This window comes from Endozoicomonas sp. (assembly GCF_031844845.1).
Lineage (GTDB): Bacteria > Pseudomonadota > Gammaproteobacteria > Pseudomonadales > Endozoicomonadaceae > Endozoicomonas.
The window spans coordinates 1-47,839 of record NZ_JAVRMB020000236.1; the positions used below are offsets into that span (position 1 = coordinate 1).

A 47,839-nucleotide genomic window follows, 5' to 3' on the forward strand; every position below is an offset into this window, starting at 1 on the left:
CTCTGCTGATCACCACATTTATTCTGATTATAAATATTCTGGCCACCGTGTTACCTCGCTGGCTGAAAGCAAGAAAGGCTGCCAAATGACCATGAATGTAGCAATCGAACAGACTCTTGAAGCACAGAACAACCCGCTGGCTGAGCCTGCTTCTGTCACTGAGTTAAGCAGTGCCAACCCTGCACCTCGTATGGAGGTGAAGGGCCTGAACTTCTATTACAACAAAAATGCCGAGCCTGCACTGAAAGACGTCAACATGCCAGTTTACAACAACCGGGTAACAGCACTGATCGACCCTTCCGGCTGTGGTAAGTCTACTCTGCTGCGCACCATGAACCGTATTTATGATCTTTATGGTACTCAGCATGCTGAAGGTGAAGTCCTGCTTGATGGAGAAGATGTTCTCAAAAACAATGTGGACCTGAACGCCCTGCGTTCAAAAGCAGGTATGGTATTCCAGAAGCCAACTCCATTCCCAATGTCCATCTACGACAACATCACCTTTGGTCTGAAAATGCAGGGTGGGATGTCCGCACCGCAAATGGCCGTTCGCGCCAAAAAAGCATTGAAGCGGGCTCACCTCTGGAAAGAGGTAAAGGACAAATTAGACGCCGATGCCAGCAGCCTGTCCGGTGGCCAGCAACAACGCCTCTGCATTGCCCGTACCATCGCCCTGAAACCGGAAGTGATTCTGATGGATGAGCCAACATCGGCTTTAGACCCACTGGCCACCGCCGCCATTGAAGAGCTGATCACTGAGCTGAGGCAAAAATACACCATCGTCATCGTCACCCATAATATGCAACAGGCGATGCGTATCTCGGACTACACTGGCTTTATGTACCTGGGAGAGCTGATGGAATTCGGGCCAACGGACAAGATTTTCCACAACGCTGACCACCAGAAAACCCGTGATTACATTGCCGGAAATTTTGGTTGAAAAAAAGCAACCCTGAAAATGGCTATCATCGGTCGCCATTTTTTAATGCCGAAAGAAATTATGAGAAAATTCTTATTCATTAGAATCACAACTCCCCTCTGAGCTATCACTTTCCTCAGGGTCGTAACCTTCATCAGAGCAATAGCCTTCATCGGAGTCATCGGCGCATTCAGATTCCCTGAATAAAGGACTACCTCCAGAGGAAGGGGAGCGAATTTCATATGAACAATTGATAATAAGCTTGTCTTCATCAATGGTCATCGATGTTATATGGACAACTTTTCCATCCGGTGACGGGAGTTTGCAATTCCCCTTCACTCTTGTGTGATATCTTGCCGCAATGGCGCCTGGCACCAAAAATTCGTTACGCTTTTTTACATACACTCCAGCATGAATGTGATCATTAGTAGCTCCCCAATTATATTGATATTTATGCTTCTTCCCCGGCCCAAGGATCAATCCTCCGCAAACCGTACGGTGACCATACCTGATGTGCAAACACCCATGTGCAGTCCAGACAACAACAATCGGCCTGTTGGTTTCATTAACAACAGTAGACTTATTAACAGCGTGAACGGGAAATATCAGAAAACACGACAGGAGGCCAGCCAGCTTTAAATTTAACGCTTTCATGGAGAAACCCCGATAATAGCAGTACCTGACTTGAAGGGAATTACTCGAAAAATTAATCCGTATGGAAAACAGTGCTGCCGGTACTGATATCAACAACTTCAACACCACCAGAGAAACTCTGTTTAAAACTATATTGAAATGAAATATCTGAAATCATTGGATTAAGCCTCTTTCAGGTTCACCCTGAAATTGAAAAACACCATGATTATAGTAGTCTTCCTGAACATAAAAACCAGAATAGTAATTAAACGACATCTGCTTGATTCGCGAACCACCAGTACAGCACGACTCCAGCAAGTTATTATGCACAAGCTCCATTTTACAAGGATGTGAATGCCCTGACAGGTGGCTTTTATGCCTTTTTGGTAATCCCAGCCTTCCTGATCCAGAATAACCTGCTGCTACCGGACAAATAAAAAAGCCCATCCATCGGAATGAACAGGCTTAAAAGTAAACGAATTTATTATTCAATCAACCACTGAACAAATATCAGTGTGTATCAAGCGCATCAAATGACTTAACCAGCTCATCCAGTGCTTTCATCTGAGCCAGGAAAGGCTCAAGCATGGACAGACGAAGCGCAGAAGGACCATCACAACGGGCGTTATCCGGATCCGGATGCGCTTCCAGAAACAGTCCTGCAAGACCGATCGCCATACCAGCACGAGCCAGTTCAGTTACCTGATGACGACGACCACCGGAAGCGGCGCCCATTGGGTCACGGCACTGCAGGGAGTGAGTTACGTCGAAAATCACCGGCGCACCACCACTGACCTGTTTCATGGTATGAAAACCGAGCATATCAACCATCAGGTTGTCATAACCAAAGCTGGCACCGCGTTCGCAGAGAATCAGGCGATCATTTCCTGCTTCACGAAACTTGTCAGTAATGTTCCCCATTTGGCCCGGGCTCAAAAACTGAGGTTTCTTGATATTAATCGCCGCACCGGTTTTCGCCATGGCTTCAACCAGGTCAGTCTGCCGTGCCAGAAACGCTGGCAGCTGAATAACATCCACCACCTCCGCAACAGACTGACATTGATGAGCCTCATGAACATCAGTAATCACAGGAAAACCAAAAGTTTCCTTCAGTTCCTGAAAGATTCTCAGCCCTTCATCAATGCCCGGCCCACGGTAGGAGGCAATGGACGAACGGTTAGCCTTATCAAATGATGCCTTGAAGATGTAAGGAATACCGAGCTTTTCAGTAACCCGTACAAACTCTTCAGCTATCTTCATGGCCAGGTCACGGGACTCCAGCACATTCATCCCGGCGAACAGGACAAATGGCTGGTCGTTAGCGACCTGAATACCATTGATATCAACTATCTTGCTCTGCATGAACGGTCAGCCTTATTTGGAAGCGTGCTTGAAAGACTGTGCTGCATTAATAAACGCAGCAAACAGGCCATGACCATCACGGGGTGTTGACGTAAATTCCGGATGGAACTGACAGGCAACAAACCAGGGATGATCCGGAACCTCTATCATTTCCACCAGGCTGTTGTCTTCAGAACGGCCAGCAATCTTAAGACCGGCCTCTTCCAGCGTCTCAACGTAATGATTATTCACTTCATAACGATGACGGTGGCGCTCGGTAATAACGTCCTGACCATAGGCTTCACGGGAATGAGTGCCAGTAATCAGGTTACAGTTCTGTGCACCCAGGCGCATGGTGCCACCCAGATCAGAGGCCTCATCACGCTTTTCAATCATGCCGTCAGCGTCAATCCACTCGGTAATCAGACCAACAACCGGATGGGCTGCCTGACGGTCGAACTCGGTACTGTTGGCACCATCCAGACCTGCTACGTTACGGGCATATTCAATAACAGCCACCTGCAGGCCAAGACAGATACCCAGGAAAGGAATCTTGTTCTCACGGGCATAACGCACCGTTTCAATTTTGCCTTCAACACCACGATGACCAAAGCCACCGGGTACAAGAATAGCGGAAACCCCTTCCAGAACCGACAGGCCATCCTGCTCGATGGTTTCAGAGTCCACGTAACGAATAGTCACCTTGGTCCGGGTTTTAAGACCTGCGTGCTTAATCGCCTCAATCAGGGATTTGTAGGCATCCAGCAGTTCCATGTATTTGCCGACCATGGCGATGGTGATCTCTTCGGAGTAGTTAAACTCACGATCCACCACATCATCCCACTCCGAAAGATCGGCTTCCTGACAACTCAGGCCAAACTGGTCAACAATAATTTGATCCAGTTTTTGCTCATGGAGCATACGGGGAATCTTATAAATACTGTCCGCATCTTCCAGAGAGATAACGGCACGTTCTTCCACGTTGGTGAACAGTGAAATCTTGCGTCGCGCAGAAGCATCAATATAGTGCTCACTGCGACAGACCAGAATATCCGGCTGAAGACCAATGGAGCGCAATTCTTTAACCGAATGCTGGGTTGGCTTGGTTTTGGTTTCACCCGCCGTCTTGATGTAAGGCACCAGAGTCAGGTGCATTAACATGGCACGCTGAGAACCCAGTTCCATTTTCAACTGACGAATGGCTTCCAGAAAAGGCTGGGATTCGATATCCCCAACGGTACCACCCACCTCAACCAGCGCGATATCAGCATCCCCTGCACCTTTGACCACCCGACGTTTGATCTCGTCGGTAATGTGCGGAATAACCTGAACCGTACCACCGAGATAGTCACCACGGCGTTCTTTGCGCAGGACATTCTGGTAAATCCGACCGGAAGTAAAGTTGTTAGCCTTCTTCATGGTGGTGCGGATATAACGTTCATAATGTCCAAGATCAAGATCGGTTTCTGCACCATCCTCAGTAACAAAAACCTCGCCATGCTGGAAAGGGCTCATGGTACCCGGATCAACATTGATATAGGGGTCCAGCTTGAGCATCGTCACCTTGAGACCACGGGCCTCAAGAATGGCGGCGAGAGAAGCCGATGCGATGCCTTTACCTAACGAGGAAACAACACCGCCGGTGACGAAAATATAACGCGTCATGCTTACCTGCTGTGAATATAAAAAAAGCGGGGTGAAAAGAGAGACTCAAGATGGGAAATCAGGATACCAAAACCGGCGGGAAACGTAAAACCGTTATCCTGCCATTTGTTGGAAGATTCATCATTTTAAACCCTCGGTTTCCCGAAGGATATTAGTTCTGTATGCAGCTCTGTATGCAGCTCTGCCAATGAAGTGAGAAACCGTCACCTGTCCTTGAACAGTAACCTTCACATACCCAAAGGCCCGGAGCCGCCACCATTTGTTCACCTTCATAAATAAAAGGAAGATATTCTCGCAGCCAGGGCGGAACCTTATAGTCCTGCAGCCATTTTTTCAGGGTTTTCCGCCCTTTTCGCCCGGCAATAGCAATCTTCTCATCACCCGGAATATGGCATCGACGCTTTAACAACAGTGGCTTTTCCGGCAAACAAATGGCTCTGAAATTTTCAGCAGATCCTTGATAACAGACTAATGATCGTTCTCCAAGCCTGAGTTCAGAATCTTTCTGCCAGTCCCATAACATGGGGGCAAACGATAACAACCTGGTTTTCGCTTCCAATACCACCAGCATGCCCTGATAACGGCTGAGAAGAAGGCAGTCAGAAATTTTTATCTGAGGCTCTGCATCAACTCGCGCATCAACGACCTCCCGAAATATCCGTTTTAGCGTATCCCTTGAAGGAGGCTGTATACCTTGCATTTTCAGCCACTCCCGGATGACCAGCTTCCGGGAGCGAGTATCAAGCTCTTGCAAGGCTTTACTATTTATTAATGGCTGCCGGTCAAGCAGCCATTGGGGACGATAGTCAATACACGACTGGAGCTGAATTCTGGTTTCCTGCTGCACACTCTGATTCATCTGCCCCACTTCCCGGGCAAACTCAACCAGCCGCCCAGAAGCCCCGGGCCAACGATCCTCAACCATGGGTATCAGTCGTTGACGGAGAAAGTTACGGGAAAATCGTTCATCCCTATTGCTATCGTCTTCGATAAACTCAAGGTTATGTGAGTGAGCCCAGGCATCAATGGAAGATCTCGGAACAACCAGCAAGGGCCGAAACAGCACGCCATCACCAAGGGGCCTTTGCTCAGGAATTCCCTGAATACCATCAACTCCCGTCCCCCTGAACAGCCGAAGCAAAACAGTCTCAGCCTGATCATCACGGTGATGCCCCTGCAGCAGGCAACCACCGCCCTTCACTGCGTTAACAAAAACCTGATAGCGGGCTTCCCGGGCAGCCTGTTCCAGACCATACCCCTCATTTTCAAGTGAAACTCTGACAATGGTCAGAGGCACCTGCCACTGATCACAAACAGACTGACAATGCTCAGCCCACTGATCAGCATGTTTGCTTAAACCATGATGAACGTGCACTGCCTGCACTTTAGAGACAGCACCCTGGTCACGCAAAAGTGTGAGCAGATGAAGCAAAACGGTAGAGTCAACGCCACCACTGAAAGCAACCGTTAACGGACATTCAGGAAGCAAAGACTGAAGGTTAAGGGATAACTGATTGAACACCCACTCAGGGCTGAGTGGGTAACAAGAAGAGGCGACTGAACTCAAAGTGACCCAAAATTCCTGATTTTCTGGTAACGCCGCTCCAGCAGAGCGTCACTATCCAGCTCTGAAAGTTTATTCAACTGATCCACCAGCGTTGCTTTCAGACTTATAGCCGCCGTTTCCGGATCACGGTGCGCTCCGCCCAAAGGCTCGGCAATCAATGTATCAACCAGCCCCAACTCTTTCAGACGATCGGCGGTTACCCCCATGGCCTCAGCCGCGGTGGAAGCAAACTCTGACTTTTTCCAGAGAATTGAAGCACAGCCTTCCGGTGAGATCACGGAATAGGTGGAGTAACCCATCATCACCAGATGGTCACAAACCCCAATGGCCAATGCGCCGCCAGAACCACCTTCACCAATCACCGTAGAAATCACAGGCACTTTCAGGCGAGACATCACGGCCAGATTGTAGGCAATCGCTTCACTCTGCCCCCGCTCCTCAGCACCAATACCAGGATAAGCGCCCGGGGTATCGATAAATGTCAGGACTGGCATATTGAAACGTTCTGCCATCTCCATCAGACGGCAGGCTTTACGGTAACCTTCCGGCTTGGGCATACCAAAATTACGACGAACCTTCTCTTCAATCTCACGCCCCTTTTGATGACCAATGATCATCACCGGACGACCATCCAGTCGAGCCATACCGCCCACTATGGAAGGATCATCAGCAAAGTGCCGATCACCATGGAGTTCATCAAACTCAGTAAAGATATGACGAATATAATCCAGCGTATAAGGCCTTCTGGGATGCCTTGCCAGCTTGGCCACCTGCCAGGAGGTGAGATTATTAAAAATAGAGTCCGTCAGACCGCGGCACTTATCCTGCAGTGTTGCAATCTCTTCCGTAATATTCAGCTCTGCATCGCTGCTCACCAGTCGAAGCTCTTCTATCTTGGCTTCCAGTTCAGCAATAGGCTGTTCAAAGTCCAGGTAATTCGGGTTCATGAAATCCACTTACTCTATTTAGGGGCTCAAGGCTGTTTAGAGGCTCAAGGCTGCTTGCCACCAGCACAACCCACTGCCCGGCAATCCCAACGACCCCCCGTATCTGACAGGTTGTTCTGCCTGTCATGGGTGACCGGATTGTCTCTCAGGCTCCGCTTAATCATGGCCGGATGATAAATAGGAATCAAAATACGTAAACACCGGCAGAAAGTCGAGTTAAAAAGCGTAAACGCCTGTAAACGAACCTTGTCGAAGTCGGCTCTCTCCATAGGCAATAAACACAATAAAATAGACCTGAAAGCGAAACAACTAACCCCAGAGCAAGCTCTGGGGAGATCAGGTTAGCGCTGAGTAATACGTAGCTAGCTGACGGAATTAACTTTTCGGAATGAACTTTCAATCAAAAGCAGTGATTTGACGAGATTCTAAACCAATATAAGAAACACTGTCTTTAAGCCCATCCCTCACACCACTAATAAATCCGGTATGGTGATCGCTATTTGAGAAAGCATACGCCAAACTCAGATACATAATTCCTCCCAGAAAACAGTATGCCGAAATGACTCTACCTTCAGAAGAAACGCCTCGCCTGAACACACCAACACCCCCTGTAGCTGCCAATATTGTGCAGCGTCTTACCAGGTCATAAGATTGTTGATCAACGTCGTCATACGCCCCGATAACAGCTACACCTATCCCACCTATAGCAGCACTGCAGCTGATCATATCTCAATTCTCAAAAATGGATTACCCATGATAATAAAAACTTACCAGATACCGGATTGACTATTTGTACCAAAGCCATCAGGCATACTCCACTTTAGCAGCATTCTTACCAAGCCACTGCCTGAGTTCCAACACCAGCTCATCACTGGGACTGACCAGCCACTGGTCTCCAAGCATCATACTGGCGCGGGCATCTTCACCGCTGAAATCAATTCTCACCGGAAGGCGCCCCGGTTGTTCCCCCAGCATGGCTGACAACTTACGGCTGAAGTGGCCATCGACCTGCTCATGGCTGACGTCCAGAACCAGTCGACGGGCATAATGGCTGCGGGCATCAACTACTTTCATCACTTTCTTTGAACGAACCTTTATGCTGCCAGAGTAGTCATCAAAGGTAACCTCGCCCTCTACCACCAATACCGCATCTTTATGAAGAAGGTGCTGATATTCGGTAAACACATCGGCAAAAAAAGAAACCTCAATTCGCCCGGTTCGATCATCCAGGGTAACAAAGGCCATTTTTTCGCCTTTCTTGTTTTTCATGATCCGTATATCAACCACCAGCCCGGCAATATTCTGGCTGTCACCCCGGGCCGGCTGCAGGTCCTTAATCCGGTTACGGATAAAGTGTTTAATCTCACTTTCATATTCATCAATAGGGTGTCCGGTCAAATAAAGACCGAGCGTGTCTTTTTCACCACCGAGACGAGCCTTATCGGTCCACTCACTGGCTTTCAGATAGGCGTCATAAACGTTCTCTTCACCGGCGGGCATCAAAGCACCAAACATATCCATCAGCCCGGAATCCTGGTTTTTTGCGGCCTGATCAGCGGCTTTTATCGCCTCACCCTGGCAGGCTTCAAGCACCGCCCGATTAAAATTCAACCGTTCTGCTTTGGCCGATGCAGGCCCCAGAAGATCCAGGGCTCCGGAGCGGATCAGTGCTTCAATCACTCGTTTATTAAGACTTTTGGCATCCACCCGGTCACAGAAATCAAACAGGTCTTTAAAAGACCCACCCTCATTTCGTGCCCTGACAATGGCTTCAATAGGACCTTCACCCACGCCCTTGATGGCACCCAGACCATATATAATATGACCTTCGTCGTTAACACCAAACATATATGCGCCGCTGTTAACACTGGGTGGCTGCACTGTCAGCCCCATATCACGGCACTCTTCGATAAAGGTCACCACTTTATCGGTGTTCTGCATATCGGAGCTCATAACCGCAGCCATAAATTCCGATGGATAGTGAGCTTTTAACCAGAGCGTTTGATAGGAAACCAGGGCATAGGCGGCAGAGTGCGACTTGTTGAAACCGTAACCGGCGAACTTTTCTACCAGGTCGAAGATCTTCATCGCCAGCTCACCATCGACGCCCTGACTGATCGCACCTTCCTGGAATATCGACCGCTGCTTGGCCATCTCCTCCGGCTTTTTCTTACCCATGGCCCGGCGCAGCATATCCGCGCCACCCAGGGTATAACCGGCCAGCTCCTGGGCAATCTGCATGACCTGTTCCTGGTACAGAATAATGCCATAGGTGGGCTGAAGAATAGGTTTCAGCAACTCATGCTGATATTGGGCATCCGGGAAGGAAACCTCCTCCCGGCCATGCTTGCGGTTAATGAAGTTGTCCACCATGCCGGACTGCAAAGGACCAGGGCGGAACAGGGCCACCAGGGCGATAATATCTTCGAAGGAGTCCGGCTGAAGGCGTTTGACCAGGTCTTTCATACCCCGGGATTCCAACTGGAATACCGCGGTGGTTTCTGCCCGTTTCAACATATCAAAGGAGCGTTTATCCCTCAGATCAATGGCTTCTATCGCCAGAGGCTCTTCACCCCGCTGCTCCCGGCGCGGATTGATGAGTTTCAGGGCCCAGTCAATAATGGTGAGCGTCCGCAGGCCCAGAAAGTCAAACTTCACCAGACCAGCATATTCAACGTCGTTCTTGTCATACTGGGTAACCACCCCTTTACCATGCTCATCGCAATAAAGAGGCGCAAAGTCAGTCAGTTTAGTGGGCGCAATAACCACACCACCGGCATGCTTACCCACATTTCGGGTAAGCCCTTCGAGCTTGAGCGCCATCTCCCAGATTTCAGCGGCTTGTTCATCGGTTTCCAGAAACTCCCGAACCGCCTCTTCCTGCTCGTAGGCTTTACTCAGGGTCATACCGATTTCAAATGGAATCATTTTTGAAAGACGATCGGCAAGCCCATAGGGTTTACCCTGAACCCGGGCTACATCACGGACCACTGCCTTAGCAGCCATGGTACCAAAAGTAATAATCTGGGAGACCGCATTCCTGCCATAAGTGCGGGCCACATAGTCGATAACCCGGTCCCGCCCCTCCATACAGAAGTCAACGTCAAAGTCGGGCATCGATACCCGCTCAGGATTCAGAAATCGCTCGAACAGAAGGTCGTATTTAATCGGGTCAAGATCGGTGATCTTCTGGGCATAGGCCACCAGCGAGCCGGCACCGGAGCCCCGGCCAGGGCCAACAGGAATATCGTTATTTTTGGACCACTGGATAAAGTCCATCACGATCAGGAAGTAACCGGGAAATCCCATCTGGAGGATGGTATCCAACTCAAAGTCCAGACGGTCCCGGTAGATTTTCTCGGTTTCCGGAAAATCCGGGGCACTGGTATCAAACAGAAACTCCAGTCGCTCCGTCAGACCGTCATGGGAAAACTCACGGAAAAACTGGTCCATGGTTTTGCCTTCCGGCACCGGATACTCCGGCAGAAAGTACTCCCCCAACTTGACATGCACAGAACAGCGGCGGGCAATTTCTACGGAATTAGACAGTGCTTCAGGGATGTCAGAGAAAAGCGCTAACATCTCCTCCTCTGACTTCAGGTACTGTTCTTCACTGTATCGGTGTTCGCGCCGGGGGTCATCCAGCACCATACTCTCAGCAATACAGACCCGTGATTCATGGGCTTCAAAGTCATCCCGGGTTAGAAACATGACATCGTTAGTTGCCACTACCGGACAGTTGAATTGGCCAGCCAGCTCAACAGAACCATGGAGACAGTCTTCATCACCGGCCCTGCCGGTACGATGCAGCTCAAGATAGAAACGATCAGGAAAGGCTTGCATCCACTCATTCAACAGCTCACCGGCAAGCTGTTTCTTGCCAGCCAACAGTGCCCGGCCAACCTCTCCCTCCCTGGCTCCAGAGAGGGCTATCAATCCCTCTGACTGCGCCATGATCCACTCTCTTTTTACCAGAGCCTTCTCAAAGTGCTGATTTTCCAGAAAAGCCCGGGAGATCAGTTCGGTAAGATTATGGTAGCCCTGCTCATTCATGCACAAAAGCACTATACGAGATGGCAGTTGCTTATCTGCCGGATTTTCCACCCACAGGTCAGCCCCACAAATCGGCTTGATACCCGCCCCCATGGCGCTGGAATAAAACTTCACCAGGGCGCAGAGGTTAGACTGGTCAGTAACGCCAACTGCAGGCAGGCCAGCCCCAACGGTAGAACTGATGAGTGGCTTTAGACGTACCAGACCATCACTGAGAGAGAACTCGCTATGAACCCGTAAGTGGATAAATCGTGCTGTTATGGGTGCGGTCATCGATGAAGGGAGTCCTGAATGGCAATCTTGCCATGATAACAATGAAGAGACCACTCTAACAAATTAATATTAAAGGCGTTTTTCGGTAACCAAATAGACAAAACAAATGCATCCCCAACGCTTTAATCAGCATGATAATTTGAAGGCTATGCAATTACGATATAGAATCCTCTGAAACTCAAATGCAAGCAACAAAAAAACAACATCAGAAAACATGACTCTTCCAACATGCAATCAACACACAATCACGCCATCCCCATTTCGGAAAACGGTAGAAAGGGAGGATCGACGAACCTGTGAAAAAATAAAAGACTGCTATTTAAAAAACAAACAAGACCCTGACTCAGAAACCGACAACAAAAAAAATCAACCGCTATTTTCAAGAAAGAAAAACATTCAAGAGAGTCAAAGAATTTTTCTCAATAAAGACCCTTCAGATAACAACCAAAGAAATAAAACCAGTGATTCAGCAACTGAGTTTAATGATAAAACCAAAAAATGGGAGAATCTCTTACACCTGACATCAAAACAAGAATTTGTAATGGCAGCCTTTCAAGGCAGCCATCAATTCATCTTCAGAGATCAAGACAAAAATGACGACAACACAAAAAACCAAAAAAGAAACCATAAAAATAACAACCCCGACATACTGGCTAACTATTGGAACAACAGGGCATCTATCTGTACGTTAGGCAGGAATGCCAGTATTCTAAAAAAAGCCCTCAGCAACAACATGTCAAAAACGAAAATTCTTTTGCCGGCAGTTATCAAGAATCAACTGACAAGAGATTCAGAAAACAACCATTTACTGAATCAGCATTATTGGAGCGAATTAGTTGAACACTGGTTATCAATGGATGGCGACACCCGTCAGAATCACATTGAAACCCAATTAACGCATACCATCATCAACCATACCGACCCTCGAAAAAAATTACACTGGCAGTCAGGTGTACTTGCCGCCAGAGATATTCCAGCCTATTGCGTGATTGCACCTTATGCAGGTCTCTACTGTATTGGCTCTGACATTCTTAAGGAAAAATCACGCTTTGGTACAAATGTTGATCGCTATGCGGTGAACTGCCCAATGGATAATATTCAGATTTATCTTTGTGGCTACGGTCATGGGAATATCACACTTTGCATAAATGCCAATACAACTTATTCTGACAAAGATCCATTTTTTAAAGATAACGTATGCTTCGTGGTCGTTATCTATCAGGGCTGGCCATATACTTTTATTGTCAGCATAAGCCCAATCAAGAAAAACCATGAAGTATTGATCGATTACGGTCGGCACTACTGGAAAGAACACGGAGACGATCGCTCTAACAACCTCAATTTGCCTGAAACGAGCCAACCTCCACAATAAAAAACTTTACCGTGTTAAAGCCTCACAACCCCAAAAAAGACACTTGCGTAACCAAGGCCTCCGAACTACGGTAGTATTACTAAACTAGAATAGTAATACCGGAGTAAGCCATGCATAAATTAACCGCTAAACGGCAAGTGACCATCCCACAGAGCGTCTGCAATAAGCTGGGACTTGAACCGGGTGATTTCATCCAGGTATTTGAGCGAGATGGCATCGCTCATCTGGTTAAGATCTCATCCGATGATCTGGCTGGCTCTATCTCACCGAACAACCGGGCAGGGGCACCAACCACAACACAGAACATTAAATCAGCGCTCAAAAATAAGGCTGCCAATAAATTCCGGGGCGAAGCATGATTGCTGTTGATACCAATGTGCTATTGCGCTATCTGTTAGAGTCCACCGATGCCCGCAACCCGGCATGGCAGGCGATAGCAGCCGTTGAAACCATTAATTGCGCAGATTCTGTATTCCTGTCAGACACCGTACTGGTCGAAACTGAATGGGTGCTGGAAAGCGTCTTTGAATTGAAAAAAGCTGAGATACACCACGCACTAAAGCAATTGGCCTGCAATACCCGCTTCTGCTTTGAAGACTGGCATGCCCTGCAGCGCGCCCTTATGGACTACAACGAGTATCGCAATGTGGATTTCTCTGATTGCCTGATTGCCCGCCGCGCCAATAGCAAGGGAGCCAAAACGCTCTACAGCTTTGAGAACCATAAAAAACCGGGTGCACTACCCATCGTCACCACGCTGAAAAAGCCTTAATCAGTCTTCAGTATTAATGAAAACAGGTTCGAAAGGCACTTTAACAAAAGAAGGTGCCTACACCTGCTCCAGCATCGAAAGAAGCTCACGCACCGGCTTAAAAGAACGGCGATGTACAGGGGTTGGTCCTAATTTTCTTAACGCTTCAAGATGAACCCTGGTTGGATAGCCTTTATGGCCAGCAATACCATAACCGGGCCACTCTCTATCCATAATCTGCATTTCCCGATCACGGGTCACCTTGGCAATAATTGAAGCGGCAGCAATCGCAGGAATACGGCTATCACCTTTTACAATAGCTTCAGCTCTGCAGGGAAGTTTTGGGCACCGGTTACCATCAATATAAGCAAGCTCCGGTTTCACTGACAAACCCTGAACTGCACGCTGCATAGCCAGCATGGTCGCATGAAGAATGTTGAGTTCATCGATTTCAGCAACTTCTGCCCGGCCCAGTGACCAGGCAAGTGCATTATTACAAATGACATCAAACAGCTCCTCTCGTTTTTTTTCTGAGAGCTTCTTTGAGTCATTAAGTCCTTCTATTGGCCGGGCAGGATCGAGAATAACCGCAGCAGTAATCACAGGGCCACAAAGCGGGCCTCGACCTACCTCATCAACACCCGCAACGATCATCCCTTCTTCACCGACCTGGCACCAGTCAAATTGATTTTGCATCTTTACTCTTCGCCTGTTGGATTACCGACATGACCGCTTCAAAAGCCAATCGACTGGCATCCTGCTTTAACTGCTTATGAATTTCAGTAAACGACAGCTGCAAAGATTGCCGGTAATCCTGATCCTCGATAGCCTTCTTCATGGCATCTCGCAGGTTCTCAGGGGTCGCATTATCCTGCAGCAGTTCAGGAACCAGCGGTTTATCTGCCAGCAGATTGGGCAAAGCGACATATTTCACCTTAACCATCCGGCTGATAATGGCATAACTCAAAGGAGCCATTTTATAACTGACCACCAGTGGCTTCTTATGCAATGCCGCTTCAAGAACTGCAGTCCCTGAAGCAATTAAAATAGCATCGGATGCAGCCATCACAGACTGAGCCTGTCCATCATAAACGGTCACATCAAGATCAGGGTAGCCACTGACAATGGGCAGAATTTGCTGCTTACGCCGTTCATTAGCACAGGGAATCAAAAACCGGGCATTGGGGAAATCTTTTTTCAGCAAGCGGGCAGTATCCAGAAACAGCTGCCCCAGTCTGGCAACCTCTGTTTTACGACTACCTGGCAGCAGACCAATGACCGGCCCACCATCATTACTCACACCCAGTGCTTGCCTGGCTGCGTTTTGATCCGGTTCCATGGCAATATGATCAGCCAGTGGATGGCCAACAAAAGTTACCGGAACATCATGGTCACGGTAGTAATCCACCTCAAATGGCAAGAGTGCCAAAATATGATCAACAGCGTGTCTGATTTTTTTGAGGCGGCCTTCCCGCCAGGCCCAGACCTGAGGACTGACATAATGAACCGTAGGGATACCTGAGGCTTTTAGCTTACGCTCCAAAGCAAGATTGAAATCTGGCGCATCGATACCAATAAACACATCGGGCTGATCAGCAATCAAACGCTCTCGCAACTGCTTTCGTATACCCAGCAATTCACACAGACGCCCAAGTACTTCGGTAAGCCCCATCACCGACAATCTTTCCATCGGAAAAAGACTGACAAACCCTTCTGCCTGCATCAGGGGGCCACCAATGCCATAGAAGCAGGCATCAGGATAATTTCGTTTGATCTCCCTGATAAGGCCAGCCCCGAGAATATCCCCCGAGGCTTCACCGGCAACCAGAGCAATCTTTAATGGAGCACTTAATTGGGTGCTTAATGAAGAGCCTGAAGAAGACATCACCGGGTGATACCGCGGGTCGATGACTTCAACGAGTCAATCAGCAGCTGAATCTCCGGAAGTGACTCCATACTCTCAAGACGGTCAATGGCTTCAGCCGTTCTCAAGCCCTGACGGTAAATGATTTTGTAACACTGTCGTAATTTACTGACCAGTTCAGGGCTATACCCCCGACGACGCATACCCTCAAAGTTCATGCCATGGGCCTCGGCCGGGTTACCACTGGACATGATGAATGCCGGCACATCCTTGAACAAGGCCGTATGGGCAGCACTCATACTGTACGCACCAATGCGACAAAACTGGTGAACCGTTGTGTAACCGCCAAGAATCACACTGTCACCAACGATAACATGACCAGCCAGTGCCACATTGTTAGCAATAACACAGTCGTCGCCTATAAAGCAATCATGGGCTACATGGACATAAGCCATCAGCAGATTATTATTGCCAATGGACGTCAACCACTGATCCTGAATGGTTCCGCGGTGGATCGTACAGCCTTCACGAATAATATTGTTATCACCAATAACCAGCCTGGTCGGCTCACCGGCGAATTTTTTATCCTGACAGTCTTCACCAACGCTGGAGAACTGAAAAATTCGGTTGTTTTTCCCAATAACGGTTGGGCCTTTCAGCACAACATGGGAGTTAATACGGGTGCCGGTGCCAACCTCAACATCCGGGCCAATATACGTCCATGGTCCAACTTCAACCTGTTCACCAATACAGGCCCCGGGCTCTATGATTGCCGTGGGATGAACCTTCGCAGTGGGATGAATATCTGTCTTTACAGCGTTAGCAGCTTCAGAATCAGTAACGGAAAGTGTGTCACTCAAGATTTAATTTCCTTTCTTGCACACGTAACTTTTGCAGAGCAAACAATATTACCATCAACTAACGCTTCACAGGCAAATTTCCAGATATCTCTCTTCAATGCCAGCAGTTTTGACCTGAGAATCAATTGATCACCTGGAACCACCGGAGTGCGAAAGCGAACCTTATCGGCTCCAGCAAAATAGTAAATGGTCTCGCTGTCCGTGTTACGAATGTGATAGCCAAGGATACCAGCTGACTGTGCCATCGCCTCAACAATCAACACACCCGGCATGATGGGGTGCTGAGGGAAATGACCATTAAAATACGGCTCATTACTGGATACATTCTTAAGGCACTCAATACTTCCATTCTCAATATCCACATGAAGAACCCGATCCACCAGAAGAAAAGGATAACGGTGGGGCAGAATCTCTTTTATTTCCTCAATTCGTCTCATTCGCCATAAACTCAAATCATCGATGTAACAGAAAAAGGCTGGAAAACCAGCCTTTTTATTACGGTCTCACCGGATACCAGCAGAGGGTGTCAGCGTAGCGGTAGAAGGATCACCGTTTTTCCAGCTGCTTAATACGCCTGGCCAGATCATCCAACTGCCGGAAGCGGACAACATTTTTGCGCCAGTCACGACTCTCCATAAAGCCAGTACCGGAGGAGTATGAACCCGATTTGGTTATGGAGCGTGTAATCATGGCCATACCACTGATAAACGTGCCATCAGCAATAGTCAGATGACCGGCAAAACCGGCCGCTCCGGCAATAGTACAGTTTTTACCAATCGTTGTACTTCCGGAAATACCGACACTGGCTGCAATGGCCGTGTTCTCACCGATAATGACGTTATGAGCAATCTGAATCAGGTTATCCAGACGGACACCATCGTGTATTTCCGTATTACCCAATGCACCACGGTCAATACAGGTATTGTTACCAACCTCCACATCACAACCGATAACAACGCCACCGATCTGGGCAATCTTGTGCCAGCGACCATCAGAGTGCGCATTACCAAAGCCATCACCACCAATGACCGCACCGGAATGAATAATCGTGCGATCACCAATGATGACACCATGACAGACTGTCACATTACGATGAAGGTATACATCAACGCCCAGAACCGAGTCATGCCCAACCACGGTTCCCGAATCTATACGAACGCCCGCTGCAATCTGCACACCTGCTTCAACAACAACATTGGCACCAATGGCTGCAGAAGGGTCAACAACGGCCGTCTCATCAACAACAGCGCTGGGATGAATCCCTGCCCCCCCTCCCCTGTTGGGATCAAACAACGAAGAGAGCCTGGCATAACCCAGATAGGGATTATCGAGAATCAATGCATTTCCTGAAAACTCAGCCGCCATATCAGGGCCAAGAATCACAGCACAGGCCTGCGTGGTTTGCAGGTATTTTGCATAGGCTGGATTGGCAAGAAAGCTTAACTCATGGCCCCGGGCATCCTGAAGCGTATTCAGTCCCGAAACCTGCTTATATCCATCACCCTGAATTTGAGCTCCACACTTTTCAGCCAGCTCTGATAAAGTATAAAAGTCATTCATGATTCATTACTTCGTCTGATTAAGGTTTTCGATGACCTTACGGGTAATATCAACACCAGAGCTGGCATAGATAGCCATTTGACGGTCAACCACCAGATCAAGCTTCAATTGTGTCACCACATTATCGATAGCAATCTGGAGTTTTGGACGGAGTTTTTCACGCTCCGCATTGTCAGCTTCTGTTCTTTCAGTCTGGAATTGACGGCCCTTCAATTGCCAGTCTTCGTACTTACGCTGCAGCTCGAGCTGACGGGTTTTCAACTGCTCTGCACTCAGGGTTGGCCCATCCTTTTGCAGTTTCTCCTGCATACCCCGAACTTCTGTTTCCAGCTTCTGCAAAGCTTGCAGCTGAGGCTTGAATTTCGCTTCGGATTTTATGGCGTATTGCTTCCCGGCATTGGACTCAGTCAACACCATAATGGTATCCAGCACACCAATTTTACTGCCTGTAGACGCAGCATTGGCCAATGGTGCCAACATTATCATGGCCAGAATCGCCAGTCTGATGGATTTCAAATTAAGTCTCCTGAAAAATGATCAGTATCCGTAGCCAGCTTGACAAAGCTTAATGGTTTAGAGGGAAGCTACGGTAAGATAGTGGTAAAAAGGCACATTATAAAGAAAAGGTGCCTGATAGCACCTTTTAATTACGTAAAACGCCCCCGGTCAAGAGGGCTTTTCAGTACTCGATTAGAATGGGGCACCCAACGAGAACTGGAACGTTTGTGTTTCGTCCTCGTCTTGCTCTTTAGCGTTCAGAGCCTTTGCCAGGCTAAAGGTCAGAGGTCCGAGCGGGGTAATCCAGGTCAGACCAACACCCGCACTGTACCGCAGCTCTCCAAAGTCTGGCTTGTAGCAGCCGACCACATCAGCGCCAGTGTTGCAGGTGGTATCAAAAACATTACCATAATCAAAGAACACACTGGTTCGCAGTGAACGCTGATCTTTTACAAATGGCAACGGGAAAAGCACTTCAACCGTTCCTTCAATCAGCACATCACCACCCATGCTGTTGTAATCATCGCCGTTATCACTCTGTGGAGCCTTTGGCCCAAGAGAGTTGTCCTTGTAACCCCTTACAGAACCAAAACCACCCGCATAGAAGTTCTCAAAGAATGGCATTTCAGAAGTACTGCCATAAGCACCACCATATCCCAGACGGGCAGCAAAACGCGCCGTCAGGCTACGGGTAATAGGCTGAAAGTACTGGCCTTTATATACCAACTTATAGAATGTGGTGGTAGAACCCGGAATAGCTGCTGACAACGAAACACTCTGGGAGAAACCGGCAGTAGGCAACATCCCCCGGTTCAACTCAGATTGAGACCAACCCACAGATGTCTTGATGTTGGTAAACTTAGTACCTTCTTCAGCCAGATAATCCATGATTACCTGTGGCGTACCAGAACCTGTAGTAATTTCCGTACCATCAATACCCAGACTGAAATTGATGGATTGCGTCTCAGACAGCGGATAGCCAAACCGGACATTGCCACCAAAAGTATCTGCCGCATAACTGGAGATATCCGAGTCACTGTAATCGTAGCTGCGATAGTAGACATCAAAGCCACGGGAGACACCATCAATGGTGTAATAAGGATCCATAAAGCTGAAATTGTAGAGCTGACTCACATCACTCTTATTCAACCCAACAGTGACTTTGTTACCACTACCCAGGAAGTTACTCTGACTGACAGAACCACCTAACAGCAGACCATCGGACTGAGAGTAACCAATACTGGCCGTCACACTACCAGAAGGCTGTTCTTCGACGGTGTAATTGACATCAATCTGGTCACTGGTTCCCGGCACCGGAGGCGTCTCGACATTGACCTCCTTAAAGTAACCCAGTCGCTCAAGGCGAGTCTTGGATTGCTCAATCTTCCGGGTGTTAGCAGAAGCACCTTCCATCTGTCGCATTTCGCGACGCAATACCTCATCATCCGTTTTGGTATTACCGGAAAAATTGATGCGGCGAACATACGCTCTTCGACCCGGATCTATAAAGAAGGTCAACTCAACGGTTTTATTCTCATGATCCGGTTTTGGAATCCCGGTGACATTGGCAAAGGTATAACCTTCATTACCCAGACGGCGACTCAGAATTTCTTCAGTAGTGGTAATCAGCCTGCGGGAGAACACCTGATCTGGCTGAGCCAGCAGAAGCTTTCTGGCTTCATCTTCAGGGACAATCAGATCCCCGGCCAGCTTTACGTCACTAACCGTATATTTATCACCTTCATCAACATTGACGGTGATATAAACACTCTGCTTATCAGGACTGATAGAAACCTGGGTAGAGGTAATATTAAAATTGATATAACCCCGATCCAGATACCAGGATCTCAAGCGCTCCAGATCACCTGACAACTTTTCACGGGAATATTTATCAACAGAACTGAAGAACTGATACCACTCAGTTTTCTGCAATTCAAAAAGATCGATCAGCTCATCTTTGGGAAATTCGGTGTTACCCACAATATTGACGTGCTGGATCGTCGCTACCTCACCTTCCTTAACATTAATGCGAAGTTTAACCCGGTTACGGGGCTGAGCTTCCACATCAGCGGTAATTCGTGCGCCGTAGCGTCCCTGGGAAACATACTGACGCTCAAGTTCAAGGCGAATCGCTTCAAGCGTTGCCTGCTGAAAAATTTCACCTTCAGCAAGACCAGAGCGCTCCAGACCCGTCATCAGGTCTTCAGTCTTGATAGCCTTATTGCCCTTGATCTCAATAGCGCTGATGGAGGGTCTTTCCACAACCCCAACCACCAGCACATCACCCTCCCGGGCCATGCGAATATCATTAAAGTAACCGGTTTGATAGAGGGCTCGAGTGGCTCCGGCGATATCTGGTGATTGAATATCGTCACCAACCTCTACGGGCAGGGCATTAAAAACAGTCCCGGCTGAAACCCGTTGAAGGCCATCAATCCGGATGTCTGAGACGACGAAGGCCTGGACACAAGGCGCGATGGCTAAAGAGCCAATCAGCAGAGACAACAGTGATCGCTTCATGGAATCCGTTCTTATCCGTGTTCATTTCGCATTAACGTGAAAAACATGTTACTTCACCGTTTTTCATGGTTTGCAGATGGCGCAGAGCGCAAAATGCTCTTCTTTAATCAGGCTACCTGACAATGAGGCTGATACAGCACTTACCACCAGAAAGGTTATTGGACTTCTCATCTAATAAGAGTCATTACAAAGAGTCATTACAAAGAGTCATTGAATCATCATTGAAAGAGCCGACTCAGGTCGTTATACATGGCCAGCATCATCACTCCGACAACCAGCGTCACCCCAACTTTTAAACCCAGTGCCTGAATCTGCTCTGACAGAGGCTTGCCCCTGACCATTTCCACCAGGTAAAAAAACAGATGGCCACCATCCAGTACGGGTATGGGAAGCAGATTTAACACCCCGAGACTGACACTCAACATCGCCAGAAAATAAAGAAAATTTTCCAGCCCAGACTCAAGCGACGCGCCAGCCACTTTAGCAATGGTTATGGGACCACTCAAGTTTTTAACCGAAATCAGCCCCGAAACCATTTTCCAGAGGGACTCCAGTGTCATGGTGGTTAAAGACCATGTACCCTGAGCACCTTTGGCTATTGCCTCAACAGGACCATACTGCAGATGGCGGATCATACCTTCCGGCCAGGCAACCTGCATAACACCTGCACCAATATAGCCGGTAACCATACCCTCTGCTGATCGACTTCCCGGAATCAGCTGTATGCTCTCGGTATTTCCATCCCGTTCAATCAAAAGAGGCAAAGGCTCTTCGGGGTTATCACGAATAATTTCGACAAAGTGCATCCAGTCAATAATGTCTTCGTTGCCAACCGCCAGAACCTTGTCCCCGGACTTCAGCCCATCTCTCGCAGCCGCTCCCTCAGGAGACAACTGACCAATGACTGCCGGGATTTCAGGAGAATAAGGAATAATACCCAGTGAACGTATCGGATTTGGCAGCTCTTCATTGATCAGCCAGTCAACAACCCGGATATTTTTATCCCTGATAACCGCATCATCCACCAGGTTTCCTGAGACAATGTCGCCTGAACCCACTTTTTCAGAAGCATGATTTTGCACAGAGAATGTCAGACTCGCTGACTCCCCAATGAATGACAACAATGCCATATTTACCGCTTGCCAACCTGGCGTCTCAACGCCATTGACCGCAATGATTTCATCGCCTGGCAGAAGACCGGCAACCGCCGCCGGGGATTCCGGGATAACTTCGCCCACCTGCGGCATCAGGGTGCGAACACCCACCATATACATAAGCCCCAGGACAAAGATCGCCAACAGAAAGTTAGCGACCGGCCCCGCAGCAACAATGGCGATTCGGGAAAGCACAGGCTTGCTATTGAAAGAGAGGTGCTCTTCACCACTGGGAACAGGCCCCTCCCGCTCATCCAGCATTTTGACGTAACCGCCAAGGGGAATGGCTGCAATTGTGTACTCGGTACCATGACGATCCGTTCTGCTCCAGAGCGACTTACCAAAGCCCACCGAAAACCGAAGCACTTTAACACCACAGCGTCTGGCTACCCAGAAATGACCAAACTCGTGAATACTGACCAGTATTCCGAGGGTCACCACAAAAGCAAAGATGGTTTGCACTGAGTCGAGAATGGATTCAAAAATCATGCAATACCCTGCATTTGAGAAACCTGTTTTTTCGCCAGATAACGAGCTTCCTTATCAGCCTCCAGCACCTGTTCAAGATCATCCGCATTCATAACCGGCAATGTCTGCAACGTCGCATCAATCACTTCAGATATGCGGTCAAAGCGCAGCTTGTGATCGAGAAACGCGTCAACGGCAACTTCATTGGCCGCATTCAGCATGGCTGCGGCGGTACCACCACTGCGGGCTGCATCCTGGGCCAGCTGCAGACAGCGGTAACGCAGCATATCCGGGGCATAAAAGTCCAGCCTGCCAATATCAGTCAGTGATAGTGGAGCGACACCGGACGGAATTCTTTCAGGCCATGCCAGGGCATGAGCAATGGGTGTTCTCATATCCGGATTACCCATCTGCGCTAACACGGAGCCATCCTCATAATCGACCATGGAATGGATAATGCTCTGTGGATGAATAACCACCTCTATCTGCTCAGGCCTTGCACCAAACAACCAGCAGGCCTCAATAAACTCAAGCCCTTTATTCATCATGGTCGCAGAGTCTACGGAAATCTTACGCCCCATACTCCAGTTTGGATGGGCACAGGCCTGCTCAGGAGTAACCGCAGCAAAACTCTCTACAGAGGACTGCAGGAATGGTCCACCAGAAGCCGTCAGCAATATTCTTCGCACCCCCACCTGCTCGAGACCAGACTGATGCCCGGAAGGCAGACACTGAAAAATAGCATTATGCTCACTGTCAATGGGTAACAGGATGGACCCCGAAGCTTTGACGGCATCCATAAACAAGGCACCGGTCATCACCAGCGCTTCCTTATTGGCCAGCAGAACCTTCTTACCCGCACGTACGGCTGCCATTGTCGGTGCCAGTCCGGCAGCACCAACAATGGCGGCCATGACAACATCAACATCATTATCTGCGGCAACCTGCGCCATCGCATTCACACCGGATTCAACCGACACTCTCAAGCCTTCAGCTTTAAGGTCAGCTCGAAGAACCTCCGATGCCTGCTCATCAGCCATCACGATATATCGGGGCCGAAATTGACGGGCCTGTTCCAGCATAACCGTCGCATTTTTGCCAGCAATCAGAGAGTGCACACGGTATTTTTCAGGATTACGGGCTATAACGTCCAGCGTACTTTTGCCAATAGATCCCGTAGAACCCAGCACACAAACCTGCTGAACGGATCGAGAGCATGATGCAGTCATAACTTATACACCCCTGATTATCATGACAGCCAGAGTAAATATCGGAATGGCTGCAGTCAGACTGTCGATACGATCAAGAACACCACCATGGCCAGGTAAAAGATGACCACTATCCTTAAGACCTCTCTCCCGTTTCAGGACGCTCTCCCACAGGTCACCAAGCACCGAAACCAGAACCGTAACCGTGGTTGTCAACAAAAGGAAAAAGCTCTGCTGAAAGCCCACACTACCCAATACAGTGACAACACTGGCAAGCAGGACTGCGAGCAGCAGGCCCCCAACCAGACCTTCCAGGGTTTTTTTAGGACTCACCGGCTCGATCAATTTCGTCCGACCAAAGCGCTTGCCAACAAAATAGGCACCACAGTCAGCAGACCACACAATGATCAGAACGGTGGCAATCTGCCAGTCTGAATCACTCATTTGCTTCAGCAGATAGAGAGAAAACCAGGCGGGAACCAGTGTTAATAATCCCATCACCAGTCGCAGAGGCCTGCTTTTCAGGAGCCGACTGCTAGCTGGATACTGCTTGACCAGAACAAAAACCACCAGCCACCAGACAACCGCCACGCCGAGTATTAAAAAGGGCGGCAAAAATATGGAAAGACCACAGAGAATACCTACAACTGCAGTGTATGCCAGCCGAATGGAAACCTGCTCAAAACCGGAGAGATTTGCCCACTCCCAGGCTCCAAGCATGATAATAGCGGCTATAAAAAAACCAAAGCCGGTTAACGGCAAAAGGAAGACCCCGGCCAGCGCCAGCGGCGCCAATACCAGGGCCGTTATAATTCTTTGTTTCAGCACGGTGTTTCAGCCTCCACCTGCTCGCTTGTTTTGCCAAATCGTCGTTGGCGACGGGCGTAGCTCAGCAGGGCCTGTTGAAGTTCATCACGACCAAAGTCCGGCCATAATGTTTCGGTAAAATAGAATTCACTATAAGCACACTGCCACAACAGAAAATTACTGATGCGCTGCTCACCACTAGTGCGAATAAGAAGATCGAGAGCAGGTAGACCTGAAGTACTGAGATGCTGTTCAATGGCTGACTCGTCAATATCCTCAGGATTCAGTTCACCTCGAGCAACCTTTTCTGCCAGCTGACGTGCCGCAGAAGTAATGTCCCACATGCCACCATAGTTGGCCGCGATCACCAGGGTTACCGAATAGTCTTCTGAGGTCAGCGTTTCAACCTCATGAATGCGCTTCTGGATATCAGAACTGAACCGGGAAATATCACCAATCACCTTCAAACGAATACGGTTCTTCTTCAGTCGCCGGGCTTCTCGTCTGAGAACATGCAGGAACAGGCGCATAAGCCCATTCACTTCGACCTCAGGCCGATTCCAGTTCTCACTGCTGAAGGCAAAGAGTGTCAGTACTTCAACACCATTGTCAGCACAGGCCTCAACCACTTCGCGAACCCGTTTAACACCCGCCCGATGGCCCGCAAGCCCCGGCAAACGCTTCTGTTTGGCCCAGCGGTTATTACCATCAAGAATAATAGCCACATGTCGCGGCAGGCTCTCTGATGGAACTCCCTCAATGCCGCCTGTTCCCTGTAACGATGTATTGGCCATGTATAAAAACGATCTGAAAATTGCCAGGTAAAACGTTTTAAAAAAAGAAACTTTAACAGAAGAACCTTGCAGGAGCTTGTAACAAAAAGCAAGCACCGACAAGGTATCAAGTGACAGCTGACGTCTGTAATTGAAATACACTGCCTTATGTTCCTGACCGGATATTACCGCTCGGAATATGACGGCGCTATTTTCACAAGGCGCAGCTCTGGGACATCAAGCCTGTCATCAAAACGCCATCAGATCATCTTCTTTGGCCGATAGACTTTTCTCCACTTCCCCAATAAAGTGATCAGTCAACTTCTGAACGTCATCCTGTGCACGACGCTCATCGTCTTCACCGATCATTTTTTCCTTCTCAAGCTCTTTAATATCAGCCAGGGCATCACGACGAATATTACGGATGGCAATACGCGCATTCTCCGCATCCTGACGTGCCTGACGGGTATAGCCCTTCCGGGTTTCTTCCGTCAGCGGCGGCAATGGAATCCGGATAACCTCTCCGGCAGTAGACGGATTCAGACCTAAATTCGACTTCATAATCGCTTTTTCTACATCAGGAACAACCTGCCTCTCCCAGACACGTACTGTCAGAGTACGACCATCTTCAACAGAAACGTTGGCCATTTGACTCAGAGGCGTTTCTGAACCGTAGTAGGAAACCTTGATACCATCCAGAAGACTTGGGTGAGCACGACCGGTACGAATCTTGTTGAAGGCAACCGTCAACGATTCAATGGTTTTGCCCATACGTTCTTTGGCATCATCTTTAATTTCATTGATCATCATTAACCTCCGTTTATCAGTGTTCCTTCATTGCCGCCAACCACCAGATTCAACAGCGCGCCGGATTTGTTCATATTAAACACCCGCACTGGCATCTGCTGATCACGCACCAGACAAATTGCCGTTAAATCCATAACGCCCAGCTTACGTTCCAGGACATCATCATAGGTCAGCTGATCAAATTTGACGGCATCAGAATGCTTGACCGGATCCTTGTCATACACACCGTCTACCTTGGTAGCCTTCAGCACGACACCAGCACCCACCTCAATTCCACGCAGGCAGGCTGCAGTGTCTGTGGTAAAGAACGGGTTTCCGGTACCTGCAGAAAAGATCACAACATCACCGGAATTGAGATACCTCATAGCCCGACGATGATCATAATGTTCGACAACACCACTCATGGGAATGGCGGACATAACCCGGGTATTTATGTTGGAACGCTCAAGGGCATCGCGCACGGCCAGGGCATTCATAACCGTCGCCAGCATACCCATATGGTCACCGGTAACCCGGTCAAGGCCTGCGGCACTCAGCTCAGCGCCCCGAAATAGGTTTCCGCCACCAACGACGATACCAACCTGCACACCGATCCCTACCAACTGACCGATTTCCAGAGCCATCCGATCGAGAACCCTGGGATCAATACCAAACTCACCTTCACCCTGAAGGGCTTCACCACTGAGTTTAAGCAGTATACGTTTGTATTTCGGTTGACTATCACTTGCCGGCATGTTCAGTTTCCGAGTCTGGTTGGCTAAATTACACTCAACCCGCAAATGCGCTACCATCTGGAAATCAGCTCCCATCTGGAAATCTGCCAGATAGCCGCATTCGATGAATCATCTGGCTACTAACCAGCGAGTTGAAGCGTCCTGATCGTTAATTCTCTGCCTCATGACTTTCCCATGAAAAAAAACCGAAAATCAACGATCAGTTTCAGATGGACATAAAAAAGCCAGCCCCAGAGGCTGGCCTTTTTTATTACAGTCCTGCCTGAGCGCGAACTTCTGCAGCGAAGTCCACTACTTCTTTCTCGATACCTTCGCCAACTTCAAAACGAACGAAGCTGATGACAGTAGCGTCTGCTTTCTTGACCAGAGCGCCGACAGTGGTATCAGGATCTTTAACAAAAGGCTGCTCAACCAGGCTGCTTTCTGCCAGGAATTTGCCGATACGACCTTCGAGGATTTTTTCCTTGATGTTATCTGGCTTAACTTTTCCAGAAGCCTGCTCTTCCTGTTCAGCCTGACCCTTGAAGATCTCTTTTTCTTTCTCTACCAGCTCAGCCGACATGTCTTCCTTGTTAACCACCTGCGGGTTAATCGCAGCAACATGCATGGAAACTTCACGAGCCAGCTCTGCAGTACCGCCTTCCAGCCTGGTCAGTACAGCGATACGATTGTTGCCGTGAACGTAAGAGCCGATCACACCACCTTCAACAATCGCAATACGACGAACACCGATATTTTCGCCAATCTTCTGCACCAGGGCCAGACGAGCTTCTTCCAGTTCGCCTTCCATCAGAACAGCAACATCCGCTTCTTTACGATCAAAAGCAGCAGCCACTACCTTTTGAACGTAACCCAGGAAGTTGTCATCACGAGCAGCAAAGTCAGTTTCGCTATTCACTTCAACCAGAACACCGAAACTGCCGTTATCAGCGACCTTAACAGCGACAACACCTTCAGCAGCAATACGGCCTGCTTTTTTGGCAGCTTTGGCCTGACCGGATTTACGCATTTCTTCGATAGCGGTTTCGATATCGCCCTGCGCTTCAACCAGTGCTTTTTTGCACTCCATCATGCCCAGGCCGGTACGATCACGCAGTTCTTTAACCAGTGCTGCACTAATAGCTGCCACGGTTGATTCCTCTCAATTTGACAGTCTTGTTCCGGCGCTTTTTCCAAGAGACGGAAAAGAAAATAGTTATCTGTACATCGGAAAAAAGGGGGCAAAGCCCCCTTCTGTTCCAAACAGTATCCGTTGTACTTACAGGATAACTTCAACAGAAGTCTACCTGAGTCATCCTATGGACCAGCCATTAGCCAATCCACTCAGATGCTGTCCGGAACCGGACCCAAAAAGCCTCAGGCTTCTTTAGAACCTTCCGCGTCTTCAGTCTTTGGAGCTTCAACTACAGGAGCTTCAACTACAGCGGCTTCAACTACAGGAGCTTCAACTACTGCAGCCTCAACTACAGGAGCTTCAACTACAGGAGCTTCAACTACAGGAGCTTCAACTACAGCAGCTTCAACTAAAGGAGCTTCAACTACAGCAGCTTCTTCGACTTCCACAAACTCGTTTTCAGCACCAGTGTTTCCACGGGCACGACCTTCCATGATCACGCTGGCAGCAGCCTTCAGGTACAACTGGATAGCACGGATAGCATCGTCGTTACCTGGAATGATGTAATCCACACCTTCAGGGCTGGAGTTGGTATCAACGATACCAATAACAGGAATACCCAGCTTGTTGGCTTCCTGAATAGCAATGCGCTCATGCTCAACATCAACGACGAACAGTGCGTCTGGCAGACTGCCCATATCTTTGATACCACCCAGGCCACGATCCAGTTTTTCCAGATCACGGGTGCGCATCAGAGCTTCTTTTTTGGTCAGCTTTTCAAAAGTACCGTCATCACGCTGGCTTTCCAGGTCACGCAGGCGCTTGATAGACTGGCGAATAGTCTTGTAGTTGGTCAGCATACCACCCAACCAGCGGTGATCAACGTAAGGCATGCCACAACTACGGGCTTCTTCACGAATGATCTTGCCGGCAGCACGCTTGGTACCAACGAACAGAACCTTGTTCTTACCTTCAGCCAGCTTACCGATAAACTGCAGCGCGCCATTGAAAGCAGGCAGAGTGTGCTCAAGGTTGATGATATGAATCTTGTTGCGTGCACCGAAGATGAACTTGTTCATCTTTGGGTTCCAGTAGCGGGTCTGGTGACCGAAATGCACGCCGGCCTTGAGCATGTCACGCATAGTGACTTGAGTCATGGGAATCTCCTGATTCAGGGTTATGCCTCCACACACCCCATGCATTCGACCAGACTCTCTCAAGAAAAAAATCTTCGAGAAAAGCCAGCACCCAGAATGATGTGTCGGTGTATGTGAGATCTATTTTCAAAATTATGTTAAATGGGATGATTTACGAAGAGTCCTGAGACTAAACGAATAACAACCCCACCCCGCAGGCACCACGCATGCGAGAGTGGCGCTTTATACCATATTCAGACAGTTTTCGAAACTTTTTCTATTAATGGAAGACTAATAACAATATTTCAAAGATCTGCGGAGATAGACTTATTATGGCAAGCCCAATCCCACCCCGTTCAACGATCCCTGTCCGTGAAGAAAGAGCCGCCTTCAGCAAGCCGCTACCGCCCGGTAAAACTACACAACCCTTGATTAAGGCCAGCCAAGACGGCCTGTCACCTGAACTAACAGCAATACGCTGGCGAGACTGTCATAAATCGACAAAACCGAGCATTTTTTTAAACAATATCGGTGAGTTATCGAATCCCGATATTGCTGATAATGACCAAGAGATCATTGAAGCAACAACAGGGATGTCAAAACCTGGCCCGAACAAGACTGCAACTAAACGCAAGCTACTAACAACCTCACCAGCACCGGACATTTTTGCTCACAACCCTCCTTTTTGGCAGCAGTCAAAAGCGCCTCGAACTACCTTTCAAACAACCCACATATCGGGAACAATTCCTCCTTCAGAAACTTCATCACCTGCAGACGCAATATTGATAAAATCAACGACAGAACATCCCGACGGCTCACTTAATCCCGAGGCATTGAAATCAAGGCTGGAGATACTTGAAATAATGAACAATCTGAAAGAATTGTGACATTATTGAGATCAAAGAATAAGGATCCACCTGACAAGCAACAGCAGAAAAATCAACGACATTCACAATCACCACAGCAGATCAGAATGACCACAGCCTTCACGGACTATATTGTTCTTAAAAAGCAGCATGGTACCAATTGTCTGTTGGCTCCAGTCCTAAAAAACAACACTGGTAAGAAGCTAAAATACTGACTCTCTGGCCTTTCTTGTACTTCAGCAAGTCATTTTATTGGCTCGATTGTCCCAAGAATTCGCTTTCAACCCTTAAAGGCAACATAGCAGCCTTCACGGCTAACGATTATCTTCATTAACCGCTTCATAGAATCGCTCCAAAATATCCAGAATAACCGACGCAACCCAATTTCAGCCGAGAATAAATTCTCGCAAATGGAACTATCTTCTTTCGAGACGGTCTATCGAACAGACCAACAACTTACTTCCAAACCAGAGTTTAACGAATGAACAGGATTACTGGCAGCTTATTTCTCTTCGCTTGTATTTTTGCTTTTTCATTTATAGGAAAAACAGAAGCCAGATCAGCTCATCGAGAGTACTACCCCCCGCAAAGCCCCTATTATGAAAAAGTTCCGCCGGTTGAGCCAGAGATGGCTTTACCGCCAGTTATCAACGTTGCGCCTGAAAACGGTGACCAGTTAAATATCAATCTATCGAATAAGACTGAAATTGAAAAACAGTATATTCAGGCCTTTTATATGAGAGGAGAACGGGATGGTGACATCCTGCTGTCAACCATTGACAGACTCCGCGGCAGCGTGAGAGAGCTGAATTTCGTCACTTCAGAACTTCAGAGAGCGTCTGATGAGAGCACAATGCAGCCAGTCCCGGTGAGAGATTTTCTTGATAAAGTCAGGACCTTCAGACAGGAGTCCAACTTATTCCTGGAGGACATTAATACTCTTGAGCATTTTCCAACTTTAAGGCCTGACATAACCGTTGCCCCAAAGAGCCAGGTTAATATGCTCCCGCTGATTAACCATTATCAGTCGGCCCTGGGCAGACTGGAATCACAGGTTAATGACCTGCATTTTACCGTTATCCTGCCAAATGGCATATTTCATCAGCAGCTAGGCATTAACAGCGACCAGCTTAAAGGAATGTCGCTGTACACCTCTGGGCAAATCTCTGATATGAAGCGAAACATCTTGCAGTTGCGCGCCATGCGCACTCAGGACAAACGGGTTATTGATGAAGGTATCAACCGTTTTACCAAAAATGCCATTGAAACATTTATCGATACTTTCGGTACTTCTGAAAGATACAGAACCATGTCAGATCCGGAAGGCAGTAAAACGGCCAAAGAAATGATGATCGATGCTTTTTGGGCAAGATCTTACATCCGGGCTACTTACGGCATCCAGATAGGCTGCATTCCTGTTGAATATGATAAGCGTATTTTCAATCTTGATTATTACCTCAGCGATATGACCGTTGGCGCTGCCCCTATATACGACCAGAACAAGCTTATGCGCTACGCAAACCTTGCCCGGGAAGCGATGGTCACCATAGAAAACTCCGCCAGTAAGCAATGGTCCTCTGTCAGCTCCTGGATCACATGGGTTTCCGGTAAATCCAATGAGATAGACACCAAGTACTTCATGATCGCCCTGATTAAGAAAGACATTGATGAAGAGCTTGCACTCAGTCGCTCCGGCGGACTGAGGAAAGTGCGCGACGGGTATCGTCAACATTATCTCAGCTCTGATATGGGACGCTCTCTCTATCAAGCGAAAGCCAGACAGGTTTTCAGCTCCCCGACTGAAATGGATGAAGACGATATTGAAAGCGATGTCATGCTCGTAGAGGCCGGCACTCTGAAAGGATCCGTAGCCATATGTATCAATGCCCTGGAAAATCAGGAAAACCGCCTTGATGAAGCAAAAAAACTGCAAAGCGTGGTTGATTTACTGACCAGGGATAATGTGGTTTCTGAACGCAGAAAAAGAAGACAGCTTTTCTAGATTCTCAAATTAAAAGAAAGCGATGAGTACCTGAAAAACGGGTGCTCATTTTCACAAGAATTATTTCATTTAAACATTTTGCAGGTTATTTGAATGGCTATTAAAAAGCACCTGATGTATGCGGCTTTGCTACTCATGCTTTTATCATCAAGGCCATATGCATTTTTCGGAAGCTCCGAGCCCTATTTCATTGCCAACTACTGTTTTCAAATATCCGCCCCCTATGACCGACCAAGCGGGTCCTGCCCCGGGCAAATAATCCCTTCCTGGCAAACCCGTAACTTTCGGTTTGAAGAGCTGAAATGCTCCGGCAACAATAACACCCATGTTCGCTTGCCAGAGTCATTTGATGAAGAAGCATGGCTTGACCTGAAAAACATTAGCCGTCATGAAGCCTCAGAAGTTCTGCGACAACAGCCTTTACCCAGCTGGTCCGGCGAAATTCATTATCAGACCAATCTTCACTGGGAATGGGAGGATTGCCGCATGGTTACCGATCCTTTTATCTGCGGCACCTATGAAGTGTGTGAAGAGAGGGTCATTACTACTGAAAACGGAGGCACACAGCGAGTCAATGAATGTCGTAATGTTCCAAAAAGCTGTTATGCCGATGTAACGGTTCACGAAAGTCAGCGTTGTGGGAACGGACAACTGGATTTTGATGTTGAGTTTCTGAAAAAAAACGCCGCACACTGGAATCCTGCTACCCCAGACTATGTCGATCGCCTTGCCAATGGCTATGACCTGCTACCAGGCGAAGAAGAAGCCATCACTGTCAGCAACCTGAAAAGCAATTGGAGTGCGTCACAATCCACTGAGCTGACACCCGCATTATTCATTGAAGACCCTAAAAACGAGTATAACCTCAACCAGTTTATCCATAATCATCAACCTGACAGTCTTTCATGCCGGTTCAATGGCTACGACAAAGTCAGTTTTACCGTTGATACACAAAAGCGAATTGCCTCCCGTTCACCGAATGCCTTTTTACTGCCAAAGGCCTTTGACAATGAAGATATTGAGCCACTGGTATGGCAATCCACCCCTGGTAAAAATGGCACAAGAGAACAAAAAGGCTATCCATTGATGATGAGAGCCCAGGACTTCTCCGCAGCAGCACTGAGTGAAGTGTCAGAGGAAGTCACTGAAAAGCTTAAGAACATCATTGTCAGGGTTCAACTCTATGAACCAACGATATTTGGCGAGCGACTGAAATCGACTATCTACATTGATGAGGCAAAGGGCATTCAACAAACACTTAACGCTATTTCAAACGACCAGCAGATAAGGCGGTCAACGTTATGGGAATTTAAACTCAAAAATGGTAACAGCCCCCATAAAAATATATACCGAAGTTATGCGCCTTCACTGTTCTATTACCCGGGAAAAATATTTCTATCTGATGAAGGGTTAAGTTACGACGACTACCTTGCCCCTGACACGGAATACACCCTTAAATTAACGGTCTACCAGAAAAACCTGCCCTTCTATCATCAATCCTGCAAATCAGACCCTGATGCCTGGGACTGTAAATGGTACACCCTGTGGGGGCTTTTCAGTTCAAACCGGCGCGAAGATAACTACTACTCGAAAAAAAGTCTGGATGTCAGATTCAGATCCAACCCAAATGTGGATCAAAGAACATGGCTATCAACTTTTTGGCACTTTGTGGGTTATGCCCAACTTACAATACCAATAGGAGCCGCAGCTTACTCTTTCTATTATTTCCTATAATTTCGAATTATTCAGGGAATAGATTGATTTTGCTGTAAAAACACTCTGCTAATCGTGGCAAGGTATTATCAAAATCAGCAATTCCTGATTATTTATTCCACTCGGAAAACCTGTCTTTCATTATGCCTGTTTTACCGTGCTTTTTGAAAACCGATTTAAAAGGATTAACTTATGACAATTTCCAAGAGCGAATTAGCTAATAACAATCCTGCCTCTTTTACAGAACTCCCTCAAAACAGTGACATCACTGGCAAACACGGAGGTCGTGCGGTAAAGGCAACCCCCCATCCAGACAAAAACATTCCTTTGTCTTATGTTTGGACAATAGCAGCCGGGGTCTTGCTTGGTTTAGTCAAGGTCACGGAAACAGCAATCCAACAGAAGATGTGTTTTGATGCATCGAATACTAGAAATTGCACATGCAACACACCACCGCCAGTATTTAATTCCGTTTTGCCGTCTATTCTTTCGCCCACGGATGCCCCCTCTACGGATGCCCCCTCTACGGATGACCTCCCTTTCTTAATGACCATCCTGATCCCTTTAGTTGCACTTTGTGCGTTCAGTATCGGTATAGGTTCTGTAGTATATAAGCGTTGTCGGGACAGCGCTCACTACGCAGACCCTCTCCGGGTGAAAATAGAAACGAGCCCCGAGCAACAGCCGGAGAGGCATGAGTTATTGCCTGTGAGACAGCAGCATCCCCACACCAGGGTGAAAGCAGAAACGAGCCCCGGGCGACAGTCGGAGAAGTATGAGTTATTGCCTGTGGTACAGCATCCCCAAATCCTGCAAGCAGTTCCGTCCGATGAAATGGATGAGTCAGCATAGGATATGCTGGCTCACGATTATGGGCATAATATTCATACTTCGCCTGGGGATTCTGATAAGATGACAGGCATTATCATTTGACTTTCGCATCTTTTAAGCGGGCTAATCAAACAATGAATGTAACCATTAAAACCCCTGAAGAAATTGAAAAGATGCGTATCGCTGGCCGTCTGGCCGCTGAAGTGCTGGAAATGATCGAATCCTATGTGAAGCCGGGCGTTTCGACGGGAGAGCTGGATCGCATCTGCCACGACCATATTGTTAATGTCCAGAAAGCCATCCCGGCTCCTCTGAACTATGGTGCTGCACCAGGTCGTCCCGGATTTCCAAAATCTACCTGTACCTCTATCAATCAGGTGGTCTGTCACGGCATACCCAGTGACACGAAATTTCTGAAAAGTGGTGATGTCCTCAACATCGATATTACCGTGATCAAAGACGGTTATCACGGTGACACCAGCAAGATGTTTCTGGTCGGTGAGGTGCAGCCATTTAACGAACGACTGGTTCAGGTCACCCAGGAATGCCTTTATCTGGGTATCGAGCAAGTTAAACCGGGTAACCGCCTCAGCGATATTGGCCGGGTGATTGCCAGACATGCCCATGCCAACCACTTCTCCGTAGTTGAAGAGTATTGTGGTCATGGTATTGGCCTGGTTTTCCATGAAGACCCGCAGGTCATTCATTACGAAGGCTACAACGATAGAAATGACTGTGTTCTGAAAGAAGGCATGACCTTTACCATTGAGCCAATGATCAATGCTGGCAAGAAAGGAACAAAGTTGCTGGGTGATGCATGGACCGCAGTAACCAGAGACCGCAGACCATCCGCTCAATGGGAGCATACCCTTGCCGTTACCGCGACGAGTTATGAAGTATTAACCAAACGGTTAGAAGAAAGCTTTTAAAATGCCTCCGGTCACTCTTTAATACCTTGAAGGTGTAATAGTTGCCTTCAAGGTATATCAGCCAATCTCCACCTCCAACTTTCCACCACCCCCGGCGATTCCAATATTAACTGCTGTAATGTTGCATCAAATGCCTGATCTTCAACCTGAAGCATCCCCTGCTTACCAGCCTTAGGAATTGTCCTGAAATAAGATCCACATTTTACTGAAACTTGTAAAAGGCCGTTGCCCGCTACCCGCAAAAACACAAGCGGCTCTGGCTTTTTCGGGTAGCGGGCGGCGGGTAGCGGGCGGCGTTCGTTGAAATGGCTAAGTTATTTAAGGACGGCTCCTTAGTATCCACCGGGCTTCCTTTTTTAATCAGAAAAGCCTTGTAATCACTGGCTCCCCAGTCAACTGCAGCCCATATTTGACCAGAAGAAAATATACTCATAGTGACGTATTACTCACGCAGAAAATGCAATGAAAATAAAGAAGAAGGCAAACCCGATCAACGTCTATTCAGGAGAAACAAAGCCATTATAGTACTGATTTTTTTCACCAATCCTTTTAAGATGCCCATAATCCGGTTCAACACACTCTCACGATCAGGTCTTGATTCAACGTTCTGAGCCAACAACAGCCCTGAGCCAACAACAGCCCTGAGCCGACAACAGCCCTGAGCCGACAACAGCCCTGAGCCGACAACAGCCCTGAGCCGACAACAGCCCTGAGCGAAAAATAAAAGACAGAAGCCTATAATGAGTAATCCTTTCCAGAAGATCCCGGCATCCGTTAAAGACCGTCTTTTTAACAAAAGCCAGTTCCGTGCAGACCTGACCATTGCCAAAACGCCAATCCCTGCCTACAAAAAATGCCTCAAAGAAGCCACCGCCAAAATGGATCAGTGGTTTATGGATGGCATGGATATTGAGCAGCTGGTATTTGCCAGGGCATGGCTTATTGATCAGGTATTGTGTCTGGCATGGGAGCATCGGGACTGGAGCAAAGGCTGCCCTGCTGCCTTGCTGGCCGTTGGTGGCTACGGACGAGGGGAGCTACATCCCGGTTCCGATATAGATATCCTGATCTTGCTTGAAGAAGACCACTATGACGAGCACCAGAATGCCATTGAACAATTTTTGACATTACTCTGGGACATAGGACTGAACGTCGGATCCAGTGTGCGATCTCTTGCTGAGTGCGCCCACCAGGCCGCCAACGATCTCTCAATCATCACCAACCTGATGGAATCCAGGGTGATATCAGGCCCTGTAGCCCTTCATGAACGTTTGCTGGATATCACTGACACCGAACATATGTGGCCAAGCCAGCGATATCTGCAGGCAAAATTTGAAGAGCAACGTAAGCGACACCGGAAATACAATGATACCGAGTATGATCTGGAGCCCAATATTAAAGGCTCTCCAGGTGGACTCAGAGATCTGCATATGCTGGGATGGGTAGCTCGACGACACTACGGAACCCATGACCCCGCTGAACTTCTGGAACTTGGCTTTCTAAGCAATGTTGAGCACCAGCAACTGCTGCGATGCAGAGCATTTCTCTGGAAAATCCGCTGGGCCCTGCATTCACTGACCGGGCGCAGTGAAAACCGCCTGCTATTCGACCATCAACAGACACTGGCCAGCCAGTTTGGCTATCATGACCACACCAGCGCACTGGCCGTTGAACAGTTTATGCAAAGCTATTTTCGAACGGTCATGATTGTCAGCCAGTTAAAAGACCTGCTTCTTCAACATTTTGATGATGATATTCTCGGCGCCGGCGAATCTCAGGAAGTTCGCCCTGTCAACGAACGATTTCAAGTATGCAACAACTATATTGAAACCGTTCACGATAAAGTTTTCGCAGAATACCCCCCCGCGCTACTGGAAGTATTTGTCCTTATCACCAGGGATCAGACCATCCAGGGACCGACAGCGGAAACCATAAGATTAATCAGAGACTACCGCCACCTGGTGGATAGCACCTTTCGTAAAGACCCGCGATGCACCCGGCTGTTTCTGGAATTAATGCGCGCGCCGTTTACCCTGACGACCACTCTGAGAAGAATGGCCCGTTACGGCATTCTGGGCCGATATCTACCAGAATTCGGACAAATCATTGGTCAGATGCAGTATGACCTGTTTCATACGTTAACAGTGGATGCCCACACCCTGTTGCTGATCAAATATCTGCGTAGTTTCTCCTGCAAAGAGAGTCACCAGAAGTTCCCCATCGCTGCAACCATTATTCATAAAATTCCAAAACCCGAACTGCTTTATCTGGCAGGCCTGTATCATGACATCGGTAAAGGTCGTGGTGGCGATCACTCGCAACTGGGCGCAGTGGATGCCAAAAAATTCTGCCGGGTGCATGGACTGAACAAAGAAGATACTTCACTGATTGTCTGGCTGGTTCAGGAACACCTGACCATGTCGCACACTGCCCAGAAAAAAGACCTGTCTGACCCTATCGTCATCCAGGACTTTGCCCGCCGCGTCGGCACAAGGGAAAGGCTGAAATACCTTTATTTGCTGACGGTAGCGGATATCAATGCGACCAACCCCGGGTTATGGAATGGCTGGAGAGCCTCCCTCCTGCAACAGCTATTTTCACAAACCCAGCAGCTCCTGAAACGGGGGATTGATAACCTTCCTGAACTCAATGAGCAGATTGCCAATACCCAACAAAAGGCGTTGGCCTTACTCAAGGAGAAGGGCTTTGAAGAAGTATGGATTCTGAAGCTATGGGAACAGTTCAATGATGAATACTTTCTTCGTCACCAGAGCGATGAAATCAGCTGGCAGACTGAAGGAATTCTGGACCATAGCCCAGGCAAACCGTTGATACTTATTCCGGAAGTCAAAGATGACTATGAGCATCAGGGTTCAAAGGTTTTTGTCTATACCCATGACCAGTCCAATTTATTTGCCGCAACGGTTGCTGCTTTCCATCAGCTGGGACTGGCTATTCAGGACGCTCGAATTACTACCTCTGCAAGCAACTTCAGTCTGGATACCTACACCGTTCTTGAGGAAGACGGATCGGCTATTGGCCCTAACCCGGAACGTATCCTTGATATACTGGTTCATTTACAAAACACATTGGCGGCACCAAATAAATTTTCAAGACTCATTCGCCGAAGAACCCCTCGACAACTTCGTTACTTCAACCGTGAACCGGCTGTCCTGATCAGCAATCAGGTTGAACCCAGACAAACCGTTCTGGTAATTACTGCCACAGACCGTCCTGGCCTGCTGGCTCTGATAGGAAAAACCTTCGCCAGGCTTAAATTGCAGGTTCACGGTGCTAAAATTGCTACGTTCGGCGAAAAGGTTGAAGACAGTTTTATTATTACAGACAGTAATGGCGATACCATTCGTGATGCCGAAAGCTGCAAGAAAATCTGTGCCGCATTAAGCCGGGTTTTACGAGAAGCATCCAGCCTTGATGCCATAACACCATAACGTTCAGGCAACAAATATGAGATTAAAGTGCCAGAGTATTTCTGGCACACGTTAATGCTAAATAACGGTTCAGTTACTCTAAAATAGAGCTGAAATCTGACACTCATGGCCAAGCCCCTTACCCATGAAGGAGGCTGTTGCAAAAGGTCTTAAATGCCAATTCATACCACCACCGTCTTTCCCGCGAAGGCGGGAATCCATCTCGAGAGTGGGAATCTATCTCGAGCAGTGGATCCCCGCCTTCGCGGGGATGACGGTTGGGTGTTAAAACGCCTGGTTTCCACCACCTTCTCGAATACTCTGTTTGACTATTTCCAACCTCGATGAAAAGATCACAACCGTGATTGATCTGATGATGGAGCGCGCTGCCGGCGCTGATGTATGACAAAAATAAATGTTTCTGCCCAAAGCGCTTCCGAGAGCCACTACGATGTTCTCATTGTTGGTGGTGGCATGGTGGGCGCCGCTATCGCCTGTGGACTGGGTAACCAGGGAATAAAGGTTGCGGTATTCGATCACACCGAGCCGGAACCATTGCCCGAAAACGCGCTTCCCGAACTGAGAGTTTCTGCACTCAGTTCGGCTTCAGAAGAAATTCTCCGCCAGCTTGGCGCCTGGCCCCACATGACAGAAATGCGCATGACCCCCTATCGTCGTATGGCCGTATGGGAAAAACTGCATACGCCCTGGGGAAAGGAGCTGTCCTCAAGAAGCAACCGCGTGATGTTCGATGCCCGGCAGATCAATCAACCACAGCTGGGCTTTATCGTAGAAAACAGGGTTACCCAACTGGGTCTGCTGGAAGCGATCAGATCCTGTCCATCAATCACGTTTATCAGTCCGGTCAGTATCGAAAGGATCGACACCTCAGCAAACAGGCCTCTGGTTGAATTATCTGATGGTCGTCGTTTTTACGGTGATCTTCTGGTGGGTGCTGATGGCGCGAACTCTCGTGTTCGTCAGGCGGCTGGACTGGCTATGGAGCAGAGGGACTATGAACAGCAATGCCTGGTGGCAACCGTAGAGATTGAAGGAGGTGCTCAGGATATTACCTGGCAGGCATTTACGCCCACTGGCCCCGAAGCATTTCTGCCACTACCGGATATTGATGGAAGAAGTTACGGCTCTATTGTCTGGTACCACCAACCGGAAAAAGTCCGACAGCTTTTGGCCCTTTCCAATGACGCTTTAATAAAAGAACTGGTTAAAACATTCCCTGCCGAGCTTCCGAAAATTGTTCAACTCCATGAACGAGGGGCCTTTCCCATCGCCCGGCGTCATGTCAGCCAATATTACCGTCCCGGTGTCGTTCTGGCTGGTGATGCTGCTCACACCATCAACCCTTTGGCAGGACAGGGTGTTAACCTTGGCTTTCAGGATGCCGCCTGGCTGATCGAAATACTGGTTGATGCCTGCCGGCAGAATGAAAATCTGGGAAGCCCTCAAGTTCTAAAGCGATATGAAAAAGCAAGACAGGCTGATAATGCATTGATGATGAATGTTATGGATGGCTTTTATCACACCTTCAGCAATCAAAGTGGTCCTCTGAAGCTCTTCCGAAATGCCGGGCTTGCTCTCGCCGGAAAGATGTCACCCGTCGTTAATCAGGTCATGAAATATGCCATGGGACTTGCTGGAAAACAGCCAAAGCTGGCCACCGGCGAGAAGCTCTGACGGCAGCCATCAAATCCTGCTCATCGTTTTCCCATCACAAATGTCCATGACGATGGTTCGTCACCTCCGGTCATGAAAGATTTCACCAAGAGGCGCAGAGTAAAAGCTTTTGCTTTTCTCCGTGCCTTTGTAACTCCATGGCAACTTTCTTTCACGTCAAAAGACAGATACGAATTTTGCGTAAAACCCTGATCCCCCTACGTGCAATTGAGGCATAAGATGGTCTCGTACAAAGCCGCTTGGGGAAGCAGACTATGAGAACGAAAATATCAACAGGTTTCCGGCTCACAGCCATAGCCTCTCTGGGATTCTGGTGGTTATGGCTTATGACGGGTGTCGCCTGGTATTACACCATAGAACAGACTTCTCTCTGGGCGTCCTTTACTTCCGGCGCAGGTCTTAGCCTTGTTATTTTGGTCGGCGGTGTTTTCAGTTTACTGATCTCTGATCTCTTCAAATCAACCAGTGCAGATAAGCTTTAAAGACGTGCCGGTATTTCAGGCACAGGATGGTAGTGATAAATCTGCTACGGATGTCTGCGCCTGCTTTGCAGGTTGGGTCGAACAGAGTGAGCCCAACAATTTCTCCGATGATTGCAGATAGTTTGTTGGGGCTCGCATTCGCTCGACCCAACCTTGTCATCTGTCAATTTCAATGAAACCATGTATTAGGATATAATCGTCGTATAAGTAGATCACTTTCCAGCATTTCGATAGTGACCTTGACTCCTTTCTTCTAAAATTTATCTCGCCAAAAACCATGTTTCTTATGCCTACCCGCGCCTGGATAGCAGGCTTGACTGTCTTTTTCTTTTCTTCTGTCCTTTATGGCAGCCCACCCACCAGTTTTTACAGTGCTAAACGAGAGGCTGCAAAAATATACGACAAAAACCTTGTTAGTTTTTATTGCGGCTGCCCCATCAAAAAGGTAGGCAAAAAGCTGGTTCCGGATCTGGAAGCCTGTGGCTATACCATCAGAAAACAGAAAACCCGGGCCAGCCGTATTGAATGGGAGCATGTGATGCCAGCCTGGGCATTTGGCCATCAACTACAGTGCTGGCAACAGGGAGGGAGAAAAAACTGCACTCGAAATAACCCTGAATTTCGTGCGATGGAAGCGGACCTGCACAACCTGGTTCCGGCCGTGGGTGAAGTGAATGGTGACCGCTCCAATTATCGCTTTGGCTATTTGCAAAATGCACCGAAATATTATGGCCAGTGTGACTTTCGGGTTGATTTCAAAGCCAGAGTAGCCCAGCCACCTGAGACTCAGCGGGGTAGTATTGCCCGAATATATCTGTATATGTCGGATCAATACGCTCTGAAGCTCAGTAATAAGGAAAGGAAACTGTTTGAAGCATGGAATAAGATGTATCCAGTCACCTCCTGGGAGTCAGATCGTAACCGGAAAATCAGTGCTATTCAGGGCTGGGGAAACCCGTATATTGAACGTGTCAACGAAGGATAGACACCTTCGTTTTTCTGAAAATTTTTATGCACTCCGTGCTCGTCTTCATGATAAAGAGGCAGGAAGACGAGCAGAGCTTTTTATCCATTAGCCACTTCATCCATTTCTTATAACCGTTTTCCATAATTTTATATCACACCGCTTTTTGTTCTCGATACTACCGTTGTTATATCCAATAAACTTCGATGTTCCTCATGAGGACTATGCTCTGTGCAGCGAGTAGTTCTTAACGCTATATCCTTACGTATTCCCTCAGAGCAGGCATTATAAAGCTTCACACATTCACTGGATTTATCCGATAACGCTTGATTGGAAAATTGTGATTTTTCTATTTCATGTATATTTTCAAATAAATTTGTTCCCAGCCTTTCAAGGTTATTAACCTGATATGAATTATAGAGTATCAACTCATCAAGATTCGAGCTTTCCACACAAGATTTATTATATATTTTAAGAGCAAAGGCAGTCGCAGAAAATACCCTGATCAATAATTTATCCATTCTGGAACACTGCTCTTCTGAGAAAAAGCCATTCATATCCATTTTGTTAAATTGTTCAATGCAAAGCTTTAAAAGCTTGTGATAACACACACAATTAGATAGGGAATGACGAGATCGACGGACAAAAACAGTATGATCAACTAAATTCAATACATATGAGCAATAGAGCGAAGTATAAAATTGATCGGCCCAATAACTGGACTTACAATCAGAACACAAACGTTTCAATCCTTCCAGATCCTTCAATATCTGACTATATTCAATGATCACACTTCTACTACGAGGCTTGCGATACAAGCTAACAGAGTCAGTTATTTTTTCGCTGATTTTTTTCATTTCAGGCGAATCTGCTATCCGCTTAATCTCTTCACCCTTGGAATCCAGCCTTGTTTTCTGTTTTTCAGATGATACAACGTCATTGTTTGCTCTAGAAGTATATGAGCGCAAACAAGTGATCAAGTGCCCACGAAATACTTTAAAGCATAACGTCTCATCAATATCTGAAGGCAAATTCTCATGGCCACTATTTTCATTTTTACTTAGAGCAGGGCCTGATAACCTATCATCAAACTTAGTTGCGAACTCCAGTATATCAGTAACATTATGGGCATCATCTGTAGACAGATTTTGTTGAAATAACCGTTGAAGTGTCAGTGCCTGAAGTAAATCAAGAGTCTGATCTATTTGATTCAGATAATCAGAGTTATCAAGCATCCTTCTTGCATAATCTTTATTTATAACATCAAGAAACAAACCTGCTCTAACTGTTCGACAGATTTCCTGAAGATCAGGAGATTTTTCAGAGTACAGCTTATTCAACCTGTCAATCACAAAGGATCGACAACGGCATTCTATTTCCTGAATGTCTTTAACAATAGATTCAAAGCCCTGCTTATCTTCTTCAGAAACAAGCATGCCCTTACCAAGGAGGTAACTGTGAACATTCCTGATAGGATCAAGGTCGAGGAAAACATCTTCTTTATGCTCAGGATGCCCCCCTGAGTCAAAAGAAACAATTCTATCAGTTGCTTTTTCCACATATAAAAAAATTAATTTATAAACAAGGTTTACAATGCTACTTTTTTTATCAATGGGTTTATCTTTCAGAAGCTCAGTAACCAACTGTGGTAAGAAAATAACAGCCTTGTCAAAAGTCTCTTTGTATCTGTTCTGGAAACTTTTGTAAACAGCGTCACAATAAGATCCATTCCGAATAACATTAAGAGCTGACGGGCTGCGTATTGAGCTACCCTCAACGGATTTCAAATATTTTTTAACAGGATCTGTTTTCTTTTTAAGCCGATATTTTCCCTGATTATCCGGAGATGTATTCTCTCGTTTAATAGCTGACCCCATCAATTCATCTGTAGCCTCTATATCCTGATCCAAAAGGTCCTTCTTCAGACAGTCAGGTTGAACGGATAATCTTTTATTTTGGTCAACGGTATGATTTTGATTTTCTAAAGCAATAGTTACTGGCAATACCATAGGCTTATCCGGGATTGCATGATGTATGACTTTTTCCTGAGCCTCTGTCAGGGGCTCTATTTTCAAGTTACAGATACCATGATTAGCGTCGTATTTAACACCCTCTTTATTTTTCTCTGGTATTACTGGTAGTTTGACCATTTGAGACCAGTTTTTTGGGCCAGGAGAATTTTCTGACATAACAGGTACTGACAATGCCATAGGTTTACCCCGGATTGCATGATGTATGACTCTTTCCTGGGCCTCTGTCAGGGGTTCTATTTTCAGGTTATGGATAACATGATCAGCGTCGTATTTGACATCTACTTTATTTTTCTTTGGTATTACTGGAGGCTTGACCATTTGAGCCCAGGTTTTTATGTCCGGAAGAATAGTCGATACCTCTTCTGACTTGCTGGCCGGCTCATTACCGGAGTGATGTTTACCCGGTGCCGTTGTACAAGAACGCTCATTTTCACTGATCCACTCTTTATCTGATTTATCTTTACCATTGCCATCATCCAATAAGACCACTGCCAATGATTGGCGCTCTTCACCTGCACTCTGCCCCCCCATATGAATTGCTTTCGAAGCCATATCTCCAAGCAATGTGTTTATCCCATTTATCAGATAATCATAAGTCTTGTTTTGTTCAAAACCTGACTTAGCGATGTACATTAAGTCACGAAGAGTGGCTTTTATTAGAGCAGCATTGTTCGATAAAAAATCATGATATTTCTTCTTTGAGGAGTCTGCGCGAATTAAATCATAAGCTTCATCTAATAAGCGACGAGTACAATGTACAAATATCGACTCACACTTTTTCCGACCAACTAACCCCCCAAGATTACCTATCAGATTATCTGATAATAGTATATGCAACCACTCACGAGCTAGCTGTTGCTGATCATGTTTGTCTTTAGTCCTTGCTTTCGTATACCTCAGGCCAGCCAAAAGCATAAAATAAATGGTTTCATTTCCGTATAAGAGGCTCTTTACCCGATCAGCTGTTGGAACTGCATATTGTATTGCCATATTGTAACAGGCGTTGAATTCCAGTTTACCCACAATATCTTCAGGGGAGAGAGATAATATGCCAGAATTTATAACACAGCTCTCTTCAGCCTTGGTAAAGGGTTCTGATTCCAGATTGTGGATGCCATGACCAGCTTTATCAGTCTCAGCATCATATTTTACATCTGCTTTTTTCCATGGAATTACTGGAAAACCGACTATTTTAGCCCAGCTTATTTTTCCTGGAGAAATCGTCGATATCGCTTCTGGCTTGCTGACCCGCTCATTACCGGAGTGAGTTATTTTTCCGAATGCCGTTGTGCAATAAGATTCACTTTCACGGTTCATTTCTATATTTTGTTTATTTCCCACATTGCTATCACCCAACGAGACCACATTGAATGATTGATTCAGTTCATCTTCCGTATCACCCCCCATAATAATATTTTCCGAACCCGTACTTTCGATCATTTTAGATAAATCTTCTAACAGTTTAATACTAATTTTTTTTTGAAGATTTGATTTAATAATCGTTAACAACCCACACTTGGCATACTTTATCAGATCAATATTGTTCAATAAAAAATCATCACACCTTGATTGCGAAGAGTCTTTTATATCTTCTCTACGCCGATCATAATATTCATCCAGTAAGCGACGAATACAGGATACAAATATAAGCGCACACTGACGTCGACCATATACATTAGCCAGATTATCTCTCAAATTATCTGACGCTAATATTCGTAACCACTCCAGGGCCAGCTGCTGCTGGTTAAGTCTGCCTTTAGCATTTGGCTTTTTATTTTCCAGATAACTCAAGAGATTATTATAAATTTCTTGATCTCCGTATAATAGGCTTTTTAGACGCGCAGCTGTTGGAATTGCAGGTCGTATTGCTTTATTGGAAAAACTGTTAAATTCAATTTTTCCCACAATATCTTCAATATCTTCAAGAGAGACATATATTATTTCTGCTCTTATAATACTGCCATCTTCAGACTGTTCTTTTTTTATCGGAAAAACAGTTGTTTCTTTATTTGAATTAGTTGAAGAATGAGCAGCACCATCAAATGATTCTATTTGTAATTCATTCTGCCGAAAATCTGTCGGCATTTCTGTTTTTGCCTTTTCAGCAATAGAAATCGTTCCCTCAACTATCCTGGCTGGTTCTTGAGCTGCCCATTGCCTGACCCTGATTAACTGAGATTTATTTACCCAACCTTTGTTTCTGAATTTTTCACAAAGACCAGCTATATCATTTTTTTTATCTGAAGGTGTTTTTTTCAGGATTACTTTAGCAATTGCATCTTTAATCTTATTTTTACAGATTTCAAATGTTCTAGGAACTCGTTGCTGTGTAATAATATCACTGTTTTCGCAAATATATTTATCAAAACAATGAAATGCATTTTGATAAGATTGACTACTCAATTGTATATAAAAATCACGCCACATTGCGCCTATAACCATGCAGATGTTATCAGTAAGAGCCTGGATGAACTTATCTGAACCTGCTCTAAAGGCGTTTATCAGCGGAACATAGTGTCTCAATAAGAACAATGAATTATCAAAAAGCTGATAAAAATCCCTTGCATATTGATTTTTTACTATTGGCAATACATAGCTTAAAAGAATATGTTTTAAAAAATTTTCTAATTTATCCAGTTCATTAGATTTAATAATACTGGATGGAGAATATTCATATTTTTCACCTAATACTCTGTCCCTCAGCATCCACGAGTGATTATATAACAAAACCAATTTATTCCTATCCACATCGGCCACACCACTATTTATTTTTATTTCTTCAAGATACCCCTTCAAATCATACAATATTGTATTGAAGCAGATTTCATATAAGTACTCCATTTTTCTTAGAGGACTGGAATAACTTACACAAAGGCTTAATTTACCCATGTCTACCAATTTATGCCTGCGCCATATTTTTTCAATATTCTGCATTAAATCGAGCTTTCCTTTAACAATGCTCAATCTGTTATTATTTCTCCGCTCCACATCGTATACATTTATTTTACGGTATTTTTCCCAAAGTTTGCTGACACCATCTAAAGTCACTTTCTCTAAAGTTACTGTTTTTTGTTTCCGGATTTTCTGCCCACCCCCATGAATTACTCCCCTCAATACAGATGCATAGCTCAATACTGAAGATTCATCTTTTGATCTATTAACCATGGTACGATTTTCTGTATTGATATAAATATCACCCCTGCTTTCAGCTATAGGTTCTTTTATTTTTAAACCACCTGATTTTTCTTTTAATGTATTCGCATATGAAACTGTAGCCTTGAATGTTATAGCAGATACATTGGTTAACTCTTTTAATTTTCTCTCATCTTTAGATTTATCACGTTGTGATACGGTATCAGCACTGCTCGTCGAAACCAATCCCGGGGTCTTTTGATTACACACTTGATAAACACTGTACTTGTGAATATCTGACTTGCTTGTGGATTGTCCATTAGCATGTCCTGGGATTTTTTTGGAGGCCACTTCAGCCCAAGTTAGACCACTCGGACTAACAGTTACTTTCGTACCAGTAACAGCCTGACTGTAACTTTTAAAGCTTTCTGGTTTTACTTTCACTCACTAAGCCTCAACATAGGTGCCGGGATAGATGCCAATAAGAAATATAGTTAAGGTTTTACTAAATAAAAGATCGATGACTCGTTGCGCTTTTCGGGAAATTTCAAAGCATCAATAGAATAATTACACATTCGTGCCAGAGGTATTGACTACCACCTGAATCCGTAACTTCAGAAGACGTTTGCATCTTCAAAAGCCGGTCGTGCCAACGAATATAGCCTAAAATAGTACTTTGTAAATTGATCACTCAGAAGGTGCATTTTTGTGGAACTCAAATTTGAACAATCTGATAA

General features: G+C 46.8%; 36 protein-coding genes and 1 pseudogene. 13 read left to right on the forward strand and 24 right to left on the reverse strand.

What is annotated here, in order from left to right; all coding sequences use genetic code 11:
* Nucleotides 1-190 precede the first annotated feature (190 nt).
* The gene (gene pstB / locus RM811_RS12485) at nt 191-940 is read left to right on the forward strand and encodes a phosphate ABC transporter ATP-binding protein PstB (RefSeq protein WP_402524749.1); all 750 of its coding nucleotides are present in this window, start codon (nt 191-193) and stop codon (nt 938-940) included.
* Nucleotides 941-1,012: 72 nt separating this feature from the next.
* Here pstB and RM811_RS12490 read toward each other — a convergent pair whose 3' ends face one another.
* The 8 genes from RM811_RS12490 to dnaE all read right to left on the reverse strand — a co-directional run bounded on the left by RM811_RS12490 (nt 1,013) and on the right by dnaE (nt 11,398).
* Nucleotides 1,013-1,573, reverse strand: a complete 561-nt coding sequence (locus tag RM811_RS12490; protein ID WP_402524682.1) for a hypothetical protein — start codon at nt 1,571-1,573, stop codon at nt 1,013-1,015.
* A gap of 489 nt (nt 1,574-2,062) precedes the next feature.
* Nucleotides 2,063-2,914, reverse strand: coding sequence for a 3-deoxy-8-phosphooctulonate synthase (gene kdsA / locus RM811_RS12495; protein ID WP_402524684.1), 852 nt, complete (start codon nt 2,912-2,914; stop codon nt 2,063-2,065).
* 12 nt (nt 2,915-2,926) lie between these two features.
* Nucleotides 2,927-4,558, reverse strand: coding sequence for a CTP synthase (locus RM811_RS12500; protein ID WP_402524687.1), 1,632 nt, complete (start codon nt 4,556-4,558; stop codon nt 2,927-2,929).
* A gap of 151 nt (nt 4,559-4,709) precedes the next feature.
* A complete protein-coding gene (tilS, locus tag RM811_RS12505) occupies nt 4,710-6,125 on the reverse strand; it encodes a tRNA lysidine(34) synthetase TilS (RefSeq protein ID WP_402524689.1) in 1,416 nt (471 codons plus the stop codon).
* The gene (gene accA / locus RM811_RS12510; RefSeq protein ID WP_402524691.1) at nt 6,122-7,072 is read right to left on the reverse strand and encodes an acetyl-CoA carboxylase carboxyl transferase subunit alpha; all 951 of its coding nucleotides are present in this window, start codon (nt 7,070-7,072) and stop codon (nt 6,122-6,124) included. The genes tilS and accA overlap by 4 nt, the downstream gene beginning before the upstream one ends.
* A 44-nt stretch (nt 7,073-7,116) precedes the next feature.
* Nucleotides 7,117-7,356, reverse strand: coding sequence for a hypothetical protein (locus RM811_RS12515; protein WP_402524693.1), 240 nt, complete (start codon nt 7,354-7,356; stop codon nt 7,117-7,119).
* 112 nt (nt 7,357-7,468) lie between these two features.
* On the reverse strand, nt 7,469-7,798 hold the full coding sequence (locus RM811_RS12520) for a hypothetical protein (RefSeq protein WP_402524696.1): 330 nt from the start codon (nt 7,796-7,798) through the stop codon (nt 7,469-7,471).
* 78 nt (nt 7,799-7,876) lie between these two features.
* On the reverse strand, nt 7,877-11,398 hold the full coding sequence (dnaE, locus tag RM811_RS12525; RefSeq protein ID WP_402524697.1) for a DNA polymerase III subunit alpha: 3,522 nt from the start codon (nt 11,396-11,398) through the stop codon (nt 7,877-7,879).
* Between the two features lie 733 nt (nt 11,399-12,131).
* On the opposite strand from dnaE, the gene RM811_RS12530 reads away from it, so the two are divergent.
* The 3 genes from RM811_RS12530 (at nt 12,132) to RM811_RS12540 (ending at nt 13,542) form a co-directional block, all read left to right on the forward strand.
* Nucleotides 12,132-12,770 (forward strand): SET domain-containing protein-lysine N-methyltransferase, encoded by a 639-nt coding sequence (locus RM811_RS12530; protein WP_402524699.1) that lies wholly within the window; start codon nt 12,132-12,134, stop codon nt 12,768-12,770.
* 110 nt (nt 12,771-12,880) lie between these two features.
* Nucleotides 12,881-13,129, forward strand: a complete 249-nt coding sequence (locus RM811_RS12535) for an AbrB/MazE/SpoVT family DNA-binding domain-containing protein (protein WP_402524702.1) — start codon at nt 12,881-12,883, stop codon at nt 13,127-13,129.
* A complete protein-coding gene (locus tag RM811_RS12540; protein ID WP_402524704.1) occupies nt 13,126-13,542 on the forward strand; it encodes a PIN domain-containing protein in 417 nt (138 codons plus the stop codon). Before RM811_RS12535 ends, RM811_RS12540 begins: the two co-directional genes overlap by 4 nt.
* 57 nt (nt 13,543-13,599) lie before the next feature.
* On the opposite strand, the gene rnhB is transcribed toward RM811_RS12540, so the two are convergent.
* The 15 genes and pseudogenes from rnhB to rpsB all read right to left on the reverse strand — a co-directional run.
* On the reverse strand, nt 13,600-14,217 hold the full coding sequence (rnhB, locus tag RM811_RS12545) for a ribonuclease HII (protein WP_402524706.1): 618 nt from the start codon (nt 14,215-14,217) through the stop codon (nt 13,600-13,602).
* A complete protein-coding gene (gene lpxB, locus RM811_RS12550; RefSeq protein WP_402524752.1) occupies nt 14,201-15,406 on the reverse strand; it encodes a lipid-A-disaccharide synthase in 1,206 nt (401 codons plus the stop codon). Before lpxB ends, rnhB begins: the two co-directional genes overlap by 17 nt.
* Entirely contained in the window at nt 15,406-16,188 is a 783-nt protein-coding gene (gene lpxA, locus RM811_RS12555; RefSeq protein ID WP_402524755.1) for an acyl-ACP--UDP-N-acetylglucosamine O-acyltransferase, read from the reverse strand. Before lpxA ends, lpxB begins: the two co-directional genes overlap by 1 nt.
* 53 nt (nt 16,189-16,241) lie before the next feature.
* Complete coding sequence (gene fabZ, locus RM811_RS12560; protein ID WP_402524708.1) at nt 16,242-16,682, reverse strand: 3-hydroxyacyl-ACP dehydratase FabZ; 441 nt, start codon at nt 16,680-16,682, stop codon at nt 16,242-16,244.
* Nucleotides 16,683-16,791: 109 nt separating this feature from the next.
* Complete coding sequence (gene lpxD, locus RM811_RS12565) at nt 16,792-17,805, reverse strand: UDP-3-O-(3-hydroxymyristoyl)glucosamine N-acyltransferase (protein ID WP_402524710.1); 1,014 nt, start codon at nt 17,803-17,805, stop codon at nt 16,792-16,794.
* 6 nt (nt 17,806-17,811) lie between these two features.
* The gene (locus tag RM811_RS12570) at nt 17,812-18,321 is read right to left on the reverse strand and encodes an OmpH family outer membrane protein (protein ID WP_402524713.1); all 510 of its coding nucleotides are present in this window, start codon (nt 18,319-18,321) and stop codon (nt 17,812-17,814) included.
* A 174-nt stretch (nt 18,322-18,495) separates the two neighbouring features.
* A complete protein-coding gene (bamA, locus tag RM811_RS12575) occupies nt 18,496-20,823 on the reverse strand; it encodes an outer membrane protein assembly factor BamA (RefSeq protein ID WP_402524715.1) in 2,328 nt (775 codons plus the stop codon).
* Nucleotides 20,824-21,041: 218 nt separating this feature from the next.
* Nucleotides 21,042-22,466 carry a sigma E protease regulator RseP gene (rseP, locus tag RM811_RS12580; protein WP_402524717.1) on the reverse strand — a complete coding sequence of 475 codons (1,425 nt, stop codon included), beginning with the start codon at nt 22,464-22,466 and terminating at the stop codon, nt 21,042-21,044.
* A complete protein-coding gene (ispC, locus tag RM811_RS12585) occupies nt 22,463-23,674 on the reverse strand; it encodes a 1-deoxy-D-xylulose-5-phosphate reductoisomerase (protein ID WP_402524720.1) in 1,212 nt (403 codons plus the stop codon). The genes rseP and ispC overlap by 4 nt, the downstream gene beginning before the upstream one ends.
* 3 nt (nt 23,675-23,677) lie before the next feature.
* Nucleotides 23,678-24,481: a phosphatidate cytidylyltransferase gene (locus RM811_RS12590; protein WP_402524722.1), complete on the reverse strand. Its 804-nt coding sequence runs from the start codon at nt 24,479-24,481 to the stop codon at nt 23,678-23,680.
* The gene (gene uppS, locus RM811_RS12595) at nt 24,475-25,254 is read right to left on the reverse strand and encodes a polyprenyl diphosphate synthase (protein ID WP_402524724.1); all 780 of its coding nucleotides are present in this window, start codon (nt 25,252-25,254) and stop codon (nt 24,475-24,477) included. Before uppS ends, RM811_RS12590 begins: the two co-directional genes overlap by 7 nt.
* 228 nt (nt 25,255-25,482) lie before the next feature.
* A complete protein-coding gene (frr, locus tag RM811_RS12600; protein WP_402524757.1) occupies nt 25,483-26,040 on the reverse strand; it encodes a ribosome recycling factor in 558 nt (185 codons plus the stop codon).
* A 2-nt stretch (nt 26,041-26,042) separates the two neighbouring features.
* Nucleotides 26,043-26,774, reverse strand: coding sequence for a UMP kinase (gene pyrH / locus RM811_RS12605; protein ID WP_402524759.1), 732 nt, complete (start codon nt 26,772-26,774; stop codon nt 26,043-26,045).
* 250 nt (nt 26,775-27,024) lie between these two features.
* Nucleotides 27,025-27,903 carry a translation elongation factor Ts gene (gene tsf, locus RM811_RS12610; protein WP_402524726.1) on the reverse strand — a complete coding sequence of 293 codons (879 nt, stop codon included), beginning with the start codon at nt 27,901-27,903 and terminating at the stop codon, nt 27,025-27,027.
* A gap of 404 nt (nt 27,904-28,307) precedes the next feature.
* A pseudogene (gene rpsB / locus RM811_RS12615) lies at nt 28,308-29,045 on the reverse strand (30S ribosomal protein S2); the annotation flags it as partial.
* A 311-nt stretch (nt 29,046-29,356) separates the two neighbouring features.
* Here rpsB and RM811_RS12620 point away from each other — a divergent pair.
* The 9 genes from RM811_RS12620 to RM811_RS12660 all read left to right on the forward strand — a co-directional run bounded on the left by RM811_RS12620 (nt 29,357) and on the right by RM811_RS12660 (nt 41,958).
* Entirely contained in the window at nt 29,357-29,911 is a 555-nt protein-coding gene (locus tag RM811_RS12620; RefSeq protein ID WP_402524728.1) for a hypothetical protein, read from the forward strand.
* 460 nt (nt 29,912-30,371) lie between these two features.
* On the forward strand, nt 30,372-31,892 hold the full coding sequence (locus RM811_RS12625; protein WP_402524730.1) for a hypothetical protein: 1,521 nt from the start codon (nt 30,372-30,374) through the stop codon (nt 31,890-31,892).
* Nucleotides 31,893-31,985: 93 nt separating this feature from the next.
* Complete coding sequence (locus tag RM811_RS12630; RefSeq protein WP_402524732.1) at nt 31,986-33,626, forward strand: hypothetical protein; 1,641 nt, start codon at nt 31,986-31,988, stop codon at nt 33,624-33,626.
* 171 nt (nt 33,627-33,797) lie between these two features.
* Nucleotides 33,798-34,457: a hypothetical protein gene (locus RM811_RS12635; protein WP_402524734.1), complete on the forward strand. Its 660-nt coding sequence runs from the start codon at nt 33,798-33,800 to the stop codon at nt 34,455-34,457.
* 113 nt (nt 34,458-34,570) lie between these two features.
* On the forward strand, nt 34,571-35,365 hold the full coding sequence (gene map / locus RM811_RS12640) for a type I methionyl aminopeptidase (RefSeq protein WP_402524735.1): 795 nt from the start codon (nt 34,571-34,573) through the stop codon (nt 35,363-35,365).
* Nucleotides 35,366-36,105: 740 nt separating this feature from the next.
* On the forward strand, nt 36,106-38,817 hold the full coding sequence (gene glnD, locus RM811_RS12645) for a [protein-PII] uridylyltransferase (RefSeq protein ID WP_402524737.1): 2,712 nt from the start codon (nt 36,106-36,108) through the stop codon (nt 38,815-38,817).
* A 381-nt stretch (nt 38,818-39,198) separates the two neighbouring features.
* Nucleotides 39,199-40,491, forward strand: coding sequence for a UbiH/UbiF/VisC/COQ6 family ubiquinone biosynthesis hydroxylase (locus RM811_RS12650; RefSeq protein WP_402524739.1), 1,293 nt, complete (start codon nt 39,199-39,201; stop codon nt 40,489-40,491).
* Nucleotides 40,492-40,745: 254 nt separating this feature from the next.
* Nucleotides 40,746-40,973: a hypothetical protein gene (locus tag RM811_RS12655; RefSeq protein WP_402524741.1), complete on the forward strand. Its 228-nt coding sequence runs from the start codon at nt 40,746-40,748 to the stop codon at nt 40,971-40,973.
* Between the two features lie 313 nt (nt 40,974-41,286).
* Nucleotides 41,287-41,958 (forward strand): endonuclease, encoded by a 672-nt coding sequence (locus RM811_RS12660; RefSeq protein WP_402524743.1) that lies wholly within the window; start codon nt 41,287-41,289, stop codon nt 41,956-41,958.
* 128 nt (nt 41,959-42,086) lie between these two features.
* Here the strand turns inward: RM811_RS12660 and RM811_RS12665 are convergent, their stop codons facing one another.
* Complete coding sequence (locus RM811_RS12665) at nt 42,087-47,546, reverse strand: hypothetical protein (protein ID WP_402524746.1); 5,460 nt, start codon at nt 47,544-47,546, stop codon at nt 42,087-42,089.
* Between the last annotated feature and the right edge of the window lie 293 nt (nt 47,547-47,839).

Excerpts from the sequence above, each read along its gene's own strand:
- pstB (WP_402524749.1), top strand. The coding sequence starts at position 191 with ATGGAGGTGAAGGGCCTGAACTTCTATTACAACAAAAATGCCGAGCCT.
- RM811_RS12490 (WP_402524682.1), bottom strand. The coding sequence starts at position 1,573 with ATGAAAGCGTTAAATTTAAAGCTGGCTGGCCTCCTGTCGTGTTTTCTG.
- kdsA (WP_402524684.1), bottom strand. The coding sequence starts at position 2,914 with ATGCAGAGCAAGATAGTTGATATCAATGGTATTCAGGTCGCTAACGAC.
- RM811_RS12500 (WP_402524687.1), bottom strand. The coding sequence starts at position 4,558 with ATGACGCGTTATATTTTCGTCACCGGCGGTGTTGTTTCCTCGTTAGGT.
- accA (WP_402524691.1), bottom strand. The coding sequence starts at position 7,072 with ATGAACCCGAATTACCTGGACTTTGAACAGCCTATTGCTGAACTGGAA.
- RM811_RS12520 (WP_402524696.1), bottom strand. The coding sequence starts at position 7,798 with ATGATCAGCTGCAGTGCTGCTATAGGTGGGATAGGTGTAGCTGTTATC.
- dnaE (WP_402524697.1), bottom strand. The coding sequence starts at position 11,398 with ATGACCGCACCCATAACAGCACGATTTATCCACTTACGGGTTCATAGC.
- RM811_RS12530 (WP_402524699.1), top strand. The coding sequence starts at position 12,132 with ATGTCAAAAACGAAAATTCTTTTGCCGGCAGTTATCAAGAATCAACTG.
- RM811_RS12535 (WP_402524702.1), top strand. The coding sequence starts at position 12,881 with ATGCATAAATTAACCGCTAAACGGCAAGTGACCATCCCACAGAGCGTC.
- RM811_RS12540 (WP_402524704.1), top strand. The coding sequence starts at position 13,126 with ATGATTGCTGTTGATACCAATGTGCTATTGCGCTATCTGTTAGAGTCC.
- rnhB (WP_402524706.1), bottom strand. The coding sequence starts at position 14,217 with ATGCAAAATCAATTTGACTGGTGCCAGGTCGGTGAAGAAGGGATGATC.
- lpxB (WP_402524752.1), bottom strand. The coding sequence starts at position 15,406 with ATGTCTTCTTCAGGCTCTTCATTAAGCACCCAATTAAGTGCTCCATTA.
- fabZ (WP_402524708.1), bottom strand. The coding sequence starts at position 16,682 with ATGAGACGAATTGAGGAAATAAAAGAGATTCTGCCCCACCGTTATCCT.
- lpxD (WP_402524710.1), bottom strand. The coding sequence starts at position 17,805 with ATGAATGACTTTTATACTTTATCAGAGCTGGCTGAAAAGTGTGGAGCT.
- bamA (WP_402524715.1), bottom strand. The coding sequence starts at position 20,823 with ATGAAGCGATCACTGTTGTCTCTGCTGATTGGCTCTTTAGCCATCGCG.
- rseP (WP_402524717.1), bottom strand. The coding sequence starts at position 22,466 with ATGATTTTTGAATCCATTCTCGACTCAGTGCAAACCATCTTTGCTTTT.
- ispC (WP_402524720.1), bottom strand. The coding sequence starts at position 23,674 with ATGACTGCATCATGCTCTCGATCCGTTCAGCAGGTTTGTGTGCTGGGT.
- uppS (WP_402524724.1), bottom strand. The coding sequence starts at position 25,254 with ATGGCCAATACATCGTTACAGGGAACAGGCGGCATTGAGGGAGTTCCA.
- frr (WP_402524757.1), bottom strand. The coding sequence starts at position 26,040 with ATGATCAATGAAATTAAAGATGATGCCAAAGAACGTATGGGCAAAACC.
- pyrH (WP_402524759.1), bottom strand. The coding sequence starts at position 26,774 with ATGCCGGCAAGTGATAGTCAACCGAAATACAAACGTATACTGCTTAAA.
- RM811_RS12620 (WP_402524728.1), top strand. The coding sequence starts at position 29,357 with ATGGCAAGCCCAATCCCACCCCGTTCAACGATCCCTGTCCGTGAAGAA.
- RM811_RS12625 (WP_402524730.1), top strand. The coding sequence starts at position 30,372 with ATGAACAGGATTACTGGCAGCTTATTTCTCTTCGCTTGTATTTTTGCT.
- RM811_RS12630 (WP_402524732.1), top strand. The coding sequence starts at position 31,986 with ATGGCTATTAAAAAGCACCTGATGTATGCGGCTTTGCTACTCATGCTT.
- RM811_RS12635 (WP_402524734.1), top strand. The coding sequence starts at position 33,798 with ATGACAATTTCCAAGAGCGAATTAGCTAATAACAATCCTGCCTCTTTT.
- map (WP_402524735.1), top strand. The coding sequence starts at position 34,571 with ATGAATGTAACCATTAAAACCCCTGAAGAAATTGAAAAGATGCGTATC.
- glnD (WP_402524737.1), top strand. The coding sequence starts at position 36,106 with ATGAGTAATCCTTTCCAGAAGATCCCGGCATCCGTTAAAGACCGTCTT.
- RM811_RS12650 (WP_402524739.1), top strand. The coding sequence starts at position 39,199 with ATGACAAAAATAAATGTTTCTGCCCAAAGCGCTTCCGAGAGCCACTAC.
- RM811_RS12655 (WP_402524741.1), top strand. The coding sequence starts at position 40,746 with ATGAGAACGAAAATATCAACAGGTTTCCGGCTCACAGCCATAGCCTCT.